50 protein-coding genes (1 of these 50 cut by a window edge) are annotated in these 56809 nt (G+C 72.4%); 25 read left to right on the forward strand and 25 right to left on the reverse strand.

Features of this window, described 5'->3' with window-relative positions:
• Positions 1-61: 61 nt before the first annotated feature.
• Entirely contained in the window at positions 62-652 is a 591-nt protein-coding gene (locus ETD85_RS11645) for a 1,2-dihydroxy-3-keto-5-methylthiopentene dioxygenase (RefSeq protein WP_138689673.1), read from the reverse strand.
• Between the two features lie 50 nt (positions 653-702).
• On the opposite strand from ETD85_RS11645, the gene ETD85_RS11650 reads away from it, so the two are divergent.
• The 4 genes from ETD85_RS11650 to mtnK are packed head-to-tail and all read left to right on the forward strand — an operon-like array spanning position 703 to position 5601.
• Positions 703-1791: a substrate-binding domain-containing protein gene (locus tag ETD85_RS11650; protein WP_138689674.1), complete on the forward strand. Its 1089-nt coding sequence runs from the start codon at positions 703-705 to the stop codon at positions 1789-1791.
• Entirely contained in the window at positions 1788-3398 is a 1611-nt protein-coding gene (locus ETD85_RS11655) for a sugar ABC transporter ATP-binding protein (RefSeq protein WP_138689675.1), read from the forward strand. The genes ETD85_RS11650 and ETD85_RS11655 overlap by 4 nt, the downstream gene beginning before the upstream one ends.
• Entirely contained in the window at positions 3395-4423 is a 1029-nt protein-coding gene (locus tag ETD85_RS11660) for an ABC transporter permease (protein ID WP_138689676.1), read from the forward strand. The genes ETD85_RS11655 and ETD85_RS11660 overlap by 4 nt, the downstream gene beginning before the upstream one ends.
• The gene (gene mtnK, locus ETD85_RS11665) at positions 4420-5601 is read left to right on the forward strand and encodes an S-methyl-5-thioribose kinase (RefSeq protein WP_138689677.1); all 1182 of its coding nucleotides are present in this window, start codon (positions 4420-4422) and stop codon (positions 5599-5601) included. Before ETD85_RS11660 ends, mtnK begins: the two co-directional genes overlap by 4 nt.
• A 96-nt stretch (positions 5602-5697) precedes the next feature.
• Here mtnK and mtnB read toward each other — a convergent pair whose 3' ends face one another.
• Genes mtnB through ETD85_RS11705 form a run of 8 tightly spaced genes read right to left on the reverse strand, consistent with a single transcriptional unit; the run spans position 5698 to position 13445 of the window.
• The gene (gene mtnB, locus ETD85_RS11670) at positions 5698-6330 is read right to left on the reverse strand and encodes a methylthioribulose 1-phosphate dehydratase (protein WP_206058250.1); all 633 of its coding nucleotides are present in this window, start codon (positions 6328-6330) and stop codon (positions 5698-5700) included.
• Entirely contained in the window at positions 6327-6992 is a 666-nt protein-coding gene (gene mtnC / locus ETD85_RS11675; protein WP_138689678.1) for an acireductone synthase, read from the reverse strand. Before mtnC ends, mtnB begins: the two co-directional genes overlap by 4 nt.
• Positions 6989-7936, reverse strand: coding sequence for a nucleoside hydrolase (locus tag ETD85_RS11680; RefSeq protein ID WP_138689679.1), 948 nt, complete (start codon positions 7934-7936; stop codon positions 6989-6991). The genes mtnC and ETD85_RS11680 overlap by 4 nt, the downstream gene beginning before the upstream one ends.
• A complete protein-coding gene (locus ETD85_RS11685; RefSeq protein WP_138689680.1) occupies positions 7933-8949 on the reverse strand; it encodes a s-methyl-5-thioribose-1-phosphate isomerase in 1017 nt (338 codons plus the stop codon). The genes ETD85_RS11680 and ETD85_RS11685 overlap by 4 nt, the downstream gene beginning before the upstream one ends.
• Positions 8946-9818, reverse strand: a complete 873-nt coding sequence (locus ETD85_RS11690; RefSeq protein WP_138689681.1) for an ABC transporter permease — start codon at positions 9816-9818, stop codon at positions 8946-8948. Before ETD85_RS11690 ends, ETD85_RS11685 begins: the two co-directional genes overlap by 4 nt.
• Positions 9815-10879: an ABC transporter permease gene (locus tag ETD85_RS11695; RefSeq protein ID WP_138689682.1), complete on the reverse strand. Its 1065-nt coding sequence runs from the start codon at positions 10877-10879 to the stop codon at positions 9815-9817. The genes ETD85_RS11690 and ETD85_RS11695 overlap by 4 nt, the downstream gene beginning before the upstream one ends.
• Entirely contained in the window at positions 10876-12429 is a 1554-nt protein-coding gene (locus tag ETD85_RS11700) for an ABC transporter ATP-binding protein (RefSeq protein ID WP_138689683.1), read from the reverse strand. The genes ETD85_RS11695 and ETD85_RS11700 overlap by 4 nt, the downstream gene beginning before the upstream one ends.
• A complete protein-coding gene (locus ETD85_RS11705) occupies positions 12426-13445 on the reverse strand; it encodes a BMP family ABC transporter substrate-binding protein (RefSeq protein WP_138689684.1) in 1020 nt (339 codons plus the stop codon). The genes ETD85_RS11700 and ETD85_RS11705 overlap by 4 nt, the downstream gene beginning before the upstream one ends.
• Positions 13446-13614: 169 nt before the next feature.
• Here ETD85_RS11705 and ETD85_RS11710 point away from each other — a divergent pair, with 169 nt between their 5' ends.
• Both ETD85_RS11710 and ETD85_RS11715 read left to right on the forward strand, forming a co-directional pair.
• Positions 13615-14937, forward strand: a complete 1323-nt coding sequence (locus ETD85_RS11710) for a S28 family serine protease (RefSeq protein WP_240779096.1) — start codon at positions 13615-13617, stop codon at positions 14935-14937.
• Positions 14938-15221: 284 nt separating this feature from the next.
• A complete protein-coding gene (locus tag ETD85_RS11715; RefSeq protein ID WP_240779097.1) occupies positions 15222-16016 on the forward strand; it encodes a DUF1838 family protein in 795 nt (264 codons plus the stop codon).
• Between the two features lie 33 nt (positions 16017-16049).
• On the opposite strand, the gene ETD85_RS11720 is transcribed toward ETD85_RS11715, so the two are convergent.
• From ETD85_RS11720 to ETD85_RS11750, 7 genes are all read right to left on the reverse strand, one after another.
• Entirely contained in the window at positions 16050-16649 is a 600-nt protein-coding gene (locus ETD85_RS11720) for a GTP-binding protein (RefSeq protein ID WP_138689686.1), read from the reverse strand.
• Complete coding sequence (locus tag ETD85_RS11725; RefSeq protein ID WP_138689687.1) at positions 16630-17028, reverse strand: DUF742 domain-containing protein; 399 nt, start codon at positions 17026-17028, stop codon at positions 16630-16632. Before ETD85_RS11725 ends, ETD85_RS11720 begins: the two co-directional genes overlap by 20 nt.
• A complete protein-coding gene (locus ETD85_RS11730) occupies positions 17025-17456 on the reverse strand; it encodes a roadblock/LC7 domain-containing protein (protein ID WP_138689732.1) in 432 nt (143 codons plus the stop codon). The genes ETD85_RS11725 and ETD85_RS11730 overlap by 4 nt, the downstream gene beginning before the upstream one ends.
• Positions 17456-19939 (reverse strand): sensor histidine kinase, encoded by a 2484-nt coding sequence (locus tag ETD85_RS11735; RefSeq protein ID WP_240779098.1) that lies wholly within the window; start codon positions 19937-19939, stop codon positions 17456-17458. Before ETD85_RS11735 ends, ETD85_RS11730 begins: the two co-directional genes overlap by 1 nt.
• A 230-nt stretch (positions 19940-20169) precedes the next feature.
• Complete coding sequence (locus ETD85_RS11740) at positions 20170-21915, reverse strand: glycoside hydrolase family 2 protein (RefSeq protein ID WP_138689688.1); 1746 nt, start codon at positions 21913-21915, stop codon at positions 20170-20172.
• Positions 21909-23201, reverse strand: a complete 1293-nt coding sequence (locus ETD85_RS11745; protein WP_138689689.1) for an MFS transporter — start codon at positions 23199-23201, stop codon at positions 21909-21911. Before ETD85_RS11745 ends, ETD85_RS11740 begins: the two co-directional genes overlap by 7 nt.
• A 114-nt stretch (positions 23202-23315) precedes the next feature.
• On the reverse strand, positions 23316-24191 hold the full coding sequence (locus ETD85_RS11750; RefSeq protein WP_138689690.1) for an NmrA family NAD(P)-binding protein: 876 nt from the start codon (positions 24189-24191) through the stop codon (positions 23316-23318).
• An 89-nt stretch (positions 24192-24280) separates the two neighbouring features.
• On the opposite strand from ETD85_RS11750, the gene ETD85_RS11755 reads away from it, so the two are divergent.
• On the forward strand, positions 24281-25000 hold the full coding sequence (locus ETD85_RS11755; protein ID WP_138689691.1) for a TetR/AcrR family transcriptional regulator: 720 nt from the start codon (positions 24281-24283) through the stop codon (positions 24998-25000).
• A 27-nt stretch (positions 25001-25027) separates the two neighbouring features.
• Here ETD85_RS11755 and ETD85_RS11760 read toward each other — a convergent pair whose 3' ends face one another.
• Positions 25028-25660 (reverse strand): TetR/AcrR family transcriptional regulator, encoded by a 633-nt coding sequence (locus ETD85_RS11760; protein ID WP_206058251.1) that lies wholly within the window; start codon positions 25658-25660, stop codon positions 25028-25030.
• A gap of 105 nt (positions 25661-25765) precedes the next feature.
• Here ETD85_RS11760 and ETD85_RS11765 point away from each other — a divergent pair, with 105 nt between their 5' ends.
• Together ETD85_RS11765 and ETD85_RS11770 are read left to right on the forward strand one after the other, a co-directional pair.
• The gene (locus ETD85_RS11765) at positions 25766-26848 is read left to right on the forward strand and encodes an amidohydrolase family protein (RefSeq protein ID WP_138689693.1); all 1083 of its coding nucleotides are present in this window, start codon (positions 25766-25768) and stop codon (positions 26846-26848) included.
• 50 nt (positions 26849-26898) lie between these two features.
• Positions 26899-28905 (forward strand): ligand-binding sensor domain-containing protein, encoded by a 2007-nt coding sequence (locus ETD85_RS11770; RefSeq protein ID WP_138689694.1) that lies wholly within the window; start codon positions 26899-26901, stop codon positions 28903-28905.
• Here the strand turns inward: ETD85_RS11770 and ETD85_RS11775 are convergent.
• Genes ETD85_RS11775 through ETD85_RS11795 form a run of 5 tightly spaced genes read right to left on the reverse strand, consistent with a single transcriptional unit; the run spans position 28902 to position 35540 of the window.
• Positions 28902-30863 carry a ligand-binding sensor domain-containing protein gene (locus ETD85_RS11775; protein WP_138689695.1) on the reverse strand — a complete coding sequence of 654 codons (1962 nt, stop codon included), beginning with the start codon at positions 30861-30863 and terminating at the stop codon, positions 28902-28904. The two genes, ETD85_RS11770 and ETD85_RS11775, sit on opposite strands and share 4 nt — an antisense overlap.
• Before the next feature lie 54 nt (positions 30864-30917).
• Entirely contained in the window at positions 30918-32309 is a 1392-nt protein-coding gene (locus ETD85_RS11780) for a mannitol dehydrogenase family protein (RefSeq protein WP_206058252.1), read from the reverse strand.
• Positions 32306-33514, reverse strand: a complete 1209-nt coding sequence (gene manD / locus ETD85_RS11785; protein WP_138689697.1) for a D-mannonate dehydratase ManD — start codon at positions 33512-33514, stop codon at positions 32306-32308. The genes ETD85_RS11780 and manD overlap by 4 nt, the downstream gene beginning before the upstream one ends.
• Complete coding sequence (locus tag ETD85_RS11790; protein ID WP_138689698.1) at positions 33511-34284, reverse strand: 6-phosphogluconolactonase; 774 nt, start codon at positions 34282-34284, stop codon at positions 33511-33513. The genes manD and ETD85_RS11790 overlap by 4 nt, the downstream gene beginning before the upstream one ends.
• Positions 34281-35540: an AGE family epimerase/isomerase gene (locus tag ETD85_RS11795; RefSeq protein WP_138689699.1), complete on the reverse strand. Its 1260-nt coding sequence runs from the start codon at positions 35538-35540 to the stop codon at positions 34281-34283. The genes ETD85_RS11790 and ETD85_RS11795 overlap by 4 nt, the downstream gene beginning before the upstream one ends.
• Positions 35541-35641: 101 nt before the next feature.
• Between ETD85_RS11795 and ETD85_RS11800 the strand changes: the two genes are divergently transcribed.
• The 5 genes from ETD85_RS11800 to ETD85_RS11820 all read left to right on the forward strand — a co-directional run bounded on the left by ETD85_RS11800 (position 35642) and on the right by ETD85_RS11820 (position 41447).
• The gene (locus ETD85_RS11800; protein ID WP_138689700.1) at positions 35642-36631 is read left to right on the forward strand and encodes a LacI family DNA-binding transcriptional regulator; all 990 of its coding nucleotides are present in this window, start codon (positions 35642-35644) and stop codon (positions 36629-36631) included.
• Positions 36632-36694: 63 nt separating this feature from the next.
• On the forward strand, positions 36695-37474 hold the full coding sequence (locus ETD85_RS11805) for a sugar isomerase domain-containing protein (RefSeq protein ID WP_206058253.1): 780 nt from the start codon (positions 36695-36697) through the stop codon (positions 37472-37474).
• Between the two features lie 14 nt (positions 37475-37488).
• Entirely contained in the window at positions 37489-38763 is a 1275-nt protein-coding gene (locus tag ETD85_RS11810; protein ID WP_138689701.1) for a neutral/alkaline non-lysosomal ceramidase N-terminal domain-containing protein, read from the forward strand.
• The gene (locus ETD85_RS11815) at positions 38760-39884 is read left to right on the forward strand and encodes an N-acetylglucosamine-6-phosphate deacetylase (RefSeq protein ID WP_138689702.1); all 1125 of its coding nucleotides are present in this window, start codon (positions 38760-38762) and stop codon (positions 39882-39884) included. The genes ETD85_RS11810 and ETD85_RS11815 overlap by 4 nt, the downstream gene beginning before the upstream one ends.
• A gap of 63 nt (positions 39885-39947) precedes the next feature.
• The gene (locus ETD85_RS11820) at positions 39948-41447 is read left to right on the forward strand and encodes a sodium:solute symporter family protein (RefSeq protein ID WP_138689703.1); all 1500 of its coding nucleotides are present in this window, start codon (positions 39948-39950) and stop codon (positions 41445-41447) included.
• Positions 41448-41492: 45 nt separating this feature from the next.
• Here ETD85_RS11820 and ETD85_RS11825 read toward each other — a convergent pair whose 3' ends face one another.
• Positions 41493-42251, reverse strand: a complete 759-nt coding sequence (locus ETD85_RS11825; RefSeq protein WP_138689704.1) for a class I SAM-dependent methyltransferase — start codon at positions 42249-42251, stop codon at positions 41493-41495.
• A gap of 351 nt (positions 42252-42602) precedes the next feature.
• On the opposite strand from ETD85_RS11825, the gene ETD85_RS11830 reads away from it, so the two are divergent.
• The 9 genes from ETD85_RS11830 to ETD85_RS11870 all read left to right on the forward strand — a co-directional run bounded on the left by ETD85_RS11830 (position 42603) and on the right by ETD85_RS11870 (position 52541).
• Positions 42603-43391 carry an ABC transporter ATP-binding protein gene (locus ETD85_RS11830; protein ID WP_138689705.1) on the forward strand — a complete coding sequence of 263 codons (789 nt, stop codon included), beginning with the start codon at positions 42603-42605 and terminating at the stop codon, positions 43389-43391.
• Positions 43392-43507: 116 nt separating this feature from the next.
• Positions 43508-44512 carry an aliphatic sulfonate ABC transporter substrate-binding protein gene (locus tag ETD85_RS11835; RefSeq protein ID WP_138689706.1) on the forward strand — a complete coding sequence of 335 codons (1005 nt, stop codon included), beginning with the start codon at positions 43508-43510 and terminating at the stop codon, positions 44510-44512.
• Positions 44509-45288 carry an ABC transporter permease gene (locus ETD85_RS11840; RefSeq protein ID WP_138689707.1) on the forward strand — a complete coding sequence of 260 codons (780 nt, stop codon included), beginning with the start codon at positions 44509-44511 and terminating at the stop codon, positions 45286-45288. The genes ETD85_RS11835 and ETD85_RS11840 overlap by 4 nt, the downstream gene beginning before the upstream one ends.
• A gap of 89 nt (positions 45289-45377) precedes the next feature.
• On the forward strand, positions 45378-45974 hold the full coding sequence (locus ETD85_RS11845) for a TetR/AcrR family transcriptional regulator (RefSeq protein ID WP_206058254.1): 597 nt from the start codon (positions 45378-45380) through the stop codon (positions 45972-45974).
• Positions 45974-47710, forward strand: coding sequence for an ABC transporter ATP-binding protein (locus tag ETD85_RS11850; RefSeq protein ID WP_170246630.1), 1737 nt, complete (start codon positions 45974-45976; stop codon positions 47708-47710). Before ETD85_RS11845 ends, ETD85_RS11850 begins: the two co-directional genes overlap by 1 nt.
• Positions 47707-49659 (forward strand): ABC transporter ATP-binding protein, encoded by a 1953-nt coding sequence (locus tag ETD85_RS11855; protein ID WP_338087136.1) that lies wholly within the window; start codon positions 47707-47709, stop codon positions 49657-49659. Before ETD85_RS11850 ends, ETD85_RS11855 begins: the two co-directional genes overlap by 4 nt.
• A 189-nt stretch (positions 49660-49848) precedes the next feature.
• Positions 49849-50361 carry a hypothetical protein gene (locus ETD85_RS11860; protein WP_138689709.1) on the forward strand — a complete coding sequence of 171 codons (513 nt, stop codon included), beginning with the start codon at positions 49849-49851 and terminating at the stop codon, positions 50359-50361.
• Positions 50358-51326, forward strand: coding sequence for a hypothetical protein (locus tag ETD85_RS11865; RefSeq protein ID WP_138689710.1), 969 nt, complete (start codon positions 50358-50360; stop codon positions 51324-51326). The genes ETD85_RS11860 and ETD85_RS11865 overlap by 4 nt, the downstream gene beginning before the upstream one ends.
• A gap of 288 nt (positions 51327-51614) precedes the next feature.
• Positions 51615-52541, forward strand: coding sequence for a glucosyl-3-phosphoglycerate synthase (locus ETD85_RS11870; RefSeq protein WP_138689711.1), 927 nt, complete (start codon positions 51615-51617; stop codon positions 52539-52541).
• Between the two features lie 180 nt (positions 52542-52721).
• Here the strand turns inward: ETD85_RS11870 and ETD85_RS11875 are convergent, their stop codons facing one another.
• Together ETD85_RS11875 and ETD85_RS11880 are read right to left on the reverse strand one after the other, a co-directional pair.
• The gene (locus ETD85_RS11875) at positions 52722-53486 is read right to left on the reverse strand and encodes an SAM-dependent methyltransferase (protein ID WP_240779099.1); all 765 of its coding nucleotides are present in this window, start codon (positions 53484-53486) and stop codon (positions 52722-52724) included.
• Between the two features lie 99 nt (positions 53487-53585).
• Entirely contained in the window at positions 53586-54179 is a 594-nt protein-coding gene (locus tag ETD85_RS11880) for a TetR/AcrR family transcriptional regulator (RefSeq protein ID WP_170246631.1), read from the reverse strand.
• A gap of 240 nt (positions 54180-54419) precedes the next feature.
• Between ETD85_RS11880 and ETD85_RS11885 the strand changes: the two genes are divergently transcribed.
• Positions 54420-55517: an MFS transporter gene (locus ETD85_RS11885; protein ID WP_170246632.1), complete on the forward strand. Its 1098-nt coding sequence runs from the start codon at positions 54420-54422 to the stop codon at positions 55515-55517.
• Positions 55518-55687: 170 nt separating this feature from the next.
• Positions 55688-56809: the 5' portion of an acyl-CoA dehydrogenase family protein gene (locus tag ETD85_RS11890; RefSeq protein WP_138689715.1), read on the forward strand. The gene runs 87 nt beyond the window's last position; the window shows 1122 of its 1209 coding nt (coding positions 1-1122); the start codon lies at positions 55688-55690; its stop codon lies off the right edge, out of view.

Raw genomic sequence — 56809 nt, forward strand, 5'->3', positions numbered from 1 at the left:
GGGAAACGGCCCGGGGACGGGGAAACGGCGCGGGGACGGGGGAACGGCGTGGCGGCGGTGTTCAGCTTGCCCTGGCCGCGCGCCCCGCCGCGATCGTGTCGAAGTCCGGGATGCGCGCGGCGATGGGGCTGCCGGTGAAGTCGCCGATCCAGCCGTCGTCGTCGTGGAAGAAGCGGATCGCGGTGAAGTCCGGCCGCGTGCCCATGTCGAACCAGTGCGTGGTGTTCTTCGGCACGCTCAGCAGGTCGCCGCCCTCGCACAGCACCGCGTGCACCTTGCCGTCCACGTGCAGGTAGAAGATGCCCGAGCCGGAGACGAAGTAGCGCACCTCGTCGTCGTCGTGGGTGTGCTCCGACAGGAACTTCTGCCGGGCCGCCGCCGCCCGCTCCGGCCAGTCGGCGCTGCCGTCGGGGTGGAGCTGCGCGACGTCCACGAACGTGTAGCCCTCCTCGGCGATGACGCGGTCCACCTGCTCGCGGTAGGCCGCCAGGATCTCCTCCTGGCCCGCGCCCGCCGGCAGGTCCTCGACGACCTGCCAGTGGCGCAGGACGACGTCGATCTCCTTGAGCGTCGCGGCGATCCCGGCGGCGTCCTCGCTCTCCAGGAGGATCTGGGGCTCTTCACTGTCGGTGTACACGGTCAGGTACGTCATGAACGGAAATCCTACTATATGTGTATGAATTGTGGGATATAGTCCGCCCTGTGAAACCCGCACGACTTCTGGGCGTTGTGGCCCTCTTCGTCCTGGCCGGCTGCTCCCAGGGCGCTCCCGCGACGTCAGCGCCATCGCCCGCCGCCTCCTCCGCCCCCACCTCGGCTTCCGCCGCCCCGTCCGCGCCCGTGCCCGCGAAGTTCGCCGGCGGGAACGTGCGGATCTCCCTGGTACGGCAGCTGTCCTCCGGCGACTACTTCGAGCAGTGGCTGGCCGGGGCGCAGGCCGAGGCCAAGGCGCTCAACGTGCGCCTTGAGGTCTCCAGCGGCGACGGCAACAACGACAAGCAGGCGCTCAACCTGGAGCAGGCGGTCACCGCCAAGTCCGACGCGATCATCGTGGACCACGGATTCGCCCAGACCGTGCAGCCCGCCGTCAAGAAGGCGGTGGCGGCGAAGATCCCGCTCGTCGCGTTCGACGTCGACCCCGGGGCCCCCGAGGCCGTGGCCCTGAGCCAGGACGACCACGCGATCGCCGAGCAGGCGCTGGGCGCGCTCAAGGCCGACACGGGCGGCTCCGGCGAGGTCGTCTACGTCTACGTGGCCGGCTTCGCGCCGCTCGACCGGCGCAACGAGACCTGGGAGCAGTTCAAGAAGGACAACCCGGGCATCAAGCAGGTCGCGCAGATCGGCGTGGTCAACAGCTCGACCGCCTCGGCGGTCGCCGACCAGGCCAAGGCGGCGCTCCAGGCCAACCCGGGGGCCAAGGCGATCTTCGCGCCGTACGACGAGTTCGCCAAGGGCGCCGCGCTGGCCGTCAAGGAGCTGGGCCTGGCCGGCAAGGTGAAGATCTACGGCGCGGACGTCTCCACCGCCGACATCGGTGTCATGACCGAGCCGGACAGCCCGTGGGTGGCGACCTCCGCCACCGACCCCGCCAACGTGGGCCGGGTCGCGGTGCGGGCCGCCGCGCTGCTGGTGGCGGGTGAGAGCGTGGACCGCGCGCTCACCGTGCCGCCTTCGCTCATCACCCAGAAGGGCCTGCGGGACGCCGGCATCACCAGTGTCGAGCAGCTCACCCGGGCCTTCCCCGGCCTGACGACCCCCGACGTGGCCCGCGTGCCCTGGACGGCGTCGTGACCTTCGCGGTCACGTCCGTCTCCAAGGTGTACGGGGCCACCAGGGCCCTGTCGTCGGTCACCCTGGAGCTGCGGCCCGGGGAGATCGTCGGGCTCATCGGCACGAACGGGGCGGGCAAGTCCACGCTCATCAAGATCCTGTCCGGGGCGACGGCGCCGACGTCCGGCACGCTGTCGTACGAGGGTCGCCCCCTGGAGTTCGGCGGGCCGCTGGACGCGCAGGCGGCCGGGGTCCAGACCGTGCACCAGAACATCGACGACGGGGTGGTGTTCGGGGCCAGCGTGGCCGAGAACCTGACGCTGGACTCGCTGGCGGCCGGCGGCGCCTGGTTCCTGACCCGGGCGCGGGTACGCGCCGCCGCCACCGCGGTCGCCCCCGACCTGGGCCTGCCGCTGGACGTCCCGGTGGAGAGCCTGTCCGCGAGCGCGCGGCAGCAGCTCCTCATCGCGCGGGCGCTGGCGCGGCGGGCGCGGCTGCTGATCCTCGACGAGCCGACGTCGACGCTGTCGGAGGTGGAGGCGGACGCGCTCGCCGCGCGGGTGCGTGAGGCGGTGGCCCAGGGGGTCTCCGTCCTGTACGTGTCGCATCGGCTGGCGGAGATCGAGACCCTGTGCGACCGGGTGGCGGTGCTGCGGGACGGCGAGCTGGCCGCCACGTTCACCGCGCCGCTGTCCAGGGAGTCGATCGTCGCGGCCATGCTCGGCCCGGTCGCCGCGAGCGGGTACGTGCCCGCCGCCTCCTCGCAGGACGGCGTGCGGGACCCGGAGGGGGCGCAGCCGCCGCAGAGCGCGGGGCCGGTGCCGGACGTGCTGGTCGCCGAGGGGGTGCGTGCCGTGGCCGGCCGGAAGGCGTTCGGGCTGCGGGTGCGCGCGGGTGAGGTGCTGGGCGTGACCGGGCTGGTGGGCGCCGGCAAGACCGAGCTGCTCGAACAGCTCGGCGGGGCCAGGCCGCTGCTGTCGGGGCGGCTGGAGCTCGACGGCGCGCCGTACCGGCCGAAGGACCCGCGCGCGGCGATCGACAGCGGGGTGGCCTTCGCGCCCGAGGAACGGGCCGCGCAGTCCATCGTCCCCGGCTGGTCGGTCCGGGCTCATGTGACGCTGCCGTGGCTGCGGCGGCACAGCCTCCGGTCCGGCCTGCTCGGACGGCGCTCGGAGACCGACGCCGCCCGGCGGGTCATCGAGCTGTTCGGCGTGCGTGGCCCCGGTGACGACGCGCCCATCGAGGCGCTGTCGGGCGGCAACCAGCAGAAGGTCGTGGTCGGGCGGTGGCTGGCCGGCGAGCCGCGGCTGCTGGTGCTCGACGAGCCCTTCCGCGGCGTGGACGTGGCCGCCCGCGCGGACATCGGCCGCGTCGTGCGCGAGCGGGCGAAACAGGCTGCCGTGATCGTCGCCACCTCCGACCCGCAGGAGCTGCGGGGGCTGGCCGATCGCGTGCTGGTCATGCACGAGGGCACCGCCGCCGGCGAGCTGTCGATCGCCGAGGCGACCCCGGAACGCCTGGCCGCCCTGATGTCCGGCACCTCGACCGAGCCGCCCTCGACCGAGCCGCCCTCGACCGAGCCGCCCACCACCCTTCCCGAAGATCAGCAGCACGGAGAGCCCGCATGACCGCCACCACCTCCACCACGGGCCGCGCCGCCCCGCCGGCCAGGACGGCCGGATCGCGGGCGGCCGCCGTCGCCTACCGGTACGGGTTGCTGGGCGTGCTGGCCGCCATGCTCGTCCTGTTCTCCTTCCTGCGCCCGGCCTTCGCCACCTACCCCAACGCCCTGGTCGTCCTGCAGTCCGTCGCCGTGGTCGGAATCGTCGCCCTGGGCGTCACCGTCTCCATGACCACCGGCGGCTTCGATCTCTCGGCCGGCGCCTGCGTCGGCGCCGTCGTCATGGTGACCGCCCTGACGATGGTCCGGTTCAACCTCACCGGCGCCACCGCCGTCGTCGCCGGGCTGCTCACCGGCCTGCTCGTCGCCGCCGTCAACGTGCTGCTCACCGTGGTCGCCAAGGTCCCCGACCTGGTGGCCACGCTCGGCACGCTCTTCCTCTTCCAGGGCCTGGCGCTGATCGTCACGGGCGGCCAGTCGGTCGCCCCCGGCATGACCGTGGACGGCGCACCCGCGCCCGGCCGCTACACCGAGGGGTTCGCCTGGCTCGGCGGCGGCACGATCGCCTCGGTGCCGGTCCCCGTCGTGGTGTTCGCGCTGCTCGCCGCGGCCGTGTACGTCCTGCTCAACCACACCCGCTGGGGCCGCGCCCTGTACGCGATCGGCGGCAACCCCGAGGCCGCCCGCCTGGCGGGCATCCGGGTGGCCCGCTACCGGGCGCTGGCCTACGCCGTGTCCGGGGTGTGCGCGGCCGTGGCCGGGATCCTGCTGTCGGCCCGGCTCGGCAGGGGGGACGTGGGCGCGGGGGACCCGTACCTGCTGCAGTCGGTGGCCGCGGCGCTGATCGGGTTCGCGGTGCTCGGCGCCAACCGCCCCAACGCGCTCGGGACCGTGGTCGGCGCGCTGTTCATCGGCGTCATGATCAACGGCCTGACCATGCTGAACGCCCCCTACTACGCCCAGACGTTCGTCCAGGGCGCGCTGCTGGTCGGCGCGCTCGTGACCAGTTACACGCTCAGGAGGATCAGGTGAGCTACGAGCTCCTCACGGTGGACACCGTGGCCGGCTACGTCGCGGCCCGGCCCGCGCTCGAACGCTTCGGCGCGGTCTCGCACGTGCGGGAGGTGGGAGACGGCAACCTCAACCTGGTGTTCGTGGCCGCGGCCGAGCACGGCGGGCTGGTGCTCAAGCAGGCGCTCCCGTACGTCCGGGTGGACCCCACCTGGCCCATCACCCCGGAACGCAACGGCATCGAGGGCCGCGCGCTGCGCGTGCACAACCGGGTCGCCCCCGGCCTGGTGCCGGAGCTCTACGACACCGACCCCGACCGGCACGTCATCGCCATCGAGGACCTGTCGGACCACCGGGTGTGGCGCGGCACGCTCAACGAGGCGCAGCGGCACGAGGGCGCCGCCGCCGACATGGGGCGCTACGTCGCGAAGGTGGCGTTCGGGACCTCGGTGTTCGGCCTCGGGGCCAAGGGGCACAAGGCGGCGCTGGCCACGGCCGCCAACCCGGAGCTGTGCGAGATCACCGAGGACCTGGTCTTCACCGAGCCGTACATCACCCACGAGCACAACCGGATCCTGCCCGCCAACGAGGCCGACGTGGCGGCGTACGCGGGCGACCCGGACGTCCGCGCCGCCGTCGGCGCGGCCAAGCTGGCGTTCATGACGCACGCCGAGGCGCTGATCCACGGCGACCTGCACACCGGCTCGGTGCTGGTGCGCGACGAGCCCCGCTCGGCCAGGGCGTTCGACGCCGAGTTCGCCTTCTACGGGCCGATCGGCTTCGACATCGGCGCGTTGTGGGGCAACTACGTGCTGGCCGCGGCCCGCGCCGTCGTCCAGGGCGACGCCGCGCACGCCGCGTGGGTGCTGGCCCAGGCGGGGGAGACCTGGCAGGGGTTCGCCGACGAGTTCACCGAGCTGTGGCCGGGCCGTGCCGACCCGCGCGTCATCGGACTCGACCGCTGCCTGGCCGGGGTGTACGCCGACGCCGCGCCGTTCGCGGCGGCCAAGGCGGCCCGGCGGGTGATCGGCTTCTCCCGGGTCAGCGACATCGAGTCCCTGCCCGAGGAGCAGCGCGTCCGCGCCATCCGCGCCGTGCTGGCCGCGGCCCGGCTGCTGCTCGTCGACCCGGGCTCGAACGTCGAGCCGAAGCCGCTGTTCGAGCGGGTGGGCCAGGTGCTGGCCGAGACGGCCGCCTGAGCACGGCCGGGAGGGCGGCAGGTCCTCCCGGCCGTGCCGGGACGGCCGCCTGACCGCGGCCGGGAGGGCGGCAGGTCCTCCCGGCCGGTTTGCGCGTCAGGCCGTGGCCAGCGCGTACGCCAGCAGCCACTCCACGCACTCGGTGACGTGGCGGGCGTGCTTGAGATCCGTGCCCCACGCGTACAGGCCGTGCCCGGCCACGATGACGGCGGGCGTGCGCGGGTCGTAGGCGGACTCGAACCAGTCGCCCAGCTCGCCCATGTCCTGGCTGTTGCGGATGACCGGGATCGTCACCTCGTCGTCGTGGGCCAGCCGGCCGATGCCCTTGAGCGTCTCCACGTCACGCAGCAGCACCCCGCCCGGCCAGCGATGCCCGGCCACCACCGCGTTGAGCGCGTGGACGTGCACGACCGCGTCCGCGCCCGTCAGGGCCGCCACCCGGGCGTGCAGCCCGGCCTCGGCGGAGGGCCGCAGCGGCGTCACGCCCTCCACCGCGACCGATTCGCCCACCGGGCCCACCACGGCCACGTCGGTGGGCAGCAGCTCGCCCTTGTCCAGGCCGCTGGCCGTCACGGCCAGCCGCAGCGGCTCCCGGGAGACGACCTCCGAGATGTTGCCCGAGGTGCCGCGCATCCAGCCGATGCCGGTGAAGCGGGCCGCCTCGACCGCCAGCCGGGCACCGGCCGCGTGCACCTGCTCGGCGGCCAGCATGGTCTCGACCCCGCTCATGGGCGGACCTCCTCGAAAGTCGCGATGACGGGATGGGGGCCGAACGGCGCGGCCGCGCTCGGCTCGCCCGGCCTGCGCACTCCCGTGGTGCGCCAGCCGGCCGCCGCCGCGGCGTCCAGCTCGGCCGGGACGTCGGACAGGAACAGCAGCCCGGCCGGGTCGCCGAGCGTCCCGGCGATCCGCTCGTACGCGGCCGGCTCCCGCTTGGGGCCCGCGTTGACGGTGTCGAACCAGTGGCCGACCAGCGCCGACAGGTCGCCGTCGGCCGCGTGGGCGAACCACGGCCGCTGGCTGGCCACCGAGCCGGAGGAGAACACCGCCAGCCGGTGCCCGGCCGCGTGCCAGGCGCGCAGCGCGGGCGGCACGTCGGGGAAGAAGTGGGCGGTCAGCTCGCCGGCGGCGAAGCCCTCCGCCCAGATCCGGCCCTGCAGCGTCTTCAGCGGGGTGGCCTTGACGTCGCCGTCCATCCAGCCGTGCAGCACGCGCACGGCCGCGCCGGTGTCGTCCGCGCCGATCTCGGCCAGCACCTCACGGACCACGGGGTCGTCGCGGTGGGCGTCGATGTGCGGGCCGAGCCGGGGGCGGGCGTAGGCGTACAGGCCGACGTGGACGGACTCCGTCGAGCTGGTGGTGCCCTCGATGTCGAGCACGATCGTGGTCATCGGGTCAGCACCGCCACGAAGTCGGTCACGAACCTGCGGGCGTCCACGGCGGTGATCACCCGCGTGGGAGGCGCGGGGTCGTACGCGAAGGCGGGCGGCAGGCCGTCGTGCGTGCGCATCAGCCTGGCCCGCCACAGGAAGCCGTCACCGCGCACGTTGACCGGGCCGTCCGTCCACGCCGTGGCGAACGTGCGGTCCAGCAGCACGCCGGCCGCGAGCGGGTCGTGCAGGGGGATGATCCGGCGGCCCCACTCGTTCTGGTAGAAGTCCAGGTACGCGTCCAGGATCTCGACCGCGAAGCGGGCCACGGGCGTGCGGGTGGCGCGCAGGGCGGCGATGTCGTGCTCGTCCAGGATCGTGCCCGCCGTCACGTTCACGCCGACCATGACCAGCTCGCGGCGCGGCGCGGCGAACACCGCGCGGGCCGCCTCCGGGTCGTTGTTGACGTTGGCGTCGATCATCAGCAGCGTGCCGGGCGGGGCGTAGGGGCCCGAGCCGCCCATGAGCACCACCGAGCGGTATTTCGTGAACAGCTCGGGGTCGATGCGCAGGGCCAGCGCCAGGTTGGTGAGCGGGCCCAGCGCCAGCAGGTCCAGCTCGCCCGGCTGCTCGTCGGCCAGCCGGACCAGCAGCTCGGGGCCGGACTCCGCGCTCACCCGGGGCAGCGGCCGGTCGCGGCCGAGATCGCCCAGGCCGTCCTTGCCGTGCACGTACCCGGCGATGTGGGCCGGGCCCCGCAGCGGCTCCGCGGCGCCCCTGGCCACCGGCACGTCCAGGCCGAGCAGGCCGTTGACGTAGCCGATGTTGCGGGTGGCGTCCTCCTCGGAGCAGTTGCCGTACACCGAGGTGATCGCGACGATCTCGGCGTCGGGCCGGCCGGCCAGGTACAGCAGGGTATGGGCGTCGTCGATGCCGGTGTCGGTGTCGACCACCACGCGTCTCACAGACTCTCCTTCACTCGGTCGGGCTGGTGGACGCCGCGCTCGGTCACGATGCGGGTCACCAGATGGGGTGGGGTCACGTCGAAGACCGGGTAGTAGCCGGTCACTCCGTCCGCGGCGGTGCGGCGGCCGAGCGCGTACAGCACCTCGTCACCGTCGCGCCGCTCGATCACGACGTCCTGGGCGGTGGGCGCCTGCGGGTCGGGCGCGTCCACCAGGGCGTAGAACGGGACGCCGAACGCGCCGGCGGCGAGCGCGACGCCGAGCGTGCCGACCTTGTTGATCACGTGGCCGTCCAGCGTCACGCGGTCGGCGGCGGTCAGCGCGACGTCGGCGAGGCCGTCGGACAGCGCGGCGGCCACCATGCCGTCGGTGATGAGCGTCGGCCGGTAGCCCATCTCGACCAGCGTGGCCGCGGTCAGCCGGGCGCCCTGCAGGTACGGCCGCGTCTCGGTGCAGACGAACTCCAGCCGCTTGCCGGCCCGCTGAGCCGCCCGCACGGTGCCGATGAGGTACGCGTCGGCCCAGCAGTGCGTGAGCACCCGGGCGCCGTCGGGGAGCAGGGAGGCGGCGTGCTCGCCCAGCGCGTCGCTGCGCGCCCAGTAGGCGGCGTCATGCGCCCGCGCCGCCCGCTCCACGGCCGCGACCAGCGCGTCCCCGGCGAGGGCGCCGTCCTCCTGCGCGGCGGCGAGCTCCGCGAGGACGGCGTGCACCGCGTCCCTGATGTGGTTGTTCGTCGGCCGGGTCGCGACCAGCCGCGCGCCCACGGCCCGCAGCCGGGCCGCCGCCTCCGCCGGCGGGTCGTGCCTGGCCTCGCGGGCTCCCAGCACCATCCCGGCCGTGGCCGCGAACAGCGGCCCCGAGCTCTGCGTCACCATCCGCTCGATGGCCACCGCGACGTCCTCGCTCGTGGCGCAGCGCACCCATCGCACCTCGAACGGGTACACGCGGCGGTCGAGTATCTCGACCGCGTCCCCGGCGAACCGCACGGAGTCAGCCAGCGCAGGGCCGTTCATACCGTCGTCTCCTTTCTGCGCGCCGCCGCCACCACGACGAGGGCGAGCAGCGTGATCACGTACGGGGCCGCGTCGGCGGCCTGCTGCGGGAGTCCGAGCCCCTGCAGCCGGAACCCGAGCGCCTCCGCGGCCCCGAACAACAGGCAGGCCCCCAGGCCCAGCCACGGCCGCGCGCCGGCGAGCATGACCGCGACCACGGCCACCCAGCCGCGTCCCGCGCTCATCCCCTCGCTGAACAGCGTCACGTTGCCCAGCGCGAGCTGCGCCCCGCCGAGCCCGCACAGCGCGCCCGCGCCCAGCACCGCCGCGTGCCGGTAGGCGGGCACGCGCAGCCCGATCGCCTCGGCGGCCTCGGCGTGCTGCCCGATGCCGCGCAGCCGCAGCCCGGAGCGGGTCCGCCCGAGCCACCACGCCGCCGCCGCGACCAGCAGGAACGCGATCGGCACCAGCGGCGACTGCGGCCCGAGCACCGGCACGTCCAGCCCGAGCGCGGCCAGCGTCGGCAGGCCCGCCAGCTCGGGCGAGCTGAACGTGCCGCCGCTGCCGAAGATCTGCCTCATGAGGAACGCGGTCAGGCCGAGCGCCAGCAGGTTCGTGCCGACGGCCACCACGACCGGGTCCGCGCGCAGGCTCACCGCCGGGACCGACAGCAGCAGGGCGTACACGGTGGTGCAGAGCACCGCGCCCGCCACGCCGAGCCACGCGCTGCCCGTCAGGTGGCTGAACAGCACCGCCGTGAACGCGCCCCACAGGAGCTGGCCCTCCAGGGCCATGTTGAACACGCCGGAGACCGAGCACAGCAGCCCGCCCAGGGCCGCCAGCACGACGGGCGCGGTGGCGGTGAGCACCGCGGCCAGGAACGCGTTCATGCGCGCCTCCTCGCCCGCAGCGTCCTCGTGACGGTGGTCACCGCGACGAACACGATGATCAGGCCCTGCACGATCTGGGTGAGCTGGCTCGGCACGCCCGCCTCCCGCTCCATGCCCTGGCCGCCGGCCTGCAGGATCGTCAGCAACGCCACCGCGGCCGGGATCGCCGGCGGGCGTCCGGCGGCCAGCAGCACGGCCGCGATCGCGGTGAAGGTGTAGCCGGGGGCGGTCAGCGCGCCGTCCACGAACCGGTACGGGGCGCCCAGCACGATCAGCCCGCCCACCAGGCCGGCGAACGCGCCGCCCGCAGCCAGGGTCACGGCCGCCAGCCGGTTGACGCGGACGCCGCCGTACCGGGCGAACTCCCGGTTCGCGCCGAGCGCGCGGATCTCGTACCCGGGGACGGTGCGGGCGTCGGCCAGCAGCCACAGCACCGTCAGGACGGCGACCAGCGGCAGCGCGATCGTCACGTACGTGCTCGACCCCAGCGCGGGCAGGTGGGCCGCGTCCGGCAGGAGCGGCGTCTGCGCCAGCCCGGTGCCGCGCTCGGCCAGCGGGAAGCGGGCCAGGTAGGAGGCCAGGGACACGGCGGGGGCGCTGAGCAGCAGCGTGCTGACGATGGCGGGGATGCCGAGCCTGGTGTGCAGCGGCGCGGACACGCCTGCCAGCAGCGCCCCCGCCAGCGCCGCCCCGATCAGCGGCAGCACGAACGAGCCCCCGGCGTGCAGGGCCAGCGCGGCGGCGGCGATGCCGCCCAGCGCGAGCTGGCCGTCGCCGCCCAGGTTGAACTCGCCCGCCCGCAGCGGGATCGCGAACGCCACGGCCATGCCGAGGGTGGGCACGTAGGCGGCGAGGGTGTACTCCAGGTTGCCGTCCATGAGCGCGCCCCGGACCAGCGCGGGGTAGGCGAGGAACGGGTCCACCCCGACGGCGAGCATGACGAGCGTGGTGAGCAGGAGCGCCCCGGCCACGGCCACGACGGACGGCGACCACACGACCCGCCGCCACCGGCTCTCCAGCGCCGCCCCGGGCTCCGGGGCCGTCTCGGTGCGCGGCGTCATCCGAGTGCCTCCCCGGATGGCTCCGCTGCGCGGGCGGCGTCCTTGCCCGTCATGGCGGCGCCGACGCGTTCGTCGGTGGCCTCCGCGACCGGCAGCTCCGCGACCAGGCGGCCCTCGAACATCACCAGCAGCCGGTCCGACAGGGCGCGCAGCTCGGACAGCTCGCTCGACTGCAGCAGCACCGCCCGCCCGGCGGCGCGCGCCCCGGACAGCAGGGCGTGGATCTGCTCCTGCGCGCCCACGTCCACCCCCTGGGTCGGCTCCTCCACCACCAGCACCGGCGTGTCCCTGGACAGCTCCCTGGCCAGTACGGCCTTCTGCGCGTTGCCGCCGGACAGGTGGGCGATGGGCGTCCGCACGGACGCGGCCCTGATCGAGAACCGCTCGACCAGCTCGGCGGCCCGCCGCCGGACCGCTCCCGGGCTCAGCGCGAAGCCGCGCTGATCGCCCATGAGCAGGTTGTCGGCGAGCGACATGCCGGGCGCGGTCGCCCGCCCGGCGCGGTCACCCGGCACGTAGGCCACCCTGGGCTCCCTGCCGCCCCCGGCGGGCTCGCCGTCCAGCAGCACGGTGCCGGATCCGGCGCGCCGCAGCCCGGTCACGACGTCCACCAGCTCGCGCTGCCCGCTTCCCGCGACGCCCGCGATGCCGACGATCTCGCCGCCGCGCACCCCGAACGACACCCCGGCCACCGCCGGCACGCCGTCCCGGTCGCGGACGTGCAGGTCACGCACTTCGAGCAGGTACGGCCCAGCGGCCGGCCCGCCGACGGGGGCGTGACCCGGCGTGGCCCCCGGCGGTGAGAGGCTCGGCGGGGCCGTACGGAGCGAGCGGCCGATCATGGTGCGGACCAGCTCGTCCGCCGACGTGTCGGCCGTGGCGAAGCGTCCCGTCACCCGTCCGCCGCGCAGCACCGTGACCCGGTCGCCCGCCGCCAGGACCTCGTCCAGCTTGTGCGTGACCAGCAGCACCGACACGCCCTCGCCCGCCAGCTCCCGCACCATCCTGAACAATCCCTCGGCCTCGCCGGGGGTGAGGACGGCGGTGGGCTCGTCCAGGATCAGCACCTCGGCCCGCCGGTAGAGCGCCTTGAGGATCTCGACCCGCTGCCGCGTCCCCACCGGCAGGTCACCGACCCGCGCGTCCGGATCGACCGCGAGCCCGTACCTCTGGGCCAGGGAGACGACCGCGTGCCGGGCGGCGCTCCGGTCGAGCGCGCCGCGCCGCACCGGCTCGGCCCCGATGACCACGTTCTCGGCCACGCTCAGCCCGGGGAACAGCCGGAAGCGCTGATGCACCATCCCGAGCCCGTGCGCGACGGCGTCCGCGGGGGAGCGCAGCCGCACCCGCGTCCCTGCCCGCAGCACGTGCCCGGCGTCCGGCCGGTGCAGGCCGTACAGGACGGACATGAGCGTGGACTTGCCCGCCCCGTTCTCGCCGACGACGGCGTGGATCTCGCCGCGCTCCACGGTCAGGGAGACGTCGTCGTTGGCGAGCACGCCGCCGAAGCGCTTGGTGATGCCGACCAGCTCGACGGCGGGCGTACTCATCCGGCCAGCGGGTCGGCGACCGTCACGCGTCCCGCCACGATGTCGTCGCGGACCTGCTTGACCTTGGCGACCACCTCGGGGCTGGCGGCCACGGTGCAGCCGGAGGAGGCCAGGTCGTCGGCGAGCGCGTTGACGCCGACGCCGCCCTCCTTCAGCCCGTACACCTTCACGCCGCCCGCCTTGCCCGCGGCGATGTCCTTGAGCGCGGCGCTCTCGGCCACGTCGACGTGCTTGAGCACGTTGTCGATGACGGTGCCGGCGCTCTGGGCGCACTGGTTGACGTCCACGCCGAACGCCTTGGCGCCCGCGGCGGCGGCCGCCTCGAAGACGCCCTGGTTGCCGCCGGACGCGGCCGCGGCCACGATGTCGGCGCCCTGTCCCGTGAGCGTCTGGGCCTGCGACTTGGCCCGCGCCGGGTCGCTGAAGGGGTTGTTGCCGCCCACGTAGAGGGGCGTGCCGATGGCCTCGGGGTTGACGGACTTGGCCCCGGCGAAGAACGGGTCGATCCAGCGGTGCACGAACGGCGAGTCGATCGCGGCCACCACGCCCAGCTTGCCGCTCTTGGACAGCAGCCCGGCCTCCACCCCGGCCAGGTAGGCGGCCTCGTGCTCCTTGAAGGACACGCAGGTGAGGTTGGCCGCCTGGTCCTTGGCGCAGGAGTCGACCTGGAGGAACTGCTGCTGGGGCTGCTGCTTCGGCACGGTGGCGAACAGGTCGTCGAAGGAGAAGCTGACGCCGACGATCACGGTGGGCTTGGCGCGTACGGCGGCGTCGAGGTTCTGGGCGATGCTCGTCGGGTCCTTGCTCTCGTAGAGCTTGAACGAGGCGCCGATCTCCTTGGCCGCCGCTTCCGCGCCCTTGACGCTGAGCTGCAGGAAGCTGTTCGTCCCCACGGGGTTGGGCGTGATGAGGATGACGGACTTGCCGGGGGAGGCGGCCGGCTGGGCGTTCGCGCCGCAGGCGGTCAGCGCGAGTGCGGTGACCAGGGCAGCAGCCGGTAGGGAGATGGTGCGCATGCCGATGAGCGTAACATGCACATCAAGTAGGAAATGTCGGACTTGTGGGTATTTGAGAGCCGTCTAGGTCGGGAGACGTTCGCGTATAAAGAGTAGACAGAAGCGCATTGGTCATCTCAGGCAGCGCTCCTACGGTAGTCGCAGTACGCCGAAACAAGGGAGCAGTGAGATGAGGGACGTCATGAAGCAGGCGCTGGCCGTGCTGCTCGTCCTGGTCGTGTCCCTGGCCGGGCCGGTCCCGGCGGCCAGGGCGGGCACCGCCGACATCCTCGACCGGCTCAAGGCGATCCCCGGCATGAGCGCCGAGGAGCGGCCTTCGACCATCGCCGGGCAGCGGTGGTTCTGGCTGAGATACCGCCAGCCGATCGACCATCGCGATCCCGGGCAGGGGTGGTTCGAGCAGCGGGTCATGCTGCAGCACCGCTCGCTCGACCGGCCCATGGTCTTCCACCTGACCGGGCACAGCGTGTGGGAGACCATGTTCGAGTCGGAGCCGGCCAAGCTCCTGACCGCCAACCAGCTGTCGATGGAATACCGCTACTACCCGGGGTCCAGGCCGGTGCCTGCCGACTGGACGAAGGACACGCTCTGGCAGGGCGCCAACGACCAGCACCGCCTCGTCGTCGCGCTCAAGGGGATCTACCGGCGCAAGTGGATCGGGACCGGCGGCAGCAAGGGCGGGCAGGCGTCCGTCGTGCACCGGCGCTACTTCCCCGGTGACGTGGCGGGCACGGTCGCGTACGTGGCCCCGAACAACGTCGACGACGCCGACGACAGCGCCTACGACCGCTTCTTCGAGACCGTGGGCAGCGACCCGTCCTGCCGCGTCCACGTCAGGGCGCTGCAACGGGAGATCCTGGAGCGGCGCCCCGCCATGCTGCGGCTCCTGGCGGCCGAGGCGGCGGCGAAGGGGTGGACGTTCGGCCTCGTGGGGGACATCGACCGGGCGTTCGAGCACTCGGTGATGGAGTACCAGACGGGATTCTGGTCCTACAACCGCGAGTCGGAGTGCGCGAGCCTGCCGCCGCTGGACGCGCCGGACGAGGTGCTCTACCAGAGCTTCGACCGGGTCCTCGGGTTCAGGTTCTTCACCGACCAGGCGCTGGAGCCGTTCGTGTCCGTCTTCTACCAGGCGGGGACGGAGACCGGCTGGCCGACGCCGTCGTTCCCGCACCTGCGCCCGCTGCTGCGGTACGAGGACAGCTACCAGCCGAGGGCGTACGTGCCGCGCGACCTGCCGATGACGCTGGACCAGAGCGTGCTGCGCGACGTCGACAGGTGGGTGCGGGCCCAGGGCAGCCGGCTCATGTTCGTCAACGGGGGCAACGACCCGGTGACCGCCGAGCCGTACCGGCTCGGGCCGGGCAGCCGCGACTCGGCCGTCTACACCGCCCCCGGCGTCCACCACGTCTTCCTGGGCGACGTGATCGCCGAGCTGCCGCCGCAGCAGAGAGACAGGGCGATCGCCGATCTGCGGCGCTGGGCCCGATAGGGCGGCCGGAGCGAGGCGGCCGGGTGGACAACTCTTCGCGCGGCATGATCACAATATGGCGCTGTTCGCTCCCCCCTTCTCGGCACGAAAGGCCGAACGTGATCAGAAAAGCTGTTACAGGGCTGCTGGCTCCGATCGCCATACTTCTCAGCACCGGCATTCCCAGCGCGCAGGCGCACGACAAGTCCGTAGGCTCCACAAATCCCGGGCCGGTCTACGAAACGGTGACCGACAAGAGCGGGAAACTGTCCTTACAGACGTTCGGGCGCCCGGACGGAAAGGACATGGTGTTCCGGATCTCCGGGTCGGTCTACGCGAACATCGAGGGCAACAGCCTGGATCCGGCGATGCGGCACGGCCAGAAACTGTTCAACATCGAGGGCTACAACATCCGGCGGCTGTACCGGGTCCCCGACACCAACCAGCTCTACCAGCTCTCCCGGGAGATCGTCTTCTACACCGACCCGGCCGACCCGCAGCGCATCCTGCGCGAATGGAGGAACCCGATCGACGGCAAGACGTACCCGGTCGTCCCCATCAACAACGACACGGTCAACTTCGGCCCGTTCACGATCACCCCCTCCTACGCCGGCCCGCCGATGCGGCAGTTGCACGACGAGACGGTGTGGACCAGCGACATCGGCGTGCGCACCAACTTCGGCACCACGCTCGGCGAGCGGTTCGGCCTGGCCGGCGGCGTGTACGCCGCGCAGGAGATGTTCGACTTCTCCGTCGACCGGCGCGAGGTGGCGGCCCGTACCAAGCCGGGCGTCCCGGCCGGTGCGATGAAGACGAAGATCAGCTGGGCACGGACCAGCCCGTGGGCGCCGTTCATGTGCCTGGCGGAGACCGACGTGCGCGGCCAGCTCACCTACCACGCCCGCAGCTGGTCGCTCGGCTCCTACGCGCAGATCGAGCCGTGGCTGCGGGCCGAGGTCGAGGCGAAGCACCCGCTCTACAAGGCCGCCCCCGGCGCGCCGGGGCCGAGCGAGAGCTCCTGGACGTCCTTCCACAACAAGCAGCTCGGCAAGGGCGCCACGACGTGGGCGGGATGGTGCGCCGCCAACGGCCGCGCCTGAACGACGCGACCGCCGGTCGGTGACCGCGGTGGATCAGGGCACGGGGTGCGGTGTGGTGCGGGTCTGGGCGGCCATCAGATGGTCGATGAGAGCCAGCAGCACATCGCGCCCCTGCCTCCGGTCCCGGGCGTCGCAGAGCAGCAGCGGCACCTGCGGATCGAGATCGAGGGCCTTGCGGATCTCCTCCTGGGTCCGGTCCCGGACGCCATGGAAGCAGTTGACTCCGACGACGAAGGGGATCCCGCGGCTCTCGAAGAAGTCGATGGACGCGAAGCTCACCTCCAGCCGGCGGGTGTCGACCAGGACGACCGCGCCCAGCGCCCCGTTGACGAGGTCGTTCCACATGAACCAGAAGCGTTCCTGCCCGGGGGTGCCGAACAGGTAGAGCACGAGGTGGCTGGCGATGGTGATGCGGCCGAAGTCCAGCGCGACGGTGGTGGTGGACTTGCCGCTCACGCCGTCCAGATCGTCAACGCCGACGCTGGCATGGGACAGGTACTCCTCCGTGCGCAGCGGGGCGACCTCGCTGACCGCGCCGACCATGGTCGTCTTCCCGACGCCGAACCCACCGGCGATCAGGATCTTCACGGCCAGGGGAGCATCGATCCCGTGGTCAGAGTTCACGTAACCCATCCCTCACCGCTTCAAGAATCGCTATGTCAGGAAGACCGCTTGCCTGCGCGAAAGCCATCGGCGGCCGGGCCCGCAGCTGGCCCGATTCGAGTAGGTCGCCGATGAGAATCTTGGCCACCGAGACCGGGAGGTCCAGCCCGGAGGCGATCTCGGCCACCGCCAGGGGCCGCCGGCACAGCACCAGGATGGTCCGGTGCTCCGGCTGGAGCCTGCGCTGGCCGCGTCCCGGCTCCGGGTCGGCCCCGGACACCGCGGACATCACAGTGATCAGCGTGAGGTCGTCCCGCTCCGGAGCGGTTCGTCCGCCGGTGATCGTATAAGGACGGACAAGGGGCTCGTCGCCGTCATCGGCGGCGAAGCCCTCCGTCCAGTGTTTCATCCGTGGCCTCCGACGTCACGAGCTCGCGGGGTACGTGAGTCGGTGCCGAGCTTCTGCCCGACCTGCTGGATCAGGGTGTGCATCGCCACGCTCATGAGCTCGGCGTCGACCTCCTGGGAGGCGAGCACGGCCAGATGCGTGCCCCGGCCGGCGGCGGTGATGAACAGCCACAGATCGGCCATCTCGATGATGACCTGGTGGACCGGCCCGCCGCTGAAGAGCTGACCGACACCGCGGGCCAGGCTCTGCTGGCCGGTGGCGATCGCGGCCAGGCGTTCGGCGTCCGCGCGTTCGATGGTCCGCGACCGGCTGATCACCAGGCCGTCGTCGGACAGCACGACGGCGTGCCGGGTACCCGCGACCTGATTGACCAGGCCGTCCAGCAGCCAGTCCAGGTCTATGTTGGTGGCGGTGGTGCGCTGCGTCATCATCGATCTTCCGTCGTGGGGGGAGTGGGCTCGGGTGATCCGTTCGGCCGGGTCTGTGAGGCGTCCTCACCGGTGCGGCGCTTGCGGGACTGCCTTTGGAAGGCGCCGATCGTGGCGCTGGATCGGCTGGGCTGGTCGCGTGCGGTCCAGTCCTCCTGGTCGCCGCGGTCGTCCGGGTCCGCGGGGACTTTGAGCTCGTCGGCCAGGCTGGCCTGGCGCACCCGCTGGGGCAGCGGCCGCCGGCCGGACGGCACCGGCGCGCCGGCCCGATCCGGCGACCCCGCGTCCGCGGCCCGACCTGGTGATCCCGCGTCCGCGGTGATGGAGGCCATCGCGCGTCCTCTGGCGCGGGTCGGCAACGTGCCGTCCCCTCCGGCCGGGCGGAGATCGCCGGCATCCGCCGGCGGCCGGGCGCGTACGGCGGCGGCCTCCTGCCGGACCTCCTCGGAGCGCGCGGCCCGCTCGGGCGCGGCGGCCGGCGGGCGGTCCACGACCAGCGACTCCGGCAGGAGCACGATGACCCGGGTGCCGCCGAAGGCCGACGAGCGCAGCTCGACCTGCAGGCCCAGGCTCGCCGACAGCCGGCCGACCACGTACAGGCCGAGGCGCACGTCGTCGGCGTGGGTCATCACATCCAGCTGCGGCGGCGCCTGCAGCAGGGCGTTGACGGCGGCGTACTCCTCGGGCTCCATGCCCAGGCCGCGGTCCTCGATCTCCACGGCGACGCCCCGGCTGACCGGTGCGGCCCGCACCTCGACAGGGGTCAGCGGCTTGGAGAAGGTGGTGGCGTTCTCCATCAGCTCCGCCAGGACGTGGATCAGCGGTCCCACCGCGCGCTCGGCCATCCAGGGCTCGCCCTCGACGTCGATCGAGATCCGGCGGTAGTCCTGGACCTCGCTCTGCGCGGCGCGCAGGACGTCCAGCAGCCGCACCGGCTTGCGCCAGCGGCGCTGCGGCTGCCCGCCGCCGAGGATCACCAGGTTCTCCTCGTAGCGGCGCAGGCGGGCGGTGAGGTGGTCGAGGTCGAACAGCCCCTCCAGCACTTCGGGGTTCTCGTGCCTGCGCTCCAGCTCGTCCAGCTTCTTCAGCTGCAGGCCGATGAGGATCTGGGTCCGGCGCGCGATGCGCTGGAGCATGCGCTGGAAGCCGCGGTGCTGCTCGGCCTGCCGCACCGCGGTGAGGACGGCGCTGCGGCGGGCCAGGTTGAGTGCCTGCCCGAGCTCGCCGAGCTCGTCCCCGGTGGGCTGGATCATGCGGACCTCCGCGTCCGCGTCGACTTCCTCGCCGCGCTGCAGCCGGGCGACCACGTCGGGCAGCCGCTCCTGGAGCTCCTGGGCGTCCTGGCGCAGGCTCAGGATGCGCCGCCGCAGAACGGCGGTCAGACGCCAGCTCGTGAGGACCACCAGGGCCAGAGCGAGCAGGCCCACGATGGAGATGCTGAGGAAGACCGTGAAGATCATGTCGGCGTGGCCGTAGCCGATCGTGCGGACATGCTCGAACCGGAGGTTGAGCAGCTCGCGCAGCCGCGCGGTGACCGTCTCCGCCGAGGAGCGCCAGGCGGCGCCGTCGTCGCGGAGCCTGACCTGATCGCCCGTGGAGCCGGCCGCGGCGAGGGTCAGCCGGCCTTCCACCTCGGTCATGGTCCGCCACGCCTGGCTGTCGGTCAGCTTCGCGTACCGGGTCTCCTCGCCCTTGAGCGTGGGCAGCACCCGGGCGTGCATGAGGTGATTCCTGGCGCCGATGGCTTCGGTGGCGAGGCCGTACTCGGTCCTCGTCAGGCGCCGGTCCTCCCAGCCGTGGGCCAGGACGGCGTCCTCGCGGCCGACCATGTCGATGATCCAGAAAAGGTCGACCAAGGTCTGCGCCTCGGTGTTGAGCTGACCCTCGTCGGCGTTGCTGAGGGCGGTCAGCACGCCGAGGTCCGATTCGAGGAGGCCGCTGTAGTAGTCGAACGCCTGCTGGGCGCTGGACCAGCCCGCGTCCACCGCCCGGCGCTGCTGGTCGAGGAGGCCGAGGCCGCGTACGGTGCTGGAGACGGCATCGGCGAGCCCCTCCTGCGCGGCGGCGCCGGCCAGGGTGGTCAGGGGCCGGAAGGCGCTCACGGCCTTGTCGGTCGCCGCGCGCTGCCCGGCGAGCTTGTCGCGGGCGGCCTCCCCGGGTCCGGCCTGCACCTGCGCGGTGAGCCGGCGCTCCTGATCGAGGGCGAAGAACAGGCCGGCCGCGGGTCTGCCCACCGTCGTGGTGGCCAGCTCCATGTGGGCCTTCTCCGCCTGCCACTGCGTGAACAGCTGGTTCATGCCGGAGGCCAGCAGCGGGGTGAACGTCACGCTCGGAACGATCACGACGATGAGCAGCACGGTGCGTAACCGCAGCCGGCGGGCGCCGGCGGGTCCCCGCGGCTCGTCGCTGACCGTCTCCTCGGGCTCGCTCTCGTCGTTCAGGGCCCTCGTCCGTCGTCGCCTGCCCCTGTCCCATCCAGCCACGTGCAGGACACTCCTCGCCGGTCGGTGAACCCCATGACGAAAGATCGCCACACAGGCGATCGGTGCCCGATCGTAGCCATACGGCAGTTGCGCCGAAAGCCCCTGTTGCGCCGGTCCGGCTCGGCCCTGGCCGCTCCGGCCGGGCCGTCAGCGCGCTGAGCTGCAGCCCGTACGATTTCCCCGGGTTCGGGCGCTGCCCGGCAACCCGGAAAAGGTCGCCGGGGCCCTCGTCACGCGATCGGCTCACCCGGTGGGTTCAGGCGCAGCAGGGCGTTCACCGCGCGGATGCGCTCCTCGGGGAGTTTGAGCACCTGGCGGTCGTAGGTGAGCAGGCCGTTCAGCTCGTCCTCGACGTCCGAGAGCTGGGTGTAGACGGTCGCGCTCAGGCCGGCCGCGATGGCCGGGGCGATCTCCTCGGCGTGCAGGCGGGCGAACGCCTCGCCGAGCGCGGCGGCGGTGTCGTAGCGGCGGTAGCCGAAGGCGGCGTCGCCGAAGGTGTGGCCGCCGACGCGCAGGCCGTACCCGCCGTACTCGGACAGGACCAGGACGCGGGCGTCGCGGCGGCGCGGGGCACGGAAGCGGCGGAAGTACACGTGCAGGCTCCTCATGTCGCCCGCGCCCTGGTCGTGCCATCCGCTGGCGTGGTCGACGCTCCTGGTCGGGTCGAACGCGGCCACCTCGGCGGCGATCCGCGCCGCGTCGAACTGCCCCCAGCCTTCGTTGAACGGCACCCAGACGGCGATGCTCACCACGTTGCGCAGGTGCTCGATGCTCTCGCGCAGCTCCGACTCGAAGTGCCGCCTGCCCTCGGCGTCGCCGCGTCCGAACCACCGGTGCAGCCGGTCGGGCAGCCGCAGCGGGACGAGCGCGGGCGCGGTCACGACCAGCGGGTGGTGGCGGCCGCCGCCGTTGACGATGTCCTGCCAGACGATCATGCCGAGGCGGTCGCAGTGGTAGTACCAGCGCATGGGCTCGATCTTGATGTGCTTGCGCAGCATGGTGAAGCCGAGCCGCTTCATCGTGGCGATGTCGTACACCATCGCCTCGTCCGACGGCGGCGTGTACAGGCCGTCGGGCCAGTAGCCCTGGTCCAGGATGCCGGCGTGGAAGTAGGGGGCGCCGTTCAGCAGCAACCGGGGGACGCCGGACGCGTCCGCCCCCACCGAGAAGGACCGCATGCCGAAGTACCCGTCCACCCGGTCCTCGCCGAGCCGCACGGTCACGTCGTACAGGAACGGGTCTTCCGGGCTCCACAACCGCGCGCCGGGGACGGGCAGGCGGGCCGGGCTGCCGGCCTGGACCGTGGCGGTGGCGACGATCTCACCGTCCGCGCGGATCTCGACGCCGGCCTCGCCGGCCCCGGAGGAGTGCACCGTGACCTCGACGCACGCGTCGCCGGGCAGCGGGGTCAGCGTCAGCCGGGCCACGTACGGCTCGGGCACGCACTCCAGCCACACCGTCTGCCAGATGCCCGACTGGGCGGTGTACCAGATGCCGCCGCGCCGGAGCTTCTGCTTGCCCCGCGCGTGCCACCCGGTGTCGGACGGGTCGCGCACCGCCACGACCAGCTCGTTCTCGCCGTCGCGCAGGGCCTCGCCCAGGTCGCAGGTGAAGGGCAGGTAGCCGCCGGTGTGGGTGCCGACCTCGACCCCGTTGAGCAGCACCCGGCAGCTCTGGTCGACCGCGCCGAAATGCAGCAGCGGCCGGCCGGTCAGGAAGCCGGGCGGCGGGGTGAGCGTGCGCCGGTACCAGAGCGTCTCGCCGGGCTGGAGCTGCCGGTTCACACCGGACAAGGGTGACTCGGGGGAGAACGGCACGACGATCTCGCCATCGTAGGCGGCCGGCGCCTCGCCCGCCGTGATGGCGTACTCCCAACGGCCGTTGAGGTTGAGATAGCTGTCGCGGACGAGCTGCGGCCGGGGGTACTCGGGCAGGACGGCGTCGGGGTCGAGGCTCGCGCCCCAGCGGGTCAGCACGCGGCCTCCCTCCTCTTGAGCGCTCGTACGGGCACCGCGATCAGCAGCAGCACCGCCGCGGCCGCCAGGAAGATCGCCGGGGTGGGCACCTGCTTGAGCACGCCCAGCTCCTCGTAGTGCTCACCCGCGCCGCCGATCACCAGAGCCCCCAGGTACGGCCCGACCACCATGGGGACGAGGATCGCGAACACCATCCGCAGCCCCTGGACGTGCGCGGCCCGGTCCGGCGGCGAGTAGTCGCGGACCAGCGCCCCGATGGGGGCCAGCACGAGCATGAATCCGGACATCATCACCAGCCCGGCGACGATCACCGCCGTGGTGTCACGGACCACCCACATGAGCAGCAGCCCGATGGCGTACACCGCGATGGCGGGAGGCAGGAAACGGATCTTGCCGATCCGGTCGACGAACCGCCCGCCTGACACGCTGACCAGGGAGGCGCCGGTCAGTACCACGGCCAGGACGAGCGCGTACGCCTCGATCCGCAGGTAGCGCTGGATGTAGATGATCAGGTACGGCAGGAACACCTGCGTGGAGATGCCCCAGATCGCCCATGCGGACAGGGCGAGATACAGGCGCGGGTTCGCGCGCATCACCGAAGGCCGTAACCCGTGGACGACCGAGCCGAGGTAACCGGCCTCCTGCCGGGTCAGGCCGGGCGTGTCGCGTACCAGGAACCAGGAGGCGATCCCGGCCGCCACGGTGACCGCGCCGACGATCAGGAAGAACAGCTGCCAGTCGCCGGCCCGGGTCAGCCCGTCCAGACCGCCGAAGACGGCCAGCATCGACACCAGCGGCATGATCGCCAGCACCGACTCGACCCGTCCCCGGTTGTCCGGGCGGGTCACGTCGGTCACCCATGCCTGGAACGCCGCGTCGTTGGCCGAGGAGCCCAGGAACGACATCAGGCAGTCCAGGGCGATCACGATGGTCACCGCCACCAGCACCGCGCTCGCGGCGGGCGCGACGCCGGCCGGCGCGTCCACGCTGACCAGCCCGAACGCGGCCGTGCAGAGCCCCCAGAGCACGTACCCGCCGGACACGAAGGCCCGGCGGCGGCCCAGCCGGTCCGACAGCGCCCCGACCAGCAGGGTCGCCAGCGTCGCCGCCAGCGCGCTCAGGGCCACCATGGTGGCGATCGCGCCCGGATCGTCGGTGATCGTGTCGTAGACGAACACGTTGAGGTACATGTTCTCGATCGTCCAGGCGACCTGTCCGACGAAGCCCAGGAGGATCAGCGCCGTCCAGCGCCGTGAGCCTAAGGGGTGAGCCACTGCCGTTGTCACCCGCGCGAGCCTACAACGTGAGGATCACTCATAGTAAGTCCCGAATGTCCGGGATGACCTGGCCGAACCGATGAAGCGGGCCTGCCGCCGGACGGGGAGGCGGGTCCCGGCTTCCTAGGCCGGCGTGCGCGAAGCGGTGACGGCCTCGTGGAGGACCGAGCGGACCGGGGTGGCGGCCCGCCCGAGCAGGCTCTCCAGGGTGGATCCGGTGGTGGCGAACTCGCCGCGCCGGGACGCGTGGAACATGCCGAGCAGCAGGCCGGCCCGGCTCTCCGGCATGCCGTGGGCGACCAGCCGGGCGGTCCATTCGTCGTCGTCGATGACGACGCGGTGGACGGTGCGCCCGGTGAGGTCGCTCAGCAGGCCGGCGACGTCCTTGAGGTCGAGGGCGTCCGGCGCGGTCAGCGGCGGGGTCGCGCCGTCGAACCGGCCCTCCTCGGCGAGGACGATCGCGGCCGCTTCGGCGAGGTCGGCGTGCGCGGTCCACGACACGGGCCCGTCGGCCGGCGCGCGCAGCTCACCGGTCTCGAATGCCTGGCCGAGCAGGTGCGGGACGGTGGCGGCGTAGAAGCCGTTGCGCAGCGCGGTGAACGGTGTGCCGGTCCCGCCCAGATACCGCTCGGTGGCGGCGTGGTCGGGCATGGGTGCGAAGAGCGAATCGGCGCCGGCGGCCTGGTGGCTGGTGTACAGGACGCGCCGCGCGCCGGCGTCGCGAGCGGCGTCGATCGCCGCCGTGTGCTGGGCGACCGCGTCCGCGCCGGTGTCGCCGGCCGAGACGATGAGCACCTGCGTGGCGCCCTCGAACGCCTCGGCGAGGGTGCCGGGGTCGGTGTAGTCGCCGCGGCGTACGCGCACGCCGCGGGCGGCGAGCCCGGCGGCCCGGCCGGTGTCGCGGACGCTGACGCCCACGCGGTCCGCAGGGACGCGCTGGAGCAGCTGCTGGACGATCCGGGAGCCGAGCTGCCCGGTGGCGCCGGTGATGATGATCATGGTCTGCCGCCTTCTTTGTTATCGGTGGAACGGATTTCACGATATCACTGGAAACACCATTGATAACGCCGAGGCGTTATCGTTGGAACATGGGGGACGCCAGACCCGACGACGCCGGCAGGGGCGAGACGCGGGCGAATCTCGTGAAGGTGGCGGCGCGGCTCCTGCACGAGCAGGGGCCCGCCGCCGTCACCACCCGTGCCGTCGCCCAGGCGGCCGGTGTGCAGGCTCCGACGATCTACCGGTTGTTCGGGGACAAGGACGGGCTGCTCGACGCCGTCGCCGAGCACGTACTCGCCGCCTACGTGGCCGGGAAGGCGTCCGCTGCCGACGACGGCGACCCGGTGGCGGACCTGCGGGCCGGCTGGGACACGCACATCGGCTTCGGTCTCGCCAACGCGGCGCTGTTCGGCCTGCTCACCGACCCCGGACGCGGCGGCCGGTCACCGGCCACGGCCGCCGGGCTGGAGGTCCTGCGAGCCAGGGTGCATCGGGTCGCGGCGACCGGACGGCTCCGCGTCACCGAGCGCCGTGCCGTCGAGCTCATCCACGCCGCCGGCACCGGCGTCGTGCTCACCCTGCTCGCCACCCCGCCCGAGGACCAGGATCCCGGCCTCGCGGACGCGATGTACGACGCGGTGATGCGGGCCGTCCTGATCGACGCGCCCCCGTCCGTGCCCGCGCCTGGGGATGACGGCACGACCGCGGCCGCCGTCGCCTTCCGTACCGTCGTCCCGAAGCTCCCCGCGCTCACCGACGCCGAGCGCGGGCTCATGTCCGAGTGGCTGGAACGGGCCACCGGCGGCTGACCGGGCGCGCGGCCCGGTGGTGCGAGGTCAGCGGCGTGGGGCGGCGAGGGGGAGGAGGACGTGGTCGACGATGGCGGCGACGTCGGCTTTGGTCACATGTCCCTTGTCCATCGACTCGGCCAGCACCATGCGCGGGCCGACCGACGCGACCAGCGGCGTGACGGAGGCGGGATCGGCCTCGCCCCGATCGGCGGCGGCGCGCAGGCAGCCGACCAGGATGTCCCTGTGCGGGATGAAGACCAGCTCGCGGATCGCGCCGGCCAGCTCCGGCGGGCGGCCCCGGCCGGTCATCAGCGGGATGAGGGCTTGGCCGCGAGGCTCGTCGAGGACCTGCGCGAGCGCCTCCAGCAGGGCCAGGAGATCCCCGCGGAGCGTGCCGGTGTCGGGGGCGCAGGGGTCGCCGAAGCCCTCGACCGGATCGTTCAAGGCCGCCAGCAGCAGCTCGGAGGGGGTTGACCAGCGCCGGTAGAGGACCGACTTGCCGGTCTCCGCACGCGGGGCGAGCTTGTCGAAGGCCAGGGCGTCGAACCCGTCGCGAGCCAGCTCTTCGAAGGCGGCCCGGTAGATCGCCCGGTTGAGCGCCGTCCCCCGCCTGCGGGTGGCCTTCCCGGGGCGCGTGGCAGGCGCGTCGCCGGCCGGGGCGGTGGGACGTGTAACCACTCTCCGTTTATAGCCGACGCCGGCACGGGCCCGATCGCGGCCTCGGCACCCGGCGGATAGCATCCGAATAGAGGACAAATCTGTCTCTTAACGGAAGGATGCTTCATGCCGACCACCTTCGCCCTGGTAGGCGCGCGCGTCTTCGACGGGCGGCAACTGACCGAACCGGCCACCGTCGTGGTCGAGGACGGGCTCATCGGGCAGGACGCGACGGGAGCCGAGCGCATCGATGTGCACGGCGCCGTCCTGCTTCCCGGCCTGATCGACGCGCACGTCCACGTCCACGGCCGGGAGAGCCTGGACGCGCTGGCCCGGCACGGCGTGACCACCGGCCTGGACATGGCCGCCTGGCCCCCAGAGCTGCCGGCCTCGCTGCGCGGCGCGAAGGGCACCGCCGACCTCCAGAGCGCAGGCATCCCGGCCATCGGCCCCGACGGCCTCCACGCGCGCATGATCGTGACGACCCCGGAGGCCGTCCTCACCGACGCCGCCGATGCCGGGCGGTGGGTCGCGGACCGGGTCGCCGAGGGCTCGGAGTACATCAAGATCGTCATGGAGGCCCCGGGTGAGGGCGGCCTGGCGGCCGACGTCGCCGAGGCCGTGGTCGAGGCCGCCCACGCCCGCGGCAGGCAGGTCGTCGCGCACGCCGCCTCCGCCGGGGCGTACACGATGGCCGTCGACTGCGGCGCCGACCTCCTCACGCACTGCCCGATCGGGGCGCCGGCCGATCCCGCCGACGTGGCGCGCATCCGGGACGAGGGACGCGCGGTCATCCCGACGCTGGTCATGATGCGCGGGGTGGCGCGCTTCACCGGCAACCCCGAGGGGTTCGAGGGCAGCCTGGCGACCGTCCGCGCGCTGCACGCGGCCGGCGTGCCGATCCTGGCCGGGACCGACGCCAACGACGAGCCCGGCGCCCCGTTCCAGGTCCCGCACGGCCTGAGCCTGCACGAGGAGCTGCGGCTGCTGGTGGAGGCCGGCCTCAGCCCCGCGGCGGCGCTGCGCTCGGCCACCTCCCTGCCCGCACGCCACTTCTCGCTGACCGACCGGGGCGTCATCGCTCCCGGCAAGCGGGCCGACCTCGTCCTCGTCGGCGGAGACCCGCTGGCCGACATCACCGCGACCGGCAACATCCTGCGGGTGTGGTGCGCGGGCGTCGAGCACGAGGTGGCCACAGATTCGGTCTGATCCGTAATGGTCTATTGACGTCATGAGTCCGCATTCTTAAGTTTTCGGGCATGACCTTAATCAAACGTCTGTCAGCTGCCGCCCTGGCGGTGACGACCCTGCTGGCCCTGGCCACGCCCGCGAGCGCGCAGCCGGCGCGCGCGCCGGAGGACCTGGGCGTGCCCCTGGAGGACGTCCTGCTGATCGGTGGCACGGTGGCCCCCGGCCCCGGCGGCAAGACCGTCCTGTGGGGCGCCTCCTCCGGCAGTCCCGCCCACCTGAACGCCGTCGATCCCGCCACCGGCGCCGAGGCGGGCCGATTCGACCTGCCCGGCGCCGACGGCTCGTGGGCGGTCGACGCGACGCCCGACGGCAGCGTGTACACGGGCACGTACGGCGAGGGCCACCTGTTCCGCTGGACGGACCAGGGCGGCGTGCAGGACCTCGGCCGGCCGATCGCGTCGGAGACCTTCATCTGGTCGCTGGCGCCGGGCGAGGGCGCGACCGTCTACGGCGGCACGTACCCGGGCGGACGCCTGTTCGCCTACGATCCGGCGACCGGAACACGCGACTACGGCAGGCTGTCGCCGTCGCACGCGTACGTCCGCAGCCTCTCGTACGCGAACGGCAAGATCTACGCGGGCACCGAAGCGCCCGCCGCGGTGTTCGAGATCGACGCCGCCACCGGCGCGATCAAGCAGCTCCCCACGCCCGACGGCCTGGACCCGGTCGGCAAATGGGCTTATGACGTGAACGTCGCCGCCGGCTACCTCTACGTCCGCTACGGCGGCGCCTCTCCCGGCCCCATGCACGTCTGGGACATCGCCGCCGGCCAGTGGATCGACAAGATCGACCCCGCCCACGGCCTCGACGTCTCGCCCCCGGACGAGGAAGGGCGGGTCTACCTGGTCAAGGGCGGCGAGCTGGTCCGCTACGACCCCAAGACCAAGACCGCCACGCCGACCGGCGTGCCGTTCGCCGGTCGCGTCGCCAACACGCGCGGCATCGGCTGGGCGGAGCTCGGCCTGCCCGACTATCCCGGCAAGAGCATCGTCGGCCTGCTCTGGCGCGGCCTGATGTTCCGCTACAACCCCCAGACCGGCGCCAAGTCGTTCGTCCAGACGGCGGTCAGAGGCGAGCCGATCGACGTGACCGCGCTCACGGAGGGCCCCGACGGCCGCATGTACGCCGGCGGCTTCCTCAACGGCGGCTTCGCCGCGCTGAACGCGAAGACGGGCCGGCGCGAGGAGTTCCACACGTTCTCCCAGAGCGAGGACATGGTCACCCACGACGGCAAGCTCTACATCGGCGCCTATCCCGAGGCCAGGGTCTACGCCTACGACCCCGAGCTGCCGTGGAACAGCACCGAGTACTCCCCGAGCCCCGAGCCCGGCCCCGCGGCCAACCCGGCACGGCTGTTCGACTTCGCCGCCGACAAGCAGATCAGGCCCAGGGCCATCGTCTCGGCGGGACCCTACCTGGCCACCGGGACCATGCCGGACCTCGGCCACCTCGGGGGCGTGCTGGCCCTGTGGGACGCGAGGACGGGCACGCTGAAGCACGCCGAGCGCAACGTGATCAAGGACCAGAGCATCGTCTCGCTCGCCTACCGCAACGGCGTCCTCTACGGCGGCACCTCCATCTACAGCGGCCAGGCCGCCACCCCGCCGACGCAGCCCGAGGCCAAGCTGTTCGCCTGGTCGGTGAAGGAGAACCGGCTGCTGTGGGAGATCGTCCCCGCGCCGGGCAAGCCCGCCATCCCCGAGCTCACGTTCGACGCGCTGGGCAGGCTGTGGGGGATCGCCGGCGGCGAGGTGTTCGCGGTCAGCACCGCCACGAAGAAGGTGATCAAGCGCGTCACCCTGTCGGGCAGCACGAGCGCCAGCGGCCGGCTCGCCTTCAACCCCCGCGATCTCATGCTGTACGGCGCCCACGCCGGCCAGTACGTCTTCAAGCTGAATCCGCTGACCGGCCGGCACACCGTGGTGCGGGAGGGACCTGTGCACCAGCTCGCGGTGCACAGGTCGGGAGACGTCTACTTCGCGGAGGGCTCGCGCCTGTTCAGGCTGGCGCGCTAGCAGATCCGGTAGGTGGAGAAATTCTCCATCCGCGACAGGTACAGGTGGCCGTCGGAGCCCAGCAGGAGGTTCGAGATGGGCCGGGCGAGGAGGGTGAAGGACATCGTGGCCGGATCGATCCGGTACACCTTGCCCTGCACCTTCCCCCACAGGAGCCCCTGGTGGAAGACGATGTTCGTGTCCAGCCACACCTGGGTCGCCGTTGACCAGGGGTAGGTCTGGTGCTTGGCGGTCCTGAGGGTCTGGCCGGTGGCTGGGTCCAGCTCGAACAGCGCGTCCGGGGTCAGGCCCCAGAGCCGCCCGGACGCGTCGAACGTGATCGAGCCGAGTGCGAGGTCGCCGGCCACCGGCTCGGTCCGCCACCTGACCGTGTCCGTGGCGATGTCGTACGCGAAGACCACGGCGGCGTCGCCCTGAGGCGTGCTGGTGCCGCCGAAGGCCGAGGTGGCGCCGTAGACCACCCCGTCGCGGTAGGCCAGGCCGATGATGCTGTGGCCGGGGATGATGTTCCGCCTGATCACCGTGCGGCCGGTGGCCGGGTCGAGCAGGCCGAGCGCGCCGCCCACCGTGCCCGACTTCGGCACGGTGCCGAAGGCGAGCCAGTCGCCGGCCGAGACCATGGCGAAGGGCCGGTCCTGCTCCTGGTCGCCGAGGCTGAGCAGCTGCTTCGGCGCGGTGCCGTCGAACTCGTAGATCCGCGCGCCCGGGTAGACGCCGAGGTAGAGCTTGCCCTTGTGGGTGACGATGCCCTCGCTCTGCCCGACGTTCTGCCAGTACTGGGACTCGCCCGTGGCCGGGTCGTAGGCGGCCAGGCCGCCGGTGAAGAAGCCGCCCGCGTAGACGCGGCCGTCGGGGCCGGTGCCGAGCGAGCGGATGCTGACGGGCTGGCCGGTCAGGGCGGCGTCGAGCAGCCGGCCCTTGCCGGTCTTGCGGTCGTAGTGCCAGATGCGGCCGGTCGAGCTGGTGCCGACGAGGGTGTGGCCGAGCCAGCCGAGCGGGCGGGCCGCGCCCTCGCCGTACTCGGTGAAGCCCAGCTTCTGGATCTTGCCGGTCTTGAGGTCGTACTTCGCGAGCTCGTCGTTCTGGAACAGGTACAGGTCATGGCCGTGCCTGCCGCCGCCGACGGTCAGGTTGTCGACGTCCTCGACCACGTCCTTCCATACGCCCTGGTCCAGGTCGTACACGCCCATCGGGTTGGCGCCCGTGGAGGTGACGAAGCGGGCGAGCAGGTAGCGGCCCGCGACGTCCACGTCGTACGCGTAGCCGCTGCCCTCGATCGGCGGCGCGATCACCTGCTTCCGGGCGCCGTCGGGCGCGAGGACGGCGATCTTCATGCTGGCGGCGCCGACCGCGGCGTAGACGGTGCCGCCGGAGTCCACGGCCAGGTCTCTGACGAACTGGTCGCCGGGGACGGGACTGCCCAGGTCCGTGGTCGTGCCGCTGCTCGTGTCGTAGCGGAACAGCTTGCCGGTGGGGGAGGTGCCCCCGTACACGGACGAGCCGTCGGGGCTGGCGGCTACGGTCCAGACGAACGTCTCGGTCGCGATGGGGATGCCGAGCTCGCTCACCTGGTCGGTGGCGGGCGTGTAACGGTACAGGCGGCCCATCGCGCCCGCCGTGGCGTTGTAGCTGCCGACGTAGACGGAGTGGTCGGGGGCCACCGTGACGGCCCAGGAGCCGAGGGCCAGCGGGAGCGGGCGCTCGGCGATCAGGCTGCCGTCGCGGGCGTTCCGCACGGCGAGCATGGCGGGGCCCGAGGCGCTCGACGTGACGGAGTAGACGCGCGGGCCGTCGGCGTAGGCCGCGTCGAGCGCCGTCCCCGGCGTGGTGGCGCCGGTCAGCGGGAGCGTGCCGAGGCCGGCGAAGCCGCACCCCGCTGGTGGCGCCGCTGATGTTTGAGCCTGGGCCGGATTCGCCAGCGATAAGGCGATGAGGAGCGCTGCTGCGATGATGCGCACGTCCACCTCCACGAAGGATTCATTACGGTCCCGACCGTAATTTGATGGAGGTGGCTATGGCAAGAGGGCGCCCCCGGCGTTGAGCCGTTCCAGGCAGTCGGTGACCAGCCCGGTGAAGACCCGGTTCTCCCGGAGATCGGCGCCGAAGATCTCCTCGATCGCCAGCAGGCGCCGCACCGTCGCCGCGGGGCCGGCCGTCCCGTCGCCGCGCAGCCGGTCGGCCAGCGGGTCGTGCAGCTCGCGCGCCGTGGTGACATGCCGCATCCACCCGGCCACGGCCAGCGCGATCCACCGGGGCTCGTGCCCGCCGGCCAGCCGGTCGCGGGCCGGGTCGAGCAGGCGCTGCGGCAGCTTCTGCGAGCCGTCCATCGCGATCTGCGCGACCCGGTGCCGCAGGCCGGGGTTGGCGAACCTGGCCAGCAGCGACTCCTTGTATCCCGCGAGGTCGAACCCGTCCAGCCCGTCCAGGGTGGGGGAGAGGTCGTCGTCCATGAGCCGGCGGAGATACTCGGCGAACGCGGGATCGCCCACGGCCTCCGACACGTGCTCCGCCCCCGACAGGTAGGCGATGGCCGAATGGCTGCCGTTGAGCAGGCGCAGCTTCATGCGTTCGTACGGCCGGACGTCCTTCACCAGGAGCGCGCCCGCCCGGTCCCAGGCCGGCCGGTCCCCGGCGAAGCGATCCTCGATCACCCACTGCGCGAACGGCTCGGTGACGACCGCGCCCAGGTCGCTCACGCCCAGCCGGGCGGCCACGTCGTCCAGGTCGGCCGGCGTGGTCGCGGGCACGATCCGGTCCACCATGGTCGCGGGGAAGCTGACGTTCTCGCCGACCCAGCCGAGCAGGCGCGGCTCGCACAGCTCCGCCACGAGCCCGGCGAGCGTCGCGCCGTTGTCGGGGAGGTTGTCGCAGGACAGGACGGTGAGCGGGCCCGCGTCCGCGGCGGCACGGGCGCGCAGCCCGGCCACCAGCCGCCCGATCGCGCCGGCCGCCGCGCCCGAAGCCACACCCGATGCTGTGCCGGAGGAAGCGCTCGACACCATGCCCGGAGTCGCCCCCGGCCCGGGGGCGCGGCGGTAGGCCTGCTCGGTGATGGTCAGCGTGACGACCGCGGTCTGCGGCGCGGCCAGCCGCGCGGCCAGGTCGTCACCGGGAACCAGCACCTCGCGGACGGACCCGACCACGCGCACCTCGTCGCCCGCGCGCACGCCGTACAGGCAGTCCTGGGGGCGCAGCCGGTCGGCCACGTCGGTGCTGCGCTGGCTGGCTCCGCAGATGCCCCAGCGGTCCTCGCCGGTCGCGGCCATCGCCCGCTCGGTGTAGACGGCCTGGTGGGCCCGGTGGAAGGCACCGATGCCGAGATGCACGACGCCGGTGACGCGCGGCTCGGCGAGCGGGCGCGCGGCGGGCGCGACCCTGGACAGGGTCGCGCGGCTGAGCCTCACCAATTGTGCATGCTCCCGTCCATCAGCCGGTTGACCGGCAGGTACGCGGGCTCGTACGGGTAGCGGGCGGCGAGCCGCTCGTCGATCTCGACGCCGAGACCGGGCTCCTCGCTCGGATGCAGGTAGCCGTCGGCGAAGTGGTAGCCGTGCGGGAACACCTCGTCGGTGGCCTCGGTGTGGCGCATGTACTCCTGGATGCCGAAGTTGGGCACGGCGATGTCCAGGTGGAGCGCGGCCGACATGCAGACGGGGGAGAGGTCGGTGGCGCCGTGCGAGCCGGTGCGCACGTGGTGGAGCGCCGCGAGGTCGAAGATCCGCCGCAGGTGGGTGATCCCGCCCGCGTGGACGACCGTGGCCCGGATGTAGTCGATGAGCTGCTCGCGGATCAGCTGCTCGCAGTCCCAGATCGAGTTGAACACCTCGCCCACCGCGATCGGCGTCGTGGTGTGCTGCCTGATCAGCCGGAACCCGTCCTGCAGCTCGGCCGGCACCGGATCCTCCAGCCAGAACGGCCGGTACTCCTGCAGGCGGGCGCCGAGCCCGGCCGCCTCGATCGGGGTGAGCCGGTGGTGGATGTCGTGCAGGACGTGCAGGTCGTAGCCGAAGCGGTCGCGGACGGCGGCGAACAGCTCGGGCACGACCCGCAGGTAGCGCTCGGTCGACCAGGTGGCCTCGCTCGGCAGCCGCGCGTCGGCGGGCTCGTAGAACATCTTGTCCCCGCTGACGCCGTAGGTCGCGTCGAGGCCGGGTACGCCGCACTGCACGCGGACCGCGCGGTAGCCGAGATCGACATATTTCGCGACCTCGTCGAGCACCTCGGGAATCGTCTCGCCGTTGGCGTGCCCGTACACCGTGACGCCGTCGCGTGAGCGCCCGCCGAGCAGCTGGTAGACGGGCAGCCCGGCGACCTTGCCCTTGATGTCCCACAGCGCGGTGTCGACGGCCGCGATCGCCGTCATCGTGACCGGGCCGCGCCGCCAGTACGCGCCGCGGTAGAGGTACTGCCAGGTGTCCTCGATGCGCGCGGGGTCGCGGCCGATGAGCAGCGGGCAGACGTGGTCGCGCAGGTAGGACGCGACCGCGAGCTCCCTGCCGTTGAGCGTCGCGTCGCCGATGCCGGTGACGCCGTCCGAGGTCGTGATCTTCAGGGTGACGAAGTTCCGGCCTGGGCTGGTGACGATGACCTTGGCGTCGGTGATTCTCATCGGTAGGCCTCCAGGTCGGCGTAGAGCGTGCAGTCCGGGTGGGTGCGCAGGACGGAGGCGGGGCAGCTCTCGGCGATCGGCCCGTCGAGCGCGGCGGCCAGCGCGGCCCGCTTGCTCGCGCCGGGAACGGTGGCGACCAGCGTGTGCCCGGCCAGCAGCGCGGGAACGGTCAGCGTGATCGCCCGCTCCGGCACGTCCGCGAGCGCGGCGAAGCACCCGTCGCTGACCTGCTGCCGCCGGCAGGCGTCGTCGAGCTCGACGACCTTGACCGCGAGCGGGTCGGCGAAGTCGGCCACCGGCGGGTCGTTGAACGCCAGGTGGCCGTTGTCGCCGATGCCCAGGCAGACCAGGTCGATGGGGCCGCGGCCGAGCAGCTCGGCGTAGCGGGCGCACTCCGCCTCCGGGTCGTCGCCCGGCTCGATCACGTGCACCGCGCCCGGCCGTACGGCGTCCCAGAGCTCGTGGCGCAGGAAGCGGCCGAAGCGCTGGGGCGAGTCCGCGGGCAGGCCGATGTACTCGTCCATGTGGAAGACGGCGACCCTGGACCAGTCGATCCCCTCGGCCGCGCGCAGTCCGGCCAGCGTCTCCCGCTGCGAGGGCGCGGCCGCGAAGACCACCCTGGCCTCGCCGCGGGTGGCGAGCGCCGAGCGCAACGCCGCCGCCGCGGCGTGTGCCGCCGCGGCGCCGGACTGCGCCCGGTCGCTGAAGATCCGGACATCGAGGCGTCCGGCGGCCCGCGTGATCACGGGGTCGGTGTTCGTGGCTGTCACGGCTGGTCTCCCTGAGCGCCGGTTTCTGCGAGCTCGGGGAGCTCGACCATCTGCATGAGGTTCCTGGCGATGTGGTACGGGTCCTTGACCGGCAGGGCGACGACCTCGTCGAGCGGCGCCCCGGCCCGGTCCCTGATCTGGATCCACTCCTCGCCGTCCGCCCCGCCGGGGAACGTGCGCAGGGTGTAGTCCCAGATCCGGTCGAACCAGCCGGCCGCCTCCCGGTCGCCGTAGCGCTCGGCCGCCAGGCGGGTGGTGTAGGCGGCTTCCGAGTGGACCCACCACAGCTTGGTCGACCAGGTCCGCCGGACCAGGTCCTCGTACGGCCCGCCGTAGGCCCGGCCGGAGACGCCGACGTAGCGGAACAGGCCGCCGTGCTCGTCGTCCCACCCGGCCGCGCACAGCGCGGACACGCTGGCGAGCAGGTCGCCCCGGTCGTCGCGCTCGCCGAGCAGCTCGCCCGCCTCCAGCGCCATCCAGATCCCCTCCAGCGCGTGGCCGGGGGTGCGGTGCCGGGCCAGGACCGTGTCCCGCAGGCCGGGGTCGGGCACGAACGTCTCGGTGAACAGGCCGCCGTCCTCCCGGTGCGCGAGCATGGCCCGCCGGGCGGCGCGCAGCTCGCCCGCGTACGGGCTCGTCCCGGACACCGCCTGGTGCGCGCGTGCCTGGTCGAGCCGGGCGTTGAGGACGATCATGCGGGCGCCGAAGCCCGAGCAGCCGGGCGGCAGCGGGTACGGCGGGGTCGGCGGGTCGCCGGCCGCCACGTCGTCCGCGATCCGCTGGACGATCGCGTCGATCACGGGCAGGTGGCCGGGCGAGCCGGTGTACCTCGTGAGCTCGCTGAGCCCCATGGCGACGAAGGCGTCGGCGAAGATGCTGCGCTCCGCGGGCAGCGGGCCGCCGTCCTGGTCGAGCGCCGTCCCGCCGCGCTCGTCCAGCACGTAGGCGCACTCCCCGCCGGGCCGGACGGCGTGGTCGAGGAGGAACGACGCGCCGCGCTCCGCGTGCTCCAGGAGGGCGCGGGAGTCCAGAGCGAGCAGGCCGCGGTCGGCGAGCCGGGCGGCGCGGGCGAGCAGCCAGATGAAACGCCCCTGCGACCAGGTGAACTTGTTCGTGGACAGCCGGCGCCGGCCGCGGTTGTCGAAGCAGGTGAAGAACCCGCCATGCTCGGAGTCGATGCCGTTCTCAAGCCAGAACGGCAAGATGACGTCTTCGAGATGTCTTCGGGCGATCTGCTCGGGCTGCTCGGAACCCATGCCGTCCTTTCCGTCGCGGACAATGAAAGCGATTGCATGGATTCTGGCTTCGCTAGAGTACTTCGGTCAAGCCGGGTCGAGCCAATGCTGAGGAGCGCGGTGTGAGCAAGCCGACGATCTACTCCATCGCCCGGCGGTGCGGTGTCTCAGCCGCGACCGTGTCCCGGGCCTTCAACCGCCCGGAGCTGGTCAGCCCGCCGGTCAGGGAACAGATCATGGCCGCCGCCCGCGAGCTGGGATACCAGCCGAGCTCGGCCGCGCGCGGCCTGGTCACGGGCCGGGCGGAGATGATCGGGCTGATCGTCCCTGACATCACCAACCCGTTCTTCCCGCTGCTCGTGCGGGCGATCCAGCGCACGGCCGAGCGGATGGGCAGCTCGGTCATGCTGGTCGACGCGGAGGAGAGCGCGGCGGCCGAGGTGCGCCACGTCGCCCAGCTCCGCAGCAGGGTGGACGGCGTGATCGTGGCCTCGCCGCGCTCGTCGTCCGCGGCGCTGCGCGAGGCCGCCAGAGGGCTGCCCTGCGTCCTGCTCAACCGCCCGCTGCGCGAGCTCTCCTCGGTGATCTGCGACAACACCAGCGCGCTCTTCGACGCCGGCGAGCACCTCTACAAGCACGGCCATCGCTCGTTCGCGCTGCTCGCCGGGCCGAGCGCGTCGTGGGCCGCGGCCCGGCGCTCGCAGGCGATCCGCAGGTGGGCGCGGGGCCGGGGGGTCGAGCTGGTGGAGCTCGGCCCCTTCCGCGCGACGTTCAAGGGCGGCCGGCAGGCCGGCGCCGCGCTGCTCGGGACCGACGCGACCGCCGCCTTCGCCTTCGACGACCTCACCGCGTGCGGGGTGCTCGCCGAGCTGGCCGGGCGCGGGGTCTCCGTGCCGGGGGAGCGCAGCGTCGTGGGCTGCGACGACGTGCTGCTCGCCAGGACGGTCACGCCGAGCCTGACCACGGTGACCGCGCCGATGGACGATCTCGGCGCCACCGCGGTCCAGGTCCTGACCAGGCAGATCGAGACGCCCGGCGGCGAGCCGGAGCACGTCAGGCTGCCCGGCGTCTTCGCCCCGCGTGACTCCACGGGGCCGCGGTCCGCCTCTTGACCGGGATTCGGCCATGGTCTTAAATGCCTGCAATCGCTTTCATCGGTCACAAGGAGCCTGCAGGTGCAAAACGGACGGCACACGTCGCTCATGCGGACGTACGCCGAGCAGGTCGCGGGCCTGATCGGCAGGATCGGATCCGAGGAGGCCGACGCCATCGGGGCGGCGGCCGAGCTCATCGCCGACCACATCACCCGGCACGGCGCGGACCGGCTGATCTACGTCTACGGCCCGGGGGGACACTCGAACCTCGCCGCGCAGGAGGTGTTCTTCCGGGCCGGCGGCCTGGTCAACGTCAGCGCGATCCTCGACGAGGGCACGCTGCTGTCCGGCGGCGCGCTGCGCTCGATGGCCATCGAGCGCACCCCCGGCTACGGCCGCGTCGTCATCGAGGACAACCGGCTCGGCGCGGGCGACCTGCTCATCCTGGTCAACGCCTACGGCATCAACGCCGCGCTCATCGACGCGGCGCTGACCGCCCGCGAGCGTGGCGTCACCGTCATCGGCGTCTCCTCCCGAGAGCACGCCGACCGGACCGCGCCCGGCCACCCGGCCAGGCATCCCACCAAGCAGAACCTGCACGACCTCGTCGACCTGCACATCGACACGAAGGTGCCGGTCGGCGACGCCGTACTCGAGATCGAGGGAGTCCCCGAGCGGGTCGGCGCGATCTCGACGTTCGCCAACGCCTACACGCTCAACTGCGTCATGGCCGCGGCGATCGCCGAGCTGGCCGAGCGCGGCACCGTTCCCGAGATCTGGCGCAGCGGGAACGCGCCGGACGGCGACGAGCGCAACGGGCTCTTCCTCGACCGCTTCCGCGGGCGGGTCCGGTGGCTGTGAGCGGGGAAGATCCGATGACCGTGCGTGCGGACGGAGTGCGGCTGCTGGCCGGGGCCGCGGTCGCCGACATCACACCACCGGCCGGCGGCTCGCTGGCGGGCTACGCCGCGCGGGTCTCCGCGTCCACGGCGGTGCACGACCCGCTGCTGGCCACCGCCGTGGCGGTCTCCGACGGCGCGACCACGTCCGTCGTGATCTGCGCCGATCTCATCGCGCTCGACCCGGACACCACCCGGCGGATCGCCCGGGACGTGCACGAGCGCACCGGGATCCCGGCGGAGCGGGTGGCCGTGGCGGTCACCCACACGCACGCGGGCCCCGCGGTGACCAGGGGCGGCATCGGCGGCGTCGCCGACCCGCGATACGTCGAGGACGCCTGCGCGCGGATCGCCGGCGCCGGCGTCGCCGCGCTCGCCGCGCTGGAGCCCGCCGTCCTCCGGCGCGGCTGCGGCACGGTGCACGGCGTCGCGACCAACCGGCGCGGCGGCACCCTCGTCGACCCCGCGGTCCCCGTCGTACGGCTGGAGCGCGAGAACGGCGAGCCCATCGCCACGGTGTTCTCCCACGCCTGCCACCCGGTGACGCTCGGCCCCGACAACCTCCAGCTCACCGCGGACTGGCCCGGCTACGCGCGGCGGCACCTGGAGTCCGGGATCGGCGGCGTGATCCTGTTCCTCCAGGGCTGCTGCGGCCAGCTCAACACCGGGCACACCGCCCTCGACAGCCTGCGCGCCACCGAGCCGCAACCGGGCCGGACCTTCGAGGCCGCGCAGCGGATCGGCGTCCAGGTGGGCCAGGCCGCGCTCGAAGCCGCCACGGAGCCGGTCCTCGGCCCGGTTTCGGTGGCCGCCACCCCTGTCGAGCTGCCGCTCGGCGACCCGCTCACGCCGGGCGAGCTGCGCGCGCTGGCGGACGAGCCCGGCGGGATCTGGACGGGCTGGGCGCGTGCCCAGCTGGCCGACACCGGACCGGCGTCGGTCGAGGTCCAGGTCGCCGTGCACCGCTGGGGCGGCGTGCCGCTGGTCTTCCTGCCCGGCGAGCCCTTCGTCGAGTTCGCCGTGGAGCTGCGGGCCGCGCTCGGCGATCCCGGGCTGCTCGTCGCCGGTTACACCGGTGGCGTCCCCGGCTACCTGCCCTATCCGGAGACGCACTACGCCGAGGGCGGGTACGAGATCTGCGAGGCCCACCGGGCCTACGGGCCGCGGGCCGCGTTCACTCCGGAGGCCGGCCGCCTGGTCATGGCCGCCGCCCGGAGGCTCGCGGCGGAGCTCGGAGTGGAGGCGGAATGACGGTCGAGGGCCGGCTCGCGGACGGGCGTCCCGTACGCGTCGAGCTGGACGGGCCGCGGATCGCCGCGGTCACCGAGATCCGTGACGCACCCGCCGGGCTGATCCTGCCCGGCCTGGTGGACATCCAGGTCAACGGGTACGCCGGGTTCGACTTCAACGCCGGCGACCTCTCGACCGGCCACGTCGCCGAGCTCGTGCGCGAGCTGTGGAAGCGCGGCACCACGACGGTGTGCCCCACGATCATCACCGCGCCGGAAGACAAGATCATCAGGAACCTGGGCGTGATCGCGGCGGCGCGCGAGGCCGATCCGCTGGTCAGGCAGGCCATCCCCGGCATCCACGTCGAAGGACCCTACCTGGCGGCCGAGGACGGGCCCCGGGGCGCGCACGACGCCGCGCACCTGCGCGACCCCGACCTCGCCGAGTTCGGGCGCTGGCAGGAGGCGAGCGGCGGGCTGGTGAAGATCGTCACGCTGGCCCCCGAGCGGGCGGGCGCCGCCGGCTACATCGCCGAGCTCGCCCGGCAGGACGTCATCGCGTCCATCGGGCATACCGCGGCGACGCCCGCCGAGATCGAGGCAGCCGTGCGCGCTGGCGCGCGGCTCTCCACCCACCTGGGCAACGGCGCGCACGCGGTGATCCGCCGGCATCCCAACTACATCTGGACGCAGCTGGCCGCGGACAGTCTCGCGGCGACGTTCATCGCGGACGGGCACCACCTGCCCGCCGACACGTTCACCGCGATGCTCCGCGCCAAGGGGACAGACCGCGCGCTGCTGGTCAGCGACTCCGTCGCGCTGGCCGGCTGCGCTCCGGGCGACTACACGACCCCGGTCGGCGGCCGGATCACGGTGCGCGAGGACGGCCGGGTGACGCTGCCCGGCACCGAGCTGCTGGCCGGATCGGGCAGCTCGCTGATCGAGTGCCTCGCCTGGGCGGTCACGCACACCGAGGTCACGCTCGGCACCGCGGTGCGGCTGGCCACGGCGAACCCGGCCCGGCTGCTCGGCTGCGACCGCGGCCGCATCGAGCCGGGCGCGCCCGCCGACCTGATCGTCACCACCCCCGACCTGTCCATCCTGCACACCTACGTCGCCGGCATCCCCGTTCACCACGGCTGACCTGCCCGGCCTTCCCGAACCGTTCGATCCGCACCGCTCCCCACCCCCGACCTGGGAGATCTCATGGGTTTTCTCGACTGGCTAGTGATCTGCGGCTACTTCGCCGTGATGATCGCGATCGGCGTCTGGGCCAAGTCCCGCATCCGTGACGCCAAGGACTTCTTCACCGCCGGAGGCAAGATGCCCTGGTGGTTGTCCGGTATCTCCCACCACATGTCGGGCTACAGCTCTGCGGTCTTCGTCGGCTACGCGGCCATCGCCTACACCGCCGGTTTCACCCTGTACGTCTGGTGGGCGATCGGCATCACCTTCGCGATGGTGGTCGGGTCGTTCCTGTTCGCGCCGCGCTGGCCACGGCTGCGGCAGCGGCTCGGGATCATCTCGCCGCTGGAATATCTCGCGACCCGCTACAACGTGCCCGCGCAGCAGGTGCTGGCCTGGAGCGGCACCGCGCTGAAGGTCTTCGACGTGGGCGCCAAGTGGGCGGCGACCGCGCTGCTGCTCCAGGTGTTCGCGGGCGTCCCGATCGGCTGGGGCGTGCTGCTCACCGGAGGGGTGACGCTGATCTACTCGACGATCGGCGGCCTGTGGGCCGACGCGCTCACCGACCTCGGCCAGTTCGTCATCCAGCTCGTCGCCGGGGTCACGATGTTCGTCGCGGTCCTCGCCAAGCTCGGCGGGGCGTCGGCGATCTGGACGCTGTGGGACCGCCTGCCCGAGGGACACGGCCAGCCGTTCAACGACAAGTACACCGTGGGCTTCGTCATGGTCTACCTGCTGATCAACACGCTGTCATACAACGGCGGGACCTGGAACCTGGCCCAGCGCTTCATCGCGGCACCGACCGGTGGCTCGGCCCGGCGCGCCGCGCTGTTCTCCGCCGGCCTCTACCTCTTCTGGCCGCTCATCCTGTTCTTCCCGATGTGGGCCGCGCCGATCCTGCTCCCCAACCTGGCCGAGCCCGACCAGTCGTACGCCCTGCTGACCCAGCAACTGCTGCCCGGCGGGCTGATCGGCCTCGTGCTGGCCGGCATGTTCGCGCACACGATGGCGATGACGTCCTCCGACGCCAACGCGATCTCCTCGGTCGTGATCAGGGACATCATACCCGCCGTCTGGAAGCGGGCACAGCAGCTGTCCTCCAAGTCCGAGCTGCTGGCCGGCCGGGTCTCCACGTTCCTGTTCATCGCCTTGTCGATGGGCATCGCGCTCAGCGTGGACAGCTTCGGCGGCGTGCTGGGCCTGCTGATCCTCTGGTTCGGCGCGCTGGTCGGCCCGATCGCCATCCCGATGCTGCTCGGCATGCTGCCGCTGTTCCGCCGCTGCGGCCCGGCGGCCGCGATCGGGTCCTGGGCGACCGGGCTCGTGGTCTTCACGCTCGTGAAGTACGTCTTCCCCGGCCAGAGCCAGACCGTGGAGGTCTCCGCCCCGGTCCTGTCCGCGCTGGTGGTGTTCGTGCTCGTCGGCCTCGTCGCCCCGGTCCGCAACCCGGAGGCCGACGCGCTGGTCGACTCGCTGAACGTCGAGCACCCCGAGGCCGCGCAGCCGGCGGCGAAGTCCTGAGCCAGGGCCGGTGCCCGTGCTCGCTCACGGACACCGGCCGGCGCTCTACGGCCGCCGCGCCGTCAGGAGCAGCCGGGGGCTGCCGAACCGGAAGGGCGTGCCGCCGGCGTCGCCGTACAGCTCGACGCCGGTGAACCCGGCCTCGGTGACCAGGCGGACGACCTCCGCCGCGGTGTAGACGTGCTGCACGGACGTCCCGCGGTGCTCCTGCGCACCCCTGCGGAAGGTGAACGAGGTGAGCCAGCGGCTGTTCACCGCGTCGTACTCGTTGACGGAGACGGCCTCGACACCGCCGAGCGTCATCGGCGGCTCCTCCAGGACCAGGTTCGGCAGCAGCGATTCGGCCACGAACGCGTAGTCCAGGATGAGCGTGCCCCCGGGGACGACGAGTCCGCGCAGGCTCGCGAGGAACCTCTGCGTGCCGGCGTGCTCCAGGTAGCCGAAGACGTTGCCCATGCACATGGCCGCATCGGTGCGGACGTCTTCGGGAAGCGCCCGCATGTCGCCCTGGCGCAGGTCGAGGTCGAGCCGTTCGCGCGCGGCGGCGGCCCGCGCGTGGGCGACAGCCTCGGCCGAGACGTCCAGCCCGGTGACGCGGCAGCCGCGCCGGGCCAGCTCCAGGGCGTGCCGCCCGCTGCCGCAGGCCACGTCCAGCACCCGCGAGCCGGGGCGCAGCCCGGCCCGGCGGATGACGAACCCGACCTCGGCGGCGGTCGCCGCCTCCGGTACGGCTGCCCGCCAGAAGGCGTTGGGCAGCTCGGTGAAGAAGTCCGCGTACCACGCGGACAGGGAGTCTTGCGACATTTCTGATGCTCCGGATCAGCTACGCGGCGACCGGCGCCGCGTGAACGAGAAGATCTCCACGTGACCGGGGCATGACGGCCAGGCGCGTTCGCACGCGCGCACCGGCCGCGGGAACGGCCGTCGCCTCATCCGCCCCGGTGTGACCGGGCGGTGGCCATGGCATCGCCTTCTCGTGATCGGCCGGGCCTGGCCCGGCGGGAGCAACCGACACCAGCCTACGAGCAACCGCGCGCCGGTTCAACGAGTGGCGCTTGATCGCCGCTCTTCCCAAACGGGGTCCTGCATGGGAGATTCCTGTATATTGAGTAGGAAATACCGGCTTAGCCGGGTTGCGGAAATGTGAGGGAACGTATGGCGGCGACCGCGGCAGGTGTCGGGTTGCGCGGCATCGGTCACACCTTCGGCAACGGCCACACCGTGCTGCGGGACATCGAGCTGGACATCCGGCCGGGCGAGCTCGTGGCCATCCTGGGACCGTCGGGCTGCGGCAAGTCGACCCTGCTGAGGCTGGTGGGCGGGCTGGCGGCGCCGACGGCCGGCGAGGTGCTGGTGGACGGGCGGCCGGTCCGCGGCGTCGACGAGCGCTGCGCCGTGGTCTTCCAGGAGCCGAGGCTGCTGCCCTGGCGGGACCTCGCCGGGAACGTGGCGCTCGGCCTGCCCAAAGGCGTCAGCCGGGCGAGCGGCCGCCAGATCGTCCGGCACTGGCTCGACGTCGTCGGCCTGGAGGGCTTCCACCGGCACCGCCCCCGCCAGGTCTCCGGCGGCATGGCCCAGCGCGCGGCCCTGGCCAGGGCGCTGGCCAGGGAGCCCGGCGTGCTGCTGCTGGACGAGCCGTTCGCCGCGCTCGACGCCCTCACCCGGCTGCGCATGCAGGACCTGCTGGCCGACGTGCAGCGCGGCGCCGGGACGACGGTCCTGCTCGTCACCCACGACGTGGACGAGGCCCTGCACCTGGCCGATCGGGTGGTCCTGCTCGGCGCCGGGCCGCCACGCGCGGGCGCGACCGTCGCGACCGTGCTCGACGTCCCCTACCTCCGCCCGCGCGACCGCGCGCACCCCGAGCTCGCCGCCCTCCGCGCCGACCTGCTGGAGCGGCTCGGCGTCCCCAGGCCGGCCCCCGCAGAAGAGGCCACCCCGTGAACCCTCTCCGCCGAGGAGGCCACCCCGTGAACCCTCTCCGCCGAGGAGGCCACCCCGTGAACCCTCTCCGCCGAGAAGGCCACCCCGTGAACCACCGCCGCCGAGGAGGCCGCCCCATGACGTACAGCCCGACGTATCGCCTGAGCCGTCGCCGCGCCCTGCTCGCCGCACTCCTGCTCGCCGGCACGATCACCGGCTGCGCGGAGGGGGAGAGCGGCGCCGCCACGCCCGCCTCGGCGCAGCTGCGGCTCGACTACGCCTACTACAACCCGCTCAGCCTGGTCATCCGCCGGCAACACTGGCTGGAGGACGACCTCAAGGGAACCAAGGTCACCTGGGTGCTGTCGGCGGGCAGCAACAAGGCCAACGAGAATCTGCGCGGCGAGACGATCGACATCGGCTCCACCGCGGGCGCCGCCGCGCTGCAGGCCCGCGCCAACGGCACCCCCATCAAGACGATCGGCGTCTACACCAAGCCCGAGTGGGCGGCGCTCGTCGTGGCCAAGGACTCGCCCATCTCGAAGGTGGCCCAGCTCAAGGGCAAGAAGGTCGCCGCCACCAAGGGCACGGACCCGTACTTCTTCCTGCTCCAGTCCCTGGAGGCGGCCGGACTCTCCGGCACGGACGTCGAGGTCGTGAACCTCCAGCACGCCGACGGCAAGACCGCGCTGGAGCGCGGCGACGTCGACGCGTGGGCGGGGCTGGACCCGCTGATGGCGCAGACCCAGGTGGACTCGGGCGCGAAGCTGATCTACCGCAACCCGGACTTCAACTCCTTCGGCTTCCTCAACGCCCGCGAGGGCTTCCTCGCCGAGCACCCGGACCTCGCGCGGAAGGTGCTCGACGCCTACGAGAAGGCCCGCGCGTGGATCGTCGCGCATCCCGACGAGGCGGTCCAGCTGCTGGCGTCCGAGGCGAAACTCAGCCCGGAGGTGGCCACGGTGGTGCTGAAGGAGCGGACCGAGGTCGAGATCAGCCCCGTCCCGGGTCCCGCCCAGCGCGCCGTGCTCGAACGCATCCTGCCCACCCTGGTGCGTGAGAGCCAGGTGCGCTCGGAGGCTGAGGCCAGGACCGCGCTCGACTCGCTGTTCGCCCCCGACTACGCGAGCAAGGCCTCGTGATCCGGCGCGGCGGCCGATGGGCGCGGCCGGGGAGGCTCGCCCTCGGCCTGCTGGTACCGCTGGCCGTGCTCGCCGCCTGGCAGCTCGCCTCCGGCGCCGGCCTGTTCACGCCGAGCCAGCTGCCCTCCCCGTCGGCCGTCCTGGAGGCGGTGGCCGAGCTGATCCGGCGCGGCGAGCTGTGGCGGCACATGGCGATCAGCGGGCAGCGAGTGCTGCTCGGCTTCGCCGCAGGGGCGGCGGCCGGACTGGTGCTCGGCGCCGCCGTCGGGCTGTACGCGCCGGTCAGGGACCTGCTCGCGCCGAGCGTCGCGGCCCTGCGCGCGGTGCCCTCGCTGGCCTGGGTGCCGCTGCTGGTGCTGTGGCTCGGCATCGCCGAGGGCCCCAAGATCGTCCTCGTGGCGATCGGCGCGTTCTTCCCCGTCTACACCACGGTGTCCGCGGCGCTGGCGCACGTCGATCCGCACCTGGTCGAGGCCGGGCGCGCGTACGGGCTGCGCGGACTGGGCCTGCTCACCCGGATCCAGCTCCCGTCCGCCGCGCCCGCCGTCTTCGCCGGGCTGCGGCTCGGCCTCGCCCAGGGCTGGCTGTTCCTGGTCGCGGCCGAGCTGATCGCCTCCTCCATGGGCCTGGGCTTCCTGCTGATCGACAGCCAGAACACCGGCCGCACCGACATCCTGCTGCTGTCCATCCTGCTGCTCGCCCTGCTGGGCAAGGCCGCCGACGCCCTGCTGGGGGTGGTGGCAAGGCTCCTGACGGGGGCCGTCGCTCCCGAGTGAGCCCGCCGCCGCGGCGATAAATGATTTGAACGAGTGAGTACTCGCTCATTAGGATCGCCGCTATGTCTAAAAGGCGACGAGTGCCGGCTATGGCGCCAGAAGCCCGCCGTGCCGCGCTCATCACCGCCACCCTCCCGCTGCTGCGCGAGTTCGGCACCGCGGTGAGCACCCGGCAGATCGCCGAGGCCGCGGGCGTGGCCGAGGGCACGATCTTCGGCGTGTTCCCCGACAAGGCCTCGCTGCTGCGCGCGGCGCTGATGAGCGCGTTCGATCCGCAACCGGCGCTGGAGGCGCTGGCCGCCATCGACCCGCGTACCGAGCTGCGCGAGCGGCTGTGCCAGGCCGTCGCGCTGCTGCGGGCCAGGATGAGCGCCAACGAGAACCTCATGATCGCGCCGCGGGAGCTGATGGCCGACGACGCCGAGTTCCACGAGCAGATGATGGACAGCCGCCGCCGGATCGCGGCCGGGCTCGCCGCCCTGGTCGAGCCCGACCACGACCGGCTGCGCCGCTCTCCGGGAGCCACGGCCCAACTGCTGCTCATGCTGGTCGCGGTGAGCGTGCATCGCGGCTTCGGCGGCGGCGGCGAGTTCGGCGACATGGACGACGAGGAGATCGTCTCCGTTCTGCTCGATGGGCTGCTCGTGCGGCCTTCCCCCACCTCTTCGACAGAAAGCGCCTTCTGATGCTGCTCCGCCTGCTGCGGGGCCAGCTGAGGCCGTACGGGAAAGAGATCACGCTCGTCGTCCTCTTCCAGTTCGTCCAGACGCTGGCCACGCTCTATCTCCCCACACTGAACGCCGACATCATCGACGACGGGGTCGTCAAGGGCGACACCGGTTACATCATGCGCGTCGGGCTGGTGATGCTCGGCGTGACGCTCATCCAGATCGTCTGCTCGATCGTGGCCGTCTACTACGGCGCCTGGACCTCGATGGCGCTGGGCCGGGACCTGCGGGCCGCGATCTTCCACCGGGTGCAGGACTACTCCGCCCAGGAGGTCAACCGGTTCGGCGCGCCGTCCCTCATCACCCGGACCACCAACGACGTGCAGCAGATCCAGCTGCTCGTCCTGATGACCTTCACGATGATGGTGGCGGCGCCGATCATGTGCGTCGGCGGCATCGTGCTGGCGCTGCGCCAGGACCCGACCCTGTCCTCGCTGCTGCTCGTCGTGCTGCCCGTGATGATCATCATCGTGGGCGTGATCGTCGTGCTGATGCGCCCACTCTTCCGCACGATGCAGGAGCGCATCGACCGGATCAACCAGGTGCTGCGCGAGCAGATCACCGGCATCCGGGTCATCAGGGCCTTCGTCCGCGACCGGCACGAGCGCGAGCGCTTCGGCGTGGTCAACGACCAGCTGACCGACGTGTCACTGCGGGTCGGGCGGCTGATGGCGCTGATGTTCCCCTCGGTCATGCTGGTGGTGAACGTGTCCAGCGTCGCCGTGGTGTGGTTCGGCGGCCACCGCATCGCCGACGGGGCCATGGAGGTGGGCGCGCTGACCGCGGTCATCTCCTACCTGATGCAGATCCTCATGTCGGTGATGATGGCGATGTTCATGTTCATGATGATCCCCAGGGCCGAGGTCTGCGCCGAGCGCATCGAGGAGGTCCTCGGCAGCGAGCCGACCGTCCACCCGCCGGCGAGCCCGGTCACCCCGGAACGACGCATCGGCGAGCTGGAGCTGCGCTCGGTCGGCTTCCGCTACCCGGGCGCCGAGGAGCCGGTGCTGAGCGAGGTGAGCCTCACGGCGCGGCCCGGCCGTACCACCGCGATCATCGGCAGTACGGGCAGCGGCAAGACGACGCTGCTCAACCTCATTCCCCGCCTGTTCGACGCGACCGCCGGCGACGTGCTGGTGGACGGCGTCAACGTACGCGAGCTCGACCCGGCCGTGCTCGCCCGGACGGTCGGCCTGGTCCCGCAGTCGCCCTACCTGTTCTCCGGCACCGTCGCCTCCAACCTGAGGTACGGCAAGCCCGGCGCGACCGACGAGGAGCTGTGGCAGGCCCTGGAGGTGGCGCAGGCCCGCGAGTTCGTCGAGGCGATGCCCGGCGGCCTGGACGAGCCGATCTCCCAGGGCGGCACGAACGTCTCCGGCGGCCAGCGCCAGCGCCTGGCCATCGCCAGGACCCTGGTGCACCGGCCCGAGATCTACCTGTTCGACGACTCCTTCTCCGCCCTCGACTACGCCACCGACGCCCGCTTGCGCGCCGCGCTGGCCGAGCAGATCACCGACGCCACGATCGTCATCGTGGCCCAGCGCGTGAACACCATCCGCGACGCCGACCGCATCCTCGTGCTCGACGAGGGCCGCGTGGTCGGCAGCGGCAACCATGCCGAGCTCATGGACACCTGCCCGACGTACCGGGAGATCGTGCTGTCCCAGCTCACCGAACAGGAGGCCGCAGCGTGACCACTGACGCGCCGGCACGCCGGCCACAACCCGCTTTCGGCCCGGGCAGGATGATGGCCGGGCCCGCGGAGAAGGCACTCGACTTCGGCGGCACGCTCCGCCGCCTGCTGCGGCTGCTGCGCCCCGAGCGCGCGCGGCTGATCGTCGTCCTGGCCCTCGGTACGGCCAGCGTCGCGCTGACCGTGACCGGGCCCAAGATCCTCGGCCATGCCACAGACCTGATCTTCTCCGGCATCATCGGGGCCCGGCTGCCCGCGGGCAGCACCAAGGAGCAGGCCGTGGCCGGGCTGCGCGCTCAGGGCCAGGGCACGTTCGCCGACATGGTGTCCTCGATGAGCGTGGTGCCCGGCCGGGGCATCGACTTCACCGCGCTGGCCCAGGTCCTGGCCTGGGTGCTGGCGATCTACCTGCTGGCGGCGCTGCTCGGGATCGTGCAGTTCCGGATGACCACGACCATCGTGCAGCGGGCGGCGTCCCGGCTGCGCGGGCAGATCGAGGCCAAGCTGGCGCGGCTGCCGCTGAGCTACTTCGACGGCCAGCCGCGCGGTGAGATCCTCAGCCGCGCCACCAACGACACCGACAACATCGCGCAGACGCTGCAGCAGACGATGAGCCAGCTCATCTCCTCGGTGCTGACGGTCGTGGGCGTGCTGGTGATGATGTTCTGGATCTCGCCGATCCTCGCGCTCATCGCGCTGGTCACGGTGCCGCTGTCGGTCTACGTCACCACGGTCATCGGCAAGCGGTCGCAGCCGCAGTTCATCAAGCAGTGGTCCTCGACGGGCAAGCTCAACGGCCACATCGAGGAGATGTACGGCGGGCACACGCTGGTCAAGGTGTTCGGCCGGCAGCAGGAGGCGGCCGAGACCTTCACCGAGCACAACCAGGCCCTGTTCGCCTCCAGCTTCCGCGCCCAGTTCATCTCCGGGGTCATCCAGCCGGCGATGATGTTCATCGGCAACCTCAACTACGTCCTGGTCGCGGTGGTCGGCGGGTTCAAGGTGGCCTCGGGCTCGATCTCGCTGGGCGACGTGCAGGCCTTCATCCAGTACTCGCGGCAGTTCAGCCAGCCGCTGACCCAGGTGGCCGGCATGGCGAACCTGGTGCAGTCGGGCGTCGCCTCCGCCGAGCGGGTCTTCGAGCTGCTGGACGCCCCCGAGCAGTCCCCTGAGCCCGCGGAGCCCGCCCGGCCGGCACAGCTCAGGGGCCGGGTGGCGTTCGAGAACGTGTCCTTCCGCTACGCCGAGGACAGGCCGCTGATCGAGGACCTGTCGCTGACCGTGGAGCCCGGCCAGACCGTGGCCATCGTCGGCCCCACGGGAGCCGGCAAGACCACGCTCGTCAACCTCATCATGCGCTTCTACGAGGTGACCGGCGGGCGCATCACGCTCGACGGCGTCGACATCGCCGAGATGTCGCGGGAGGAGCTGCGCGCCAACATCGGCATGGTGCTGCAGGACACCTGGCTGTTCGGCGGCACGATCGCGGAGAACATCGGCTACGGGGCCGAGGGCGCCACCCGCGAACGCATCGAGGCGGCCGCGGAGGCCGCCCACGTCGACCGCATCGCGCACACGCTGCCCGACGGCTACGACACGGTGATCGACGAGGAGGGCGCGACGGTCAGCGTGGGGGAGAAGCAGCTGATCACGATCGCCCGTGCGTTCCTGTCCGAGCCGGCGATCCTGATCCTGGACGAGGCGACCAGCTCGGTCGACACCCGGACCGAGGTGCTCATCCAGCGGGCGATGAGCTCGCTGCGCGAGGGCCGTACCAGCTTCGTGATCGCCCACCGGCTGTCCACGATCCGCGACGCCAGCCTGATCCTGGTCATGGAGAACGGGCGGATCGTCGAGCAGGGCACGCACGAGTCGCTGCTGGCCGAGGGCGGCGCCTACGCCCGGCTGTACTCCGCCCAGTTCGCCGAGGCCGTGGTGGAGGTGGACTAACGCGTGGAGGTGGACTAGCGCGCGTGCCCCGGCGGGGGCCGGTGCGACCGCGGATCCACGCGGCCGGCGCGCGGCCGGACGTGCCGCCGCTCCCCGCCGGCGTGCGGAGTGGCGGTTCCGAGCTGATGCGGGGAAGATGTTCGCTGCGCCTGGAGCGGTTCCCGGGGCTGCCGGACGTTCGGAGGCGGCGTGTCACCCTTGCTCATCGAGCTGGATCCGCTGAGGGCGGCTGGTCCGGTGCTGCTGGGGGCGTCGTTCGCGGAGGCGGGGCGGGCGCTGTCCGCGTGGGGCACGCCGCGGCCGTACGCGCCCTATCCGGGCGCGGAGCCGCTGGATTGGCGGCTGAGCGGCGCGGGAGTGGACGCGCACGTGTTCTGCGGGTCCACCGGCGTGGTGCAGACGATCGAGATCTACCGGGACTTCGACGCGGATCCGCAGGCGCGGGTGCTGCTTCTCGGCGTGGACGTGTTCTCGACCCCTGCGGAGCAGGTGATCGCGGAGCTGCGGGCCCGCTACGACATCGAGATCGAAGGGAGTGGCCACGGCCTGAGCGTGCCGAGGCTGTCGGTCGGCCTGTTCCGCTCGGAGGTCCCGTTCCCGGGCGCGGATCAGGAGACCATCGACCACTACACCTGTTTCGAGAGCGTCCTGATCGCGGGGCCCGGCTACTACGACGGGCCGCCCCGCGACGGCGAGCCATGAGCGTGGCGAGGCCCTGGCCGCCGGGAGACCGCGCCGCGCCCCGCCGGGCGGCGCCTGACCCGGGCCCGCTGGCGGGTCTGGAGTCGATCGGCTGGGCCGAGCTCCATCACGCCTACGGTCCGGCCGTGGACGTCCCCGGCCAGCTCAGATCCCTGCTGTCGGCGGACGCCGGCGCACGCGGCTGGGCGCGTCACCAGCTCTGGGGGAACGTCTACCACCAGGGAACGCGCTGGCAGGCGAGCTGTCATGTCGTTCCGTTCCTGACCGAGCTGGTGGCCGATCCGGCGACCCCGGACCGCGCGGCCGTGCTGGCCCTGCTCCGCGCCGTCGCACTCGGAGACCGCGACGACACCCAGCTGCCCTTCGATCCCGGCCGGGAGTTCGCCAAGGCCGAGAGCGTGACCGGCGACGACGTGGCCGCGACCCTGTCCCTGCTCTACGGCGGCGCGGCCGGGGACGGCGATGAGCAGTTCGTCGACGCCGTCGCGGTGTCCTGGGATCGCGACGCCTACCTCGCGGCGGCCCGGATCAGCGACCGCTTCGCCGCCTGGACCGATGACCCGGACCCGGCGATCGCGGCGGGGGCGGCCGAGCTGCTGGTCTGGTTCCCCGCCACCGCGTCCGTGCTCGCGCGGCTGCGCGACGTTCCCGGCACCGCGGGACACGAGGTGGCACGCGCGAGCGCCAATCTCAGCCTGAGCTATCTCGCTCCGGGAGAAGCGTCGATCGACGACCGGTTGACCGCCCTGCTCACCGCCGCCGGGTCCTTCGGCGTCCAGCTCACCGCGGCCGTCGCCCTCGCGCTCCGGCTCGGAGATCGGCTGCCCGACGCCGCGTTGCGGATCCTCGCCGAGGCGCGCGATCATGCCGGCGAGATCGACGCGCGCACGTTCCCGATCCCTTGGGACCGGTCGCTCCTCGGATTCGCCGCACTGGCGCTCCACCGAATCGGGCTGTCCCCCTAGGCTGAACAGGAACGCCGCCCCTAATTTCCGGATTTATGGCAACACGTGTACTGCGCAGAGGTTTATGAGCGGGCTCATATCCGAACGGGTGGCACTCTTTACCGACTCGCATTGCCGATCAGATCGGGTGAAAAGTCGTTGTTTTCCTAGTCTCGTCCGATCGCCTTTTCCGCGCGCCCGCAAGCCGTGGCCGGAAAGCCCGTGGCAGGCGTATGACAAGGGGCGAATAGGGTGCGGCAGGCGACCACGCCATATGCTGACATATGGGGATACGGGGGGAGGGGTCGCATGCTGCCTGAAGTGTGCGGATGGTTGCGGCGCCGTACTTCGTCCGCCGGGGACTGGCAGCTCCAGGACCTGGTGGCCGCCAAGGGACAGACCACGGTGAGCGTGGTGCTCCCGGCCCGGGACGAGCGGGAGACCGTGGGCGAGATCGTCGGGGTCATCCGGCGCGAGCTGGACGGCCTGATCGACGAGATCGTGGTCATCGACTCCCGCTCGTCGGACGACACCGCCCTGGTCGCCGCGCGGGCCGGAGCCGTGGTGCACGCCCAGGACGAGATCCTGCCCCAGCTCAAGCCGCTGGACGGCAAGGGCGAGGCGCTGTGGAAGTCGCTGGCCGTCACGTCGGGGGATGTGCTGGTGTTCGCCGACGCCGATATACGGAAATTTCGTGCTTCGCTGATCTTCGGGTTGCTCGGGCCGCTGCTCGCCGACCCCACGGTGGTTTACGCCAAGGGCTGCTACGACCGTCCGCTGGACGGCGCTTCGACGGGCGGGGGCCGCGTCACCGAGCTGGTCGCCCGCCCGCTGATCAACCTGCACTGGCCGGAGCTGGCCGGGTTCGTCCAACCGCTGGCCGGGGAGTACGCCGGTCGCCGCTCCGCCCTGGAACGCGTGCCGTTCCTGACCGGGTACGGGGTCGAGCTCGGGCTGCTGATCGACCTGCTCGACCTGGCGGGTCTGGACGCGTTCGCCCAGGTGGACCTGGGGTCGCGCGAGCACACGCCGCAGTCCACGGAGGCGCTCGGGGGGATGGCGTCGCAGATCATGCTGGCGGCGTGGTCGAGGCTGCGGCGCCAGGGGAAGATCGAGGGCTGCCATGAGCCGTCCGACCAGCTGGCGCAGTTCCGGCGGGCGCTGGACGGGCACGACGTCACGATACGGGACGTCGGGATCGGGGAGCGGCCACCGATGATCACCATGGCCGCCTGAGACCGGCGCAGGCGCCGCCCCGGGACACCCGGGCGCCCCCGCACCGGGACGCCTCACACCGGGACGCCTCACACCGGGACGCCTCACACCGAAACAACCGGACACCCGGATTCGGGGTGCCCCGCGTGAGGTGTGCCCGGCGCGGGGCCGGCTCTTGCGGGGGTCCGCTCGTGCGTGGGGTCAGCTCTTGCGTGCGGTCACCAGCGCGAAGCCGAGGAACTCGCCGCCGTCCTTGATCAGCATGTCGATCACGGGCTGGTTCTGGGCCCGGCCGTCCGGCCGGAACTCGGCGCACGCCCGCGCCCACAGCAGCCAGTCCGCCCACCCGTCCGGCTGGAGCCGCGCGGACGTCACGCGTACGAGCTCGGTGATCTCCCACTGGAAGCGCCACCACTCCGCCGTGTGCCAGGCGATCGCCTCCCAGCCCACGACCTCCTTGACGTGCGGGGGAATCGCGCCGAGGTCACGGACCTCGCGCGTCATCCCGGGGGTGGCCATGCCCAGCTGGCCATCCGGACGCAGGAAACGCGCCAGATACGGCAGATAGCTGTCGGCCGTGCCGAAATACTCGAACGCGTCGATGCTCACGATCGCGTCGAAGCTCTCCTGCTCGAACGGCAGGTCATGAGCCTCCGCGCGTATCGCCGTCACCTGGTCGCCGACTCCCGCCTCAGCGAAGACGGCCGCCGCCTCCTCCGCGGCGATCCACCAGTCGGCAGCCACGACCTCGACGCCGTACTCGCGCGCGAGGAACACCGAGGTGGCCCCCCGCCCGGAGCCCAGGTCGAGCACGCGCATCCCGGGGCGCAGGTCGAGGTCGGCGGCCAGGTCCTCCAGCATCCACAGCGGGTTGGGGCCCATGTCCAGCCGCAGCAGCCAGGCGGGATCGTACGTGGACGAGCGCGGATAGCGATCCGGGCGGATGAGATCGTTCAGAGCGGTCACGGACACTCACCCAAACGGATGCGCGCTCGCCTGCACAACTCAATTTCCACCACCACCGAGCAGGCCCGCACACCGAGCCGCCACGTGAGCGCGGGCACGTCAGGCGGGCACGTCAGGTCGCGACCCCAGCCCGGCGGCGACGAAGGCGGCGACCTGGTCGCGCAGCGCGGCGTGGTCGTCGGCGTCCTCACCCAGGATGATCCGCCCGAGCTGCGGCATCATCGCCGGGAACAACGCCAGCCCCGTCAGCATGAACAGCGTCCGCGCCGTCTTCGCCGAAGGCTCCTCACCCGCGCCTTCCGCCAGCGAGGCCGCCTTGCGCGCGCAGCGCTCGACCCTGGCTTCCTGCCCGGCCAGCAGGTCCTGGCCGCGGTAGTTGAGCGCCTCCCACATCAGCAGCCGCACCAGGTCGGGGTGGGTGTGGTAGTAGTCGGCCAGCTTGGCCACGTAGTCCACGGGATCGGCCCCGGGCAGCGCCATCTGCGCGGTCAGATCGTCGAGCGCCTCCTTGATGACCTCGTCGAACAGCTTCTCCTTGCTGCCGAAATGGCCGTAGATGCGCTCCTTGTTGACGCCTGCGCGCTCGGCGATGCGATCCACGCGGGCGCCCGCCACGCCGTAGGCGGCGAACTCCTCCCGCGCGGCCTCCAGCAGGGCGGCCTTGGTGGCGGCGGTCGAGACCTTGGGTGCCATGGAGCCATCATGCCACGACCAACCGGTTGGTTGTAACCCAACCATCCAGTTGACATCCAACTGGTTGGTTGGCTAGCGTCCCGGCTCATGGCACTGATATCGCCCCGCATTCCACGCTCTGCACACACTCCGTCCCACTCTGAGCCGGCCGATCGGACGGGCACCCCTTCCGCCGGGTCCGCGGCCCGTCCCGCTTTCGCGCCGTTCGGGCGGACGCTGGCCGCCTTCACGCTCACCGCCGTGCTCGTCAGCGGTCAGCTCTACGTCGTGATCCCCTTGCTGCACGACATGGCCACCGGCTGGGGATCCTCGGCCGGTGGGCTGACCTGGCTCGTGACCGCGTTCGGGGTCGGTTACGGGGCCGGGTTCCTGGTGTTCGGGCCGCTGTCGGATCGCATCGGGCGGCGTAAATTGCTGATGATCGGGTTGCCGCTGGCCGCGGTCACGACGGCGCTGGTGGCGTTGAGCCCGTCGCCCGAGGTGGCGCTCGCGCTGCGGGCGCTGCAGGGGATCGCGGTCGCGATGTTCCCGCCGGCGGGCATGGCGTACCTGTCCGAGCGCCTCGATCCGCGCCGCCGGGTGATCGCGATCGCCTCGGTGACCGGCGCCTTCCTCGCCTCCGCCGTGTTGCTGCAGGTCGCCGCCCAGGTGCTGGTGGAGTCGGTCGGGTGGCGCGGCCTGTTCCTGCTCTCCGCCGCCGGTTTCGTCCTCGCGGCGCTGGCGCTGCGGGCCGTGATGCTGCCTGACCTGCCGCGGGTGGCCGCCGGGTCGTTGCTCTCCACGTACCGGGCGGTTCCCGGCCTGCTGTTCGACCGCGTTCTCGTGCTCCGCTACGTGGCCACGATCATGTTGATGGTGGGCTTCGTGGCCGTGTACACCGGTTTGCAGATCTACGGCGTCTCCTCCGCGGCCGAGCTGCTCACGCTGCGCGCGTCCGGGCTGCCGTCCATCGTGCTGGTGCCGCTGCTCATGCCCTGGCTGGCCAGGATCCCCCTGACGATCAGGGCGGTGGCGTTCCTGCTGGTCGGCGCCCTCGCGCTGGCCACCGTCGGCCTCACCGGCGGCGCCGCGCTGGTGCTCCTGCTCGCCGTCTACGTCGCCGCCATCACCGGCGGCCTGCCCAGCATGAACGAGGCGATCTCCACCGGCGCGGGACAGGCCAAGGGGACGGCGCTGGCGCTGTTCTCCTTCGCACTCGCCGTCGGCGGCAGCATCGGTCCGCAGGTGGCCGCCGCGTTCGGGGGCTTCACCCCGCTCATGTACGGTCTGGCCGCCGGCATGGCCGTGGCCGCCCTGGCCGTACTGGCCTCCGCGAGGGCGGCGAGGCGGCGGCGGTAGCCCCACCGGGGGCCGGATCGAGGCGAGCATGGGCGCGCGGCGGCCACGCTCGCCTCACCCCTGTTGGCTCGCCGGAGATTCCTGGAGACAGGACGTTCCGGGCGGGGCTACCGGCCGGTAAGGTGTTACCAGCGGTAACGGCTAAGAGTTTTTTCGAGGGGGCGCAGCGCATGGGCGGGTTCAATCCGGAGCTCGGTGACGACGTGGTGGAGGTGCGTGACTGGGTGCACGAGTTCGCCCGCGACGTGATCCGCCCGGCCGGCGCCGAATGGGACGAGCGCGAGGAGACGCCCTGGCCCGTCATCCAGGAGGCGGCCAAGATCGGGCTGTACTCCCTCGACTTCTTCGCCACGCAGTGGTTCGAGGAGAGCGGGCTGGCGCTGCCGGTGGCGTTCGAGGAGATCTTCTGGGGCGACGCGGGCATCGGCCTGTCCATCGTCGGAACCGGCCTGGCCGCCGCGGCCCTGTCGTCGAACGGGACGCCGGAGCAGATGGGGGAGTGGCTGCCGGAGATGTTCGGCACCGCGAACGACGTCAAGCTCGGCGCCTTCTGCGCCTCCGAGCCGGACGCGGGCTCCGACATCGGCTCCATCCGCACCCGCGCCGTCTACGACAAGGGTGACTGGGTGCTGAACGGCGTCAAGACCTGGGCCACGAACGGCGGCATCGCCAACGTCCACGTGGTCGTGGCCTCGGTCGAGCCCTCGCTCGGCACTCGCGGCCAGGCCTCCTTCGTCATCCCGCCGGGCACCCCGGGCCTGTCCATGGGCCAGAAGTTCCGCAAGCACGGGATCCGCGCCTCGCACACGGCCGAGGTCGTCCTGGACGACGTACGCGTGCCCGGATCGTGCCTGCTGGGCGGCAAGGAGAAGCTGGACGCCCGGCTGGCCCGCGTACGCAATGGGGGTCGGGCGGGGGAGCAGGCCGCGATGCGCACGTTCGAGACCACCCGCCCGTCGGTCGCCGCGATGGCCGTGGGCATCGCGAGGGCAGGCTTCGAGTACGCCAGGGACTACGCGCGGGAGCGCGAGCAGTTCGGCCGCAAGATCGGCGAGAACCAGGCCATCGCCTTCCTGCTCGCCGAGATGGCCACGCGGGTGGACATCGCCCGGCTGCTCACCTGGCGGGCCGCCTGGATGGCCAGGAACGGCAAGCAGTTCGAGCAGGCGGAAGGATCGATGTCCAAGCTGGTGGCGGGGGAGACGGCGGTCTGGGTGACGGAGCAGGCGATCCAGATCCTCGGCGGAGCCGGCTACACCAGGGAGCATCCGGTGGAGCGCTTCCACCGGGAC

The organism is Nonomuraea zeae, from assembly GCF_005889725.1.
In the GTDB taxonomy this organism is placed as follows: domain Bacteria; phylum Actinomycetota; class Actinomycetes; order Streptosporangiales; family Streptosporangiaceae; genus Nonomuraea; species Nonomuraea zeae.

What these genes read in the sequence shown, in the direction of transcription:
- ETD85_RS11865 (WP_138689710.1), top strand. Translation starts at nt 50,358, where the DNA reads ATGAGCGTGGCGAGGCCCTGGCCGCCGGGAGACCGCGCCGCGCCCCGC.
- ETD85_RS11690 (WP_138689681.1), bottom strand. Translation starts at nt 9,818, where the DNA reads ATGAACGCGTTCCTGGCCGCGGTGCTCACCGCCACCGCGCCCGTCGTG.
- ETD85_RS11750 (WP_138689690.1), bottom strand. Translation starts at nt 24,191, where the DNA reads ATGATCATCATCACCGGCGCCACCGGGCAGCTCGGCTCCCGGATCGTC.
- ETD85_RS11880 (WP_170246631.1), bottom strand. Translation starts at nt 54,179, where the DNA reads ATGGCACCCAAGGTCTCGACCGCCGCCACCAAGGCCGCCCTGCTGGAG.
- ETD85_RS11755 (WP_138689691.1), top strand. Translation starts at nt 24,281, where the DNA reads ATGGGGGACGCCAGACCCGACGACGCCGGCAGGGGCGAGACGCGGGCG.
- ETD85_RS11710 (WP_240779096.1), top strand. Translation starts at nt 13,615, where the DNA reads ATGAGGGACGTCATGAAGCAGGCGCTGGCCGTGCTGCTCGTCCTGGTC.
- ETD85_RS11645 (WP_138689673.1), bottom strand. Translation starts at nt 652, where the DNA reads ATGACGTACCTGACCGTGTACACCGACAGTGAAGAGCCCCAGATCCTC.
- ETD85_RS11765 (WP_138689693.1), top strand. Translation starts at nt 25,766, where the DNA reads ATGCCGACCACCTTCGCCCTGGTAGGCGCGCGCGTCTTCGACGGGCGG.
- ETD85_RS11720 (WP_138689686.1), bottom strand. Translation starts at nt 16,649, where the DNA reads ATGGGTTACGTGAACTCTGACCACGGGATCGATGCTCCCCTGGCCGTG.
- ETD85_RS11705 (WP_138689684.1), bottom strand. Translation starts at nt 13,445, where the DNA reads ATGCGCACCATCTCCCTACCGGCTGCTGCCCTGGTCACCGCACTCGCG.
- ETD85_RS11835 (WP_138689706.1), top strand. Translation starts at nt 43,508, where the DNA reads ATGACGTACAGCCCGACGTATCGCCTGAGCCGTCGCCGCGCCCTGCTC.
- ETD85_RS11825 (WP_138689704.1), bottom strand. Translation starts at nt 42,251, where the DNA reads ATGTCGCAAGACTCCCTGTCCGCGTGGTACGCGGACTTCTTCACCGAG.
- manD (WP_138689697.1), bottom strand. Translation starts at nt 33,514, where the DNA reads ATGAGAATCACCGACGCCAAGGTCATCGTCACCAGCCCAGGCCGGAAC.
- ETD85_RS11695 (WP_138689682.1), bottom strand. Translation starts at nt 10,879, where the DNA reads ATGACGCCGCGCACCGAGACGGCCCCGGAGCCCGGGGCGGCGCTGGAG.
- mtnC (WP_138689678.1), bottom strand. Translation starts at nt 6,992, where the DNA reads ATGACCACGATCGTGCTCGACATCGAGGGCACCACCAGCTCGACGGAG.
- ETD85_RS11870 (WP_138689711.1), top strand. Translation starts at nt 51,615, where the DNA reads ATGCTGCCTGAAGTGTGCGGATGGTTGCGGCGCCGTACTTCGTCCGCC.
- ETD85_RS11660 (WP_138689676.1), top strand. Translation starts at nt 3,395, where the DNA reads ATGACCGCCACCACCTCCACCACGGGCCGCGCCGCCCCGCCGGCCAGG.
- ETD85_RS11820 (WP_138689703.1), top strand. Translation starts at nt 39,948, where the DNA reads ATGGGTTTTCTCGACTGGCTAGTGATCTGCGGCTACTTCGCCGTGATG.
- ETD85_RS11815 (WP_138689702.1), top strand. Translation starts at nt 38,760, where the DNA reads ATGACGGTCGAGGGCCGGCTCGCGGACGGGCGTCCCGTACGCGTCGAG.
- ETD85_RS11830 (WP_138689705.1), top strand. Translation starts at nt 42,603, where the DNA reads ATGGCGGCGACCGCGGCAGGTGTCGGGTTGCGCGGCATCGGTCACACC.
- ETD85_RS11770 (WP_138689694.1), top strand. Translation starts at nt 26,899, where the DNA reads ATGACCTTAATCAAACGTCTGTCAGCTGCCGCCCTGGCGGTGACGACC.
- ETD85_RS11845 (WP_206058254.1), top strand. Translation starts at nt 45,378, where the DNA reads ATGGCGCCAGAAGCCCGCCGTGCCGCGCTCATCACCGCCACCCTCCCG.
- ETD85_RS11810 (WP_138689701.1), top strand. Translation starts at nt 37,489, where the DNA reads ATGACCGTGCGTGCGGACGGAGTGCGGCTGCTGGCCGGGGCCGCGGTC.
- mtnB (WP_206058250.1), bottom strand. Translation starts at nt 6,330, where the DNA reads ATGAGCGGGGTCGAGACCATGCTGGCCGCCGAGCAGGTGCACGCGGCC.
- ETD85_RS11850 (WP_170246630.1), top strand. Translation starts at nt 45,974, where the DNA reads ATGCTGCTCCGCCTGCTGCGGGGCCAGCTGAGGCCGTACGGGAAAGAG.
- ETD85_RS11725 (WP_138689687.1), bottom strand. Translation starts at nt 17,028, where the DNA reads ATGAAACACTGGACGGAGGGCTTCGCCGCCGATGACGGCGACGAGCCC.
- ETD85_RS11730 (WP_138689732.1), bottom strand. Translation starts at nt 17,456, where the DNA reads ATGACGCAGCGCACCACCGCCACCAACATAGACCTGGACTGGCTGCTG.
- ETD85_RS11715 (WP_240779097.1), top strand. Translation starts at nt 15,222, where the DNA reads ATGGTGTTCCGGATCTCCGGGTCGGTCTACGCGAACATCGAGGGCAAC.
- ETD85_RS11685 (WP_138689680.1), bottom strand. Translation starts at nt 8,949, where the DNA reads ATGAACGGCCCTGCGCTGGCTGACTCCGTGCGGTTCGCCGGGGACGCG.
- ETD85_RS11700 (WP_138689683.1), bottom strand. Translation starts at nt 12,429, where the DNA reads ATGAGTACGCCCGCCGTCGAGCTGGTCGGCATCACCAAGCGCTTCGGC.
- ETD85_RS11795 (WP_138689699.1), bottom strand. Translation starts at nt 35,540, where the DNA reads ATGGGTTCCGAGCAGCCCGAGCAGATCGCCCGAAGACATCTCGAAGAC.